Origin of the sequence: Pseudobacteriovorax antillogorgiicola, assembly GCF_900177345.1 — a bacterium.
In the GTDB taxonomy this organism is placed as follows: Bacteria; Bdellovibrionota_B; Oligoflexia; order Oligoflexales; family Oligoflexaceae; genus Pseudobacteriovorax; species Pseudobacteriovorax antillogorgiicola.
Map to the genome: position 1 here is coordinate 1 of NZ_FWZT01000021.1, position 57,671 is coordinate 57,671.

The window sequence follows — 57,671 nt, forward strand, 5'->3', positions numbered from 1 at the left end:
AAGCAATCTTGCTTAATAGACTTGCCGCCATCGGAAGAGTTAGCAGTCCCTTGGATTGTGACCGCCCTTCCAGGACTCCAGTTACACGCGAGAAAACGACATTAACGGAGAGCGAATTACCTTTAATTTTAGATGGACCCAGGTTTGTCTAGGTTTTTAGGAGCGGTGCTATGACAAATTATCAAAATTATAAGAATATAATTTTCGATTTCGGCGGCGTGCTATTAGAAATTGATTATCGCAAAACAGAAGACGCGTTTTGCGAGCTGATGGGCGATGGTAGCCATGCTGGGTTTTCACAGGCTAGCCAATCAGATCTTTTTAATCTGATTGAAGTGGGAGCAATTTCTAACGACGCCTTCCGCCAGGGGCTTCGGGATTTATTTCAGAAGTCTGATGTTAGCGATCGAGAGCTAGATCTGGCTTGGAATGCCTTGCTAGGAACTATACCTCGGGATTGGTTTGAGCATGTAAAGGCAGTTGGTGAAACCAGGAGAATTTTTCTACTTAGCAATACCAATGCAATCCATTTGGATGAGGTCTATCGGGAGATGGAGCGTTCATTAGGGAGTGTTGAAGCATTTGAGTCAGCCTTTGAAAAAGTCTACTACTCCCATCGACTAGGGCTTCGCAAACCTCATCGAGAGATATTTGAAACCGTAATCCAAGAGAATCAGCTTGATCCAAAAGATACTCTCTTCATTGATGACTCTATTCAACACATCCAGGGGGCTAAGGAGCTAGGCCTGGGGACACATCACCTCACCGGCCTGATCACCGATCTACAGTTTCTATAAATTGCTACCCCCCTAGCCCTAACTTTGAATGTTTTTCACATGAGGTGGTATAATAGGCGTAGAGGCAGCCTTGCTTCAGGTTTTTAGAAAGGGAGCAACTGTGAAACGCCAAACTCTAGCGCTAATTATTTTTCTTGGGCCCGTTGGCTGTGGTGTTCAGTCTTCACCCGACCGGGAATTGGTTGTGATGGGGAGTGAGTTCAACGTCAATCTTTCGACACTTTTTGTTTGCACCACCAATATTGAGGATGGAGAGCAGGCCTATGCTGATCTGGAACTAAGTAGCGCAATTAAGATAACCTATTCAGCTTTCAAGGGTACCAATAGCACAATCAATGAACGCATCGTGCGAGCTGAAATCGACACTTTATACAACCTAAGTGGTGAAACTTTTGGGACGGAAGACTTCGACGTTTCAAAGACTGAATACTATCAAGATGCCGACGATAATCCTGCCATTCGGCTTGCTAAGGATATTACTGGTAACGACGACGGTGTGTGGGCTTTTAGCATCGTCGATAACCAGCCTAGCGTAGCCTATACGGATACAGACTTAGGAGCCAAGAGCCCAGTAACGATCAATTACGATCTAACTGAAGGAAGCTCAGAGTGCTCTGGGAGCTATTCCACTGGATCTTGAGCAGGTTTGAGTTGTAGGGCGATGAAGGCCGCAGCGACAAATATCAAGCCCCCCACGTAAAATGGTAGCTTTTTGCCTATTTCAAAAAGCGGGCCTGATAAAACCGGGCCGATGACACGTCCCAGTGATGCCATAGACTGGTTAAGACCCAGTGTACCTCCCTGATCTCGTTTAGGAACACACTTGGATATAAAAGCTGTTGTGGATGGGTTAAAGAGGCCCATGCCCAAGGCTAGCATGGCACCATTCAGCAAGAGCAAGATCCAAGACTTACTATCAACCATGACGGGGGTCAGAAACATGCTAACGCAAAGTATGATGACTCCAGCCTGGCAAAGCCGCCGCTCACCATAGCGCTTCGAGAGGCGTCCGATGAGACCGCCTTGGACAATGGTTGCAGTGATGCCAACGGCAACCAAGAAAATGGATGTAATCTTGGCCGACTCTTTAAGAATGCTAGGCTTGTTGAGAGCCGTGTCCTGAAGCCAGGCACTCTCTATATAGAGCCCAACGATTTGCTCCATTAAGGCAAAGGCTAGGATTGTAAGCAAGGTGATCACGAGGATTGGTAGTACGTTGAGGCGCTTGCTGGCATTTTTCAAGCCAGAAATAGATAGGCCTGGCTTGTGCGCGCTGTGGGCTTGGCCTTTATCGACGTTAGTTTCAGGCAAGAGGAAATAAGCTAGGATAAGGTTGACTACTCCAAGTGCTGCGGCTCCAAAGGCCGGGGCTGTCGGGCTAACCTGGCCCAAGGCACCACCAAGGGCGGGACCAAAGATGAACCCAAGTCCAAAGGCTGCTCCGATGATTCCCATTCCTTTGGCCCGACTTTCTTCGTCTGTGACATCCGCGATAATGGCTTGAGCTGCCCCAATGTTGGCGTTGCCAAAGCCGGTCAGTAGCCTTGAGGCGAATAGTACCAAGAGGCTTTCAGCAAAACCAAATATGGTGTAACCCACGATACTGGTACTTATACCAATGAGAATGATGGGGCGTCGGCCAACTCGGTCTGAAAGGCGTCCCCAGAAGGGAGCGAAAAGAAACTGCATGAATGAGTACGAGGCCCCCAACATCGTCACCAAAGTGGGTGAAGCACCTATCATTTCAGCATAGAATGGCTGTATTGGGATGATCACTCCGAAGCCAATGAGATCTAAAAAAACCGTTAGGAAGGCAATAAATAGGACTTTCTTGTTCGCCGCCAATCTCAACTCCTACACCGTGGTCATAGTTCAAAAGGCCTCTGTAAGAGGCGAGAATATTTCTAGAATTTGCGGCCAGAGATTGCAAGCATATTCCTGACTTAGCGCGGTTTCTAGAATGGAGCCCTCAACCCCAGGCATCCAAGGTATCGAACTTTAGCGCATCTGTCATATACCCTTTGATTTCCACCAAAATCTTCCCCTAAGAAAGCTTCGTTGGTCTAGCTGGACGGATGACGAAAAGATTTGTGTAAGACATCTCAGTGGGGAGTTAATTATGAAACGATCATTTTACAAGTATCTCGTCGTATTTGGGCTTGTGAGCTATGCAACTGCTACGGCGGCGAGCATTGCGTATATCCATGAAGATCAAGACCCAGAAGCTCTGCAAACTGAACTAAATCTCGACGCAAAGTACATGGCGCATATTCGATAGATTCCTTTCCGAAAACCTTTGTCTGCCGGTGGTGGCCCTGTGAGGATCATCCCGGCTTTTTTTGTTTAACTAACTGCTTTGATTGCTGGACTAGCTTGCGTCTCGGAATCGGTCTTTGGAAAGAAGCGCATGAGGCTCTGGTAGTCGCTGTCGAAGTTCAGAAGGAGCAGTCGCGCAAAGCCATCCAAAATGATAATGGCATTCTGATCGGCATCTCCCGTTTGATCGATATCACGGATGCGTCCCAAAAGCCCTTGATTGACTTCGATGACCGATCGATACTGTGCCTGGAATCGCTCCATAGTGAAGGCTCCCGTTGCTTCGCCATGATGGAAAAACTGCTTTAAAAAGAAAAACGATAAGGCACGAACCATCGTCTCGTCCAGGCTTGCAAACGGCAAGTGAAATCTAGCCATCGGCCGTAGAAATGCCATTCTAGGGCAGGCGCTGGTAGCCATAGTTAACCCCAAGAGCGATTGTAAACCGTCTTGAATGGTTGTTTCCTTGCGATATTCCCGTTCTGGGGCCTTCACCGTAATTAGAGCTTTCTCACAAGATATCTCGTTTTTGAATGCTTCGAGTATCTCTGCGACTCCAAGAGCCAGAGGGCAATGGCTACAGTTTGGTTGTTGTAGCAAAGGGCAGTCTTTGCAGGGATGATGGGAAAGTCTTGTCCAATTGGGCTTGTCCTGGGGTTGTACAATGAGTTGCCAATCTTCATCAAACAACAATCGGTACTCAACCGTCTCTTGGGGCATTTCGAAGATATAAGAGATTTCAGCCATGAGCTGCCTCGCCTTCCATTCGGTACATCAATAAATATCATCGGTAATGCTCCGTCGATCTTTGATGAGATTGGCGAACTGGGTGCAAAAGTAATAAAGGCACTGCATTTTCATACATAATTACTATCTCGTAATCATTGGCTATCGATCGTCAATTCGAGACGGAAAAAAAATTGCATCGAAAGTGAATGTTGAATCGATTCGCTGCCAAGCTTTTGGTCAATTTAAGGCTAGTAGTAACTCTCACGTTCCAATCAAAAATCATAAAACACTGTTAAAGCCGGCATGAAACAGGCACAAAGGCTGTTTAAAATTTATAGTCAGCTACTTGCCAATCTTAGAAAAATACAATAACCATCCAGCAAAAGCCTATCATTTAGATCCATATTTTTGGGGAGACCTACGGATGACTAATCAAAAGTTCGATGCATCGGATGATGCTGTATGCAATCAGTCAGGCAATGAATCCTTTCGTACGATTCTAGCGCGAACCTTCAGCCGTCGCACAGTAGTTAAAGGAAGCTTAGCTAGCGCAGCAGGAACGTTTATCGCCAGCTCGGCAGCTAGTTCAAGATCTCTGGCATCAGGGCAGCTAGGGCCAGATAGCAAGCTACTTGACTTTCTACCAGTAAGCCTTGCAGAGGGTAATGGTGCTATTCCCACTGTATCGCCGGACTATGACTATCAGGTTTTTATTCCTTGGGGCGATCCTATCGAGCCTAGCGGTCCTGCCTACCAGTGGCCGCCATCAGCAGAAGATCAAAGGCTACAAATCGGCATTGGTCACGATGGGATGACTTACTTTCCGATGAGTGCCGATAGCGAATCATTCGATCGTCGCGAGATTTATCGCAACGCAGTAAACTACGGCAGTAAGCACGGAATGTTATGTATCAATCACGAGTTTGGCACCAATCCCCATGTGCTGGGCAAAGACGCTCCGGAAAGTATCGACGACGTGCGAGCCTCACAACATGCCCATGGGGTGTCAGTGCTCGAAGTCAAACGCTATGGCAGGCAGTGGCGCTTGGTTAACAGTAAGAATGCGAGACGTGTTCATGTTAATACACCAGTCCGTTTCAGTGGGCCGGCAGCTAAAAGCGATCTGCTCAAAACTCCAAATGGCAATATACCCCTGGGAACCGTTAACAATTGTTCCAATGGGGAAACGCCGTGGGGAACCTATCTTACTTGTGAAGAGAATTTCAACGGCTATTTCGGGGCCAGCAATCGAGAAAGCCAATGGACACCCAGTAAGGAACAGGAACGCTATGGTTTCTCCGAAAATGGCTTTGGTTACGGCTGGCATGTATATGACAGGCGTTTCGATCTTTCCGATGCTGACTTTACCAATGAAGAAAATCGATTTGGTTGGGTTGTAGAGATCGACCCATTTGATGGCACGCAAGTTCCCGTGAAGAGAACCGCTCTGGGGCGTATTAAGCATGAAGGGGCCACTGTCGTTGAAGCTGGTGATGGCCGAGTTGTAGTTTATATGGGTGACGATCAGCGTTTTGACTACATCTACAAGTTTGTATCCAAAGATCCCTGGCGTCAGATGAGATCTGAAGGTCGTGATCCATTGGATGACGGAACCCTCTATGTGGCCCGATTCAATGAAGATGGCTCCGGCGTGTGGCTACCACTTGATATGAGTGTACCTGTGCTGGCAGAAAACTTTGCATCTCAGGAAGAGATTCTCGTTTTCACCCGTCTTGCAGCTGACAAGGTAGGTGCTACCCCTATGGATCGACCGGAGTGGATTGCTGTAGCACCGAATCAGGATGTGTACTGTACTCTGACTAACAATAGCCAGAGAACCGAGGCCACTGGTGCCAATCCTCTAGCACCAAACCCTGATGGTCATATTATTCGTTGGAGGGACACAGAGCAGCATTCAGGCAAAAAGTTTGTTTGGGAGGTATTTCTGATCTCTGAAGAGACTCACGGCACGGAGCAATCGTTTGCTGATCCCGATGGGATCTGGATCGACCCCGATGGCCGCCTCTTCATTCAAACTGACGGTGGCCAGAAAGATGGTCTAAACAACCAAATGCTCGTGGTTGACACCCGTACTAAAGAGATTCGTCGTTTACTCACCGGAGTTACAGGAGATGAGGTAACGGGTATCGCCGTTACCCCTGATCGTCGGACCATGTTTGTGAATCTTCAGCATCCAGGTAATGGCGATCCATCAGTCACAAACTTCCCAGCACCCCTCGATGGAGTGACAGTGCCTCGCGATTGTACCTTGATTTTAACGAGAAAAGATGGCGGAATCATTGGTTCATAGGCCGACTGATTGGGGCAGCTGCGAGCTATGTTGCTCGTCTGCCTCTTTGTCTAATTCACAAGTAAAGCCGTAGCTCTGGGTCTGGTAATAGAAGCAGTTCTCTTGGGCGTTGTCGCGGATACGATAGCTTCCTTTATCCAGATCTACTGCCACAAATGCCCCTTGATCTTCGTTGAGAAGAGCTTTCTGAAGGCTCTCTTGAAGAATCAATATGTGGGTGCCAGTTTCTAGCTGGAGGCAACGACGTGCTTCTTGAAATCGATTGGCACGAACAATGCCATCCCCGAAAAGTTGGTACTCTAGAATTCCTGATACAGGATAAAACCCCTCTAAATTGCCTTCGGCAATACCAATAGCACACCCATTAGGTACGTTCATCGAGCGAACTACTCGATCGAAAATCTGCATAAATTGCTTGGCAAGGTGGAGGCTGTGGTGAGCAGGCTCTAATTTGCTAGGAGGCAGGAAGGGAAAACCGATGGAACAGTAAAAGCCATCGCCCACTTCCTTGATGCGATAGCCGTTGGCAATGAGATTTTCTGGCTCGTAGGCCTTTTGCATAAGTTCATAACATTGGGTGAAAACCTGCTCAAAGAGGCTTTTGCGAACGGGTTCTGGTAGGGTGCTACTGAGAATAACGTCGAAACAGATGACGATGCCGCGGTTCTTGCCAGTCGGCATAGTCGTCTCTAGCTTCTGACCCTGTTGCAGCAATTTAAGCTGATGGGGAAAGACCATCTTTTGAATTTCGCTATAGGCTTGGCTGGTCTGTTCCTTATAGTAGCGTAGATCTTGCAATGTCCTGTGATTGAGGTAGGCTAAGAGAATCGCTTGAGCAACTACCATGAGGTAGATGGCATAGACAGACACTGAGACAACAGAACCCATCATAGAAAAAGCAATTTCGACTGTGGCACCGATCAGCAGGATCATGACGGAAACAGAAAATGGTATGGCTGCTCGATCCCCTTGAAGCGTCGCTCTTACGAGTACCACTGTCGCCGTTGCGATCAAAGTAAGGGCTACCTGTTGAAAATAGAATAGATAGCTCGTGAAGAGGGCCGGAGGTGCGAACAGGATCATAGCCAGGTATGGTGCAAGAATAAGGCTCGCAATATTCGATATACGCTTATGGTAGAGACTCGGGAAAATATGGTGATAATAGTAAGATAGGCATAGGACACAGAGCACCGTAGCTAGATATTCAAGCCGAAAGGCGAGGTTAAAGGGGATGGTGCCAAACATTTCAAACCAAATTCTTGGGTTGCCGTAACTTCCTGATCGCAGGGCCAGAAAGAAGCATAGAATACCAAACCAAAAGTTGATCTTCTCTTTGGGGTTATATAAAAAAAGGATTAGATGGAAGACCCCGATGAGTAATGTCGAGCCAATCATCAGTGATAACACCGTTACGATTCGCTTTTCAGTCTTCCAAAGGATATTTTCAAGGCCTATCCGAGGCAGACTCCTTAAGCCACCCGTTCGATGGGAATAGCTTGAGTTATGAATGACAAGGTGCGATACCTTCTGGGAGGGTAGGCGAATGAGACCGTACTCCCTGGTAGGGTGTTCGACATGACCTTTTCCAGCAATCTGGCCTTGCTGATAGACAAGTTTGCCGTTGAGGTAGACGTCCGCAGCGCTATAAATGGTAGGCATAGCGATCATATAGTCATCTCGTATCTGCTCTACCTCGATTCGCGTATAGTAACTTGCGTGGCGAATACTTGAGTCGTCAAGGTTATATCGCCATTCAAGCTTTCCTGATTGCATTGCATCCGCTTGATCTACGGAGAGCGGGGCCTTGGCGGGTTCTATGTACTGGTTTTTCCAAATTGCCCAAGTTTGATCGAGGCTGATTGGGCCTTGCTGGAGCTGATCGAGGCGATAAACTGGAGTTGAAATAGCCAACGCTGCTATTTCATAAAAGGATATTAGAAAAATAAGAAGCCATCGATGCACAAATACTGCCTAGCTGACCAATGAATTATCCAAATCGACCGCGAGTGCTTTGGGAATCCGAATGAGGAATTTTGTTCCACGGCCCAAGGTTGACTCCACATCGATATGTCCACCTAGTCCATCGACCTTTTCTTTCACCGCAGATAAACCCACGCCTCGACCACTTGTCATCGTCGCTTTTTCAGATGTACTGAAACCGTCGTCGAATATCACATTGAGGGCATCCTCTTTTCCAATTGTAAGACCCCGTTCTTTAGCTTTTTGGAGCACTTTTTCTTCATCGATACCAAATCCGTGGTCTTCCAAGGTAATGATGATGTCATCACCCTTGCAATAAGCCACCAAACTCATTTTAATGGCACGGGTGAAGCCATTCTTTTCCCTTGGGAGTAAATATCCATGATCGATGGAGTTATTGATCAGGTGGATTAGGATGTGACGCAGCTCGCTCACGATTTCCATATTCCAATGAACCACTTGGTCGCGAACAGCGATGTCTTCCAAAGTCGTACCGGCAGCGCGGATACTCTCAATCCTATCGTGAACCATTTCAGCCACGAATTGCATTAGGTTCCAGGACGAAAGATCGTCCATCTCCGTGCCGAATACTTGATTGTAAACTTGAAAAAAACTATGGAATGTATCTTCCACAGCCTTAAACTTGGGCCGGAGATAGCTAGCCTTTTCTTGTGAGCTATGCTCGCTTGAAACCAGTTCACCCTCGCAAATATGAATCGCTTCAGCAAGCTGAGAAAACTTCATAGCCCGACTTAAGCCTTTGAGTGTGTGGAGCGCGCGGAATACAGTAGATTCGTTAAAGGTGCCACTAAGATTGTCATTGACTAAAACGATAATTTTCTCGCCTTCCACAAAGAATCCGTTCAAGCTGTGTTTGTCTAAACTCACTAATCGAGACAAGATATTGAGGAACTCTTGTTTCTTTTCCTCTTCTTCTTGGAGTTTCTCTTCAAGTTTGATTTTGTCGGTAATATCTTTCGCAACGACCATGATCTGGTCTACATGATCGTCTTTACAGAGCGGCTTGTATTCAAGCTCGATATGGCGTTTGTCTCGCTCAAAGACTTTCACCACTTTGTCAGGAAAATGATGGCTATTCACATCCCAATAAAGGTCTTCATTGCCAATAGCTGCGCGGATCGATTCCATTGCTAATGATTTTTGATCCCCTGTGATTCGGGTTTGGCGAAAAATCAAATCTTCGAACTGCATCGTTTTCATATCGGTTGAGTTAACTTTGAAGATATCCAACAGGTGAGTCGAATATTCATCGCCAATGTTTGTCTCAGCATCGATGGTGAAGATCCCTTGCTCAATATTTTGGAGAATATCGTCAACCTTTCTCTGGCGGTCTTCCACTTGAACCAGAGCCGTTTTAAGTTCAGCAGTACGCTCGTCAACCAAGTGCTTTAGGTTATCCTGATAGTAAATATTCTGGAGAGCTAGGGCTAAAGACTGTGTTGTGTTTTCGAGGAAGAATAGATCTTCATCTTGAACATCCTGACTTTCAGGGGTGAAGTAAACAGTCATGGTTCCGAAATTGTGGCCCTTCCAGTTTATGGGAGCGATGACGCGATGTTCCTCGGCGGTGAACGTCTTGGCTTGCACTGAGACATTACTTGCAATAGCTGGATCGCCTGCTAATGTTTTAATGTGACTCGAACCGTCTTTGGCCAGTTCTTCGAATACTATCGACTTGATTCCTATGGACCTTAATTCCGCTTGAATCGACTGGCTTGCAGCGGCCAAAGCAGATTCGGAGTCTTTGGTCTCAGTCATAGATTTGGTAGAAATTAAAACGGCTTCAAGCCTTTGCTTTAGGGTTCCAATCTTTTCGAGCCCTGAAATAATCTTCTGCGACTGTTCCAATTGAGCTTTCTTCATCATATTGATTCGATCAGCTAGACCCAAAGATAGAAGAATCGCTTCCATAGCTGATGCAAACTGACTTGCCTTAGCTGTATCTGTTGGTGAGATATCAAGAGCTGCAAGGGAAGAGGCTCCTCCCAGGGCAATGATTAAGAGGAACCCAGTCCAAGCGATTGCGAAGAAGATAGCCTGTCGGTTTTTTTTGACAACTGCCAGGTAGACTGCGACTGAAAAGGAAACAAACCCGCAGTGGAAGCCTGTAAAGAAACCGACTCGTTGGGCGATCGACAGTTCGGTATTAAAGGCCATGACAAAGAAGCTAAGGTTTAGTGCAATGAGAAAGTAATAGAAATTGGTAATCTTACGATATTTTTTAATGCCTAGAAAATGATACTGAAAAAGGTAGATCGACACGGCAAGCAAGGCTCCAGATACGGGCCAAGCTCTTTGGGCTAGCCACCTTGAATCGGGCCAGAGATGCTCTGCGCCTACTCCTGTCCATGCCAAGTAGAAGAACATGCTATTCGCGAGAAACAGAACGTAGGTACCATAGGTTTTATCTCTTGTAGATGCGTAAAGGAAAAGGTTGTAAAGCAGGATTGATATGATACAGCCAAAGTAGAGTCATTGAGCCTTACTGCTAATATTCATGTGATTGACGAACTTTGTATCATCCCATAGCCGAAGGGGAATCGTAACCGTACTGGTTGATCCGACTCTCATATAGTAGGTTTTCTGCGAGTTTGGTGGAATATCCAGGTGGAAGGTGAAGCTGTGATGTCTCAGGTAGCGATTTTCCAAGGGCTGACTGTCCCCGGATCTTAGTTGCTTAAAGCTGCCATCACTCCCAGGTTGGTAGAAGTCGATGGTGTCAATGAGCGGGTAATCAACTTGAACAATCAGGCTGCGACTTTTTTTGTGGGGATTCTCAAGGGTGTAGCGGAGCCAATAGTGCTTTTTTGTGTAACCAAAACTGAGATTGTTGGCCTGATTGAGCTGAAATTTTTCAGATCGACTCACAGTTTCTATATCAAGGGGTGTTCGGCCCTCAGGAAGGAGATAAACAGAGGAGGCAAGGTTCCTGATTTAGTGTAAAGGTCTCTCGCTCGGCCCCAAAGCTGACACAGGACAAGAAGGTGGCGGCAAGCACAGCAAGATGCAACATGGGTTCGCTCCTTTGATGAACATCTTTAGGTTCGTCAGTCTAAGACCCTGTCTTTAGGGCAAAAAAACTGACGTTTAAGGCATGGGTTTTTATGGTTTATCATCGTTACTTAAAAGTATTCGGTAAGGATACTTACGGAATGGTAATTCTTCACTGTAAGCTGCCATGCCACAAAAGATGCTATTAAGGGGAGTTAGAGAGAGGACACTTCAATCAGGTCGATGGTCCAAATGTCAAAAGCCCTTACACAAATTGGATGGAACAAATGAAATAATTATTCTTGTTGTTAGAGGTAGCCTGGTGATAAGGTTTGGGCCATTTAGCCGTAACTATCTGACACCAATGGTATCACCCGACTTACCTAAAGGAGGCAGACTTGCTCGCCAGGGAACACCGAGAGAACCTAGAACGCTTTGGTTATGTAAAGCTCGATTCGTACTACAGAAAGCATGAATTGGAAGCTTTGAAAGTGGAGTTTGAATCGCTTATCGACCAATTTTATAACGAGACGGAGCTTCTGAAGCATAGCGTCTATCCATCAGATACCAGCGACTCACGGGTCAGCCATGCGATGATGATATCCGAAGGTCAAAGCTCTTTCCCCAAGGTTGAGCATGGAGAGTATCAGCAGATTGATGCTTTTTTGCAGGATCAAAACAGACTCCTTAGCGAGTTAACGGGTCACAAGGTAGCACCAGGGTCGCGAAGCCTTCTCAACTATCAGAATTATTTTAGTGGTAGCAAGCCAGTGGGTGAGCATTTTGATGGCGAGTACCTCCGTGCTGACAAAGAGCAAGATGGCATTGAGTTTAACTTGATTGAGGGAATCTTGCCTCGATTCGTTGGTGTTTTAGTAGTGGAAAATCAAAACGAGGGCAAAGGGGTGGAGTTGATCGATCACAAGCACCATCATGTCTACAGCCCACGGCTCCATGAAGGGGATTTGGTTTTATTTGATAATATTCGCTTGCGGCATCGTGTTCCTACGATGGAAAAGCCGCGTATTAGCGTCGGACTCCGAAATTTCGACCACATACCCCTTCACTTTGCGCGAACGGAAAATGACTTTCTCCCTGGAGCGGAGTATCGCTCGATTCCTGAAGGCTTCGTCTCGGAAGATGCAGATTGTCAGGCTCGATTTCATCGTTACATGAGCGAAGAATGGCCTTTGATCAAGGATAGCTACTCATCTTACGTTTAGGAGGCTGTGATGGAAGCAATTCAACATGTGAAGTTATTGATTCATGGCGAGTGGCAGTCAAGTTCGGGAACCTTTGCTGTAAAGAATCCTTACGACCAAACAACTCTGGCCCATGTCGCGGATGGAACAGCGGCAGACGCGACCGCAGCCGTAGACGCTGCTGCGCAGGCCTTCGGGCGTTGGAAGAAAAGTGCACCCGAGGAGCGACGGGGTATTCTACTAGCTTGGGCAGACCTAATAAAAGATCGAAAAGATGCCCTTGCAAACCTTCTTTGTCGAGAACAGGGCAAGGTCCTTTGGCAGGCGGAAGCGGAGATCCTCCATGGCGCTAGCCTAGTTGAAAGAGCAGCAGAAGAATCGGTTCGCATCCATGGAATGACTTTGGCTCGGCATGATGATCAGGTACGAAATTTTATATTGAAGCAAGCTGTGGGTGTTGTCGCGGCGATTACTCCATGGAATTTTCCAGCGGCTTCAGTATTGGTGAAGTGTGCTTCGGCAATAGCAGCTGGTTGTACCGTTGTCTTGAAGCCATCTGAAGAAACTCCACTTTTAGCCCTTGAGCTTGCGGCGCTGGCTATGGAAGCAAACCTACCGCCTGGAGTTTTGAATGTGATTCCTTGCTTAAATCCTACTGCTGTAGGACAAGTTCTCACCAATGACCCCCGGGTCTCTTTATTATCATTTACAGGGTCCAGTGCCGTGGGCAAGGGGCTGGCAGCTTCTTGCGCACCAACTTTGAAGCGCCTCTCTCTTGAGCTTGGTGGCAACGCACCGTTTCTCGTCTTCGATGACGCTGACATCGATGCAGCTTGCGATGCTGCGATGGGGGCTAGATTTTTCAATAGCGGGCAAATCTGTGTTGGAGCTAATCGCTTCTTGGTTCATCAGTCCGTGGAGCAAGCCTTCGTTGACGGCATGGTGGCACGAGCGAAGAAGCTTGTAGCAGGCAATGGCCTGGAGCAAGGGGTCGGTCTTGGTCCGTTGATCAACGACAAGGCTGTTAGCAACTTGAATCGCCTCGTGGAAGATGCTGTCGCTCAAGGAGCGCAACTTCACCTAGGAGGAGTTGGCAACGGAGAGGGGCTTTGTTATCAAGCCACAATTTTAAGCCAGGTGACCCAAAACATGGCGGTTGCAGGGGATGAGGTCTTCGGTCCCGTAGTCTGTATCTACAGATTTCAATCTGATGAGGAAGCTATTGCCATGGCCAACAATACGAGAGCTGGCCTTGCTGGCTATGTGTTTACTGGCAATCAGAAACGCTTGTGGTCTGTGGCTGAAGAGCTTGAGTGTGGAATGGTGGGAGCGAATACAAGCAATATCTTCGCTCCTGAATTAGCTTTTGGCGGTCTCAAAGAATCAGGTATGGGTCGCGAAGGCGGCTTGGATTGTTTGAGTGATTATTTAATTTTGAAGAACCTAAGTTTAGGCTTATGAGGACACACCTATGGAACCAATCAAAACCTGTTATCAAACCTGGCAAATGATGACCGACGTTGCCGAGAATGGGCCGGTGAGGAACTTTTCTCAGATGATCGACATGGAAAACTATACGGTTGAGACTGATATGTTTCCTGAGGAGGTCTTAAAAGCCTATTCCGATTATAATCTGGAAAAACCACTCACCGACGCACAGAAGGCATTCTTCAATGAAGCCCGTGGAGGCAAGCAAGGAGACTACCGCGATGGTATGAAGCGTAAAATTGAGAATGTTGTCGACTGTATGAATCGCTTTCCCCAATCGAAACGAGCGCTGATTACAATCAGTAACAACCCTTTTCCGTCGCATGAAAGTGATGATGACGCTAAGTGCATGCGCGAGATTCATTTTTATCAGGAAGATGGTAAGCTCAATGCATCGGTGTTGTTTCGTGCCCAGGCCGCCCAAATTTTTCCTAAAAATATCCATTTTATCGGTAGTCTGATGGATGAAGTCGCATCATCTCTTGAGCCAGGCCTTAAACTCGGTGCCCTTCACTACCATACCTCGATCCTTGTGTCTGACCGCTCCTAGGGAAGTGCTTACTGTAAGGAGTGTGATTGGAGCTGCATAATTGGCTGGTAAATACTGTGATTTACTAGCTTTTTATGTGCAAAATTGACATATCTTGAAGGCGATGCTATAGATAGCATTCCAAAGGTCATTGCCAGGAGAATGCTTCATGATGAAGAGCCTTGAGACACTATCGTCCTTAGCACTAACGGCTGGTGCCTTGTCGTTGCTTACTGTCATCAGTGTTAGCTGGGATCAGCCGGCAGGCTTTTTCCTGATGGGGATTTTGGGTGTGTGTTATATCGCAAGTCAAGATTCCTGAGGGCCACGTCGTGGCCTCCTTCTAGCCCGCCGCTTTACCAAAAAAGCCCTGGCGTCTCAGTGCATGATCGAATTCTTCAATCTCAACTGGCTTGCCAAGTATATCGTCTGCTGCCGCTAGCGATCCCCAGCCTTGTTCATCAAATGTGAAGTACTCGGGAGCAACTCCTGTGATGAGGATGAAACTCGGGAAGCGATTCATCGTCTGTCGTGTATCTACGAATTCCTTGAGAATCTGATTACCTTTGATGTTTGGCATGTGCACGTCACAAATCACTAAGTCATAGTTCTCAATGACGCTTGCGATCGAGTTGTTTTGAAAAAACTCTTGTGGGTCCGAAACCAGCTCCGCCTGTGGATGACCGAGTTGCTTGAGGTAGTCGTTGTAAACCGAAAGAATATCCTGGTCATCATCGATAATTATAGCTCTCATGCCTTCCCTCTCACTCAATTCTGAAATTCCCTGCCTAATTTCTCTTCGAAAAAAGTAGCTTAAAATTTAACCAAATAGTTCGGATGGTTTAGAAAACAGTGTCTTATAGTCTGAATTGAAGTGGGATTTCCCCTCAGGATATGAGCCTATACAAGGAATTATAACGTTTTCCGGCAGTGAGTGATGTCCCAACCCAGACCCTCCATTGGGGTTAGATGAATGTTATCTATTATCAGGGTCTTAGGGAAGTCGCTGGGAGCTTTTACGAATTAATTGCAAAATTGACTCTGCAAGCTGCAGAAATAAAAAGGAAAATTATTCGCTGCCGATTTATCTAAATGAACTACATAAATATACCGATGAACCCATGGGACGATACGGTTAAAGAGGTGCAACATGATTGGTAAGACCATTCTTCCATTGATGGTCCTTAGCTGTTTTGCGGCTATGGGATGCAATTCCCGTGGGCCATTACCAGAATCATCTGAGAGTGAGAGATCGCCTACGACGATAGGAGAAGAAGATGAGAGTAGTAATCTATCGACACAACCAGATATCGAAGCTATTGACCAAAAGGTAGATGAGCAAAATCAATACCTAGCCGACATGAAGGCTTCACAGGAGCAGATTGAGGTTTTAGAGGCAAGCCTTGTATCATTGACAAGTCCTGCGACTTGGACCAAAACCCTAACTGATTTGAAAGCCCAGTATCAAACGCGGGATGAGCTCGACGGCAAGATTCGAGGCGAGTCTGAGCTAGTTGAAAACCTTTTAAGTGAGGCTCGTCTAGCTTTGCCGGCCGCGATCGACCGAAATTTGGTCGTAGCTTTAGAAACTAGTGAGTTCAAATACAATGTTTTCCAGCAGGACTATGAAGGCCTTACCGAGAAGATTCGCATCTACGATGAAAAAACTAGAGAATCTCTCGCGGCTGTTCAAACAGTCGGTAACTTCACCTTTGATGCCTTGAATGCAAACCATTTTCAAGAAGCCTGCCCGAACGGAGCGATCAATCAGTTCCAAGGTCGTTCTGGAATGCTGGTCGACCGTGTTGTCGGCGTCTGCGGCGACGATCAATTGACCGCCATTGGTGGGGTCGGCGGAGACTTACAGACTCCCAGGGTTTGTGCGGATGGTTTTGTCGGTAAGGGTATCTATGGTGGCGCAGGGGACGCCCTCGATTCCGTTGGATTGATCTGCGCTCCGGAATCAGATTTGGATGGAGCCCAATTTACAAAGCTTGCTGTTTTCGGTAACGAGGCAGGAGGAACTCCATACGAGAGGTTTTGTCCGCCTCGTACGGTGCTTGTTGGGCTAACGGGAACCATTGCAAACAATGGCGACTTTCTAGGATCGATCTTCCCTCAGTGTCAGTACATTGCCGGAGAGCCAGGGAGTGCCGCTACTTCAGGCTTTTTCGAGTAGACTTTTGGGGGAGCATAGCTCCTATGGATTGCAATGGCATTTGCCTACCAGCCTCACTGATCCAGATGACAAATGCCCGTTGCTTCACGTGAGGAGCGACGCGGTTCTCTTTTAAGTTTAGAACCGTCTGCCAACCATCTTTCGATGATTGCAAAGGTTTTGTACTAAGGCTGAGCGCAATCAGGTCATGGTTGAGGGTTCGGCCTGCATTCTCACCATGGCTCACCTTACTTGTCAACTGGCGGCTGAGATAGGAGCCGTGGGCTAGTAGCTGCCGCTTATCGCTCTTTGGCAAAATTACCGAGACTTTAAACTGATCACCATTTTGAACAACCTTTATGGGAAGGCTAGCTTGTTTAGCCTTAGGTAGTGGCTGTTGCCTTCTCCAACCGTAAAATGCTTTTCCTTGAACTAGTACTGTAGGAGTCGCGACACTGTCCATGTATTTCTGCCGAACATAGTCACGCTGGCGTTTGGAAAAAAGTTTATGGCTAAAGGGATCTTTCCACCCAAGGTAGTCCCAGTAATCCACATGAAACTCGATGGCATTGAAAGTTTTGAAGAGGCTCTGGTTTTTACCAATTTGAAACATCCAGTTTTCGGCTGGTGGGCAAGAGCTACAACCCTCCGAAGTGAAAAGTTCGACAAGGGGGGTAAACTGTCGAGACTCGTAGACTTGTGCCTTGGCTGGGGAGGGAATGAAAAAAATCCCAAGTAACACCACTAGAAACCTACATATTGGTAATAATTTTTGACCTTCCACTATGGAAACTTCTTGTCTAATTCTATTAATGATCCACCTCCCTATTGCTATTTTAAACTACGTTTTTGAAATCCTATTGGTCTTCGTTTGAAAATCGAAAAGGGTTTCAAAAAAACTTGCCAAAGATCCAAAATCTCCTGAATTGACCTTCTGTTTAAGTGCGGTATCCTTTCGTCATTACTTCTTAAACTGAGTTCGGAGGATAGAATGCTCATCAAATCCTTGGCTGTCACAGCGGGAATACTTTGGACGGGTGCAGCGTGGTCTAGCATCGATATGGGAAGCCTGAGTCAGTCCCATGTGGATGGTGAATTGATTATCACATTTTCGGAAGGTGTGAGTCATGAGGAGAAGCTTGCCATCCTAGAGGCGTCTGGAGCTAGCTTGATCAAAGAGTTTAAGTCAAGCAATGCAGCCTTGGTGAAAGTTGAGGGAACGGGACAAGAAAACACCTTAGAAGCAGCAGGTATGTTTGCTCGAACCAATGCTATAGCCAGAATTGGCCTAAATCGAATTTTTAAGATCAACGCAAGGCCATCCGATCCTAGTTTCTCGCGGCAGTATCAATATGATTTGATCGGTGCAGAGGAAGCCTGGGATATCACAACCGGCTCGAAAGATATCGTGGTTGGCGTTATTGATACGGGGATTGTATACAATCATCCCGATTTAGAAGAAAACATATGGCGCAACCCTGGTGAGACCGGGCTTGATGACGATGGCAATGATAAGAGCACCAATGGCATTGATGACGATGGCAATGGCTATGTTGATGACTTTAGAGGCTGGGACTTTGCAGAAGACGATAATGATCCCATGGACGATCATGGCCACGGCACCCATTGCGCAGGATCTATCGGAGCCGTATCTAACAATGGTGAGGGAATCGCTGGCCTAAACTGGAATGTTACCTTGGTTCCACTAAGATTTATCACAGCCCGAGGTGAAGGCACGGAGGCTGATGCCATTGAAGCCATTGAGTATGCGACTATGATGGGCTTCGATATGACCTCTAATAGCTGGGGTGGCGACGCTGAAGGCGATGGTGATGGTACCGATCCCCTCTATGAGGCCATTAAGAAAGCCGGTGAAGCGGGTCAGTTGTTTATTGCTGCCGCTGGTAATGATGGGCGAGATACCGATCGACGTCCTACATTTCCAGCATCCTATGATTTGGATACAATCATCTCGGTTGCCTCTAGTGATAGCCGTGATCGGATGTCGGGATTTTCAAATTATGGGGCATCAACGGTAGACCTCTTAGCGCCAGGGTCCAACGTCTACTCAACAATCAAGAGAGGCTGGTTTGGAAACTATTATGGAAATATGAGTGGAACGTCGATGGCAGCACCTATTGTTGCTGGAGCGGCAGCTCTGATCAAGTCTGAATTTCCAAAAGAGACCCCTTTGGAGCTTAAGGCGCGAATCTTGGATGGTGCGGAGCCGGTGAGCGCGGGAAAAGGCAAGTTAACCACTGAAGGTCGCTTGAACGTGTTCCGTTCACTCACTCTATAATCGATACAAGCAGCTAGGTTTGTAAAAATAAGCCGGCGTTGCTCAAGCAACACCGGTTTATTATCGATTAAAGAGCGTATTCTACTTGCATGTAGTAGCTTGGACCTTTGATCCCGTACAAGGAAGGGGTAATGCCCTTCGATAGCCCAGAAGTTGAAGACTCATCGATGGGCGGGCGAACTTGAGTGACATTGTTGCCGCCAAGTGAAATCCGCGATCCACCTGTGAAGCTGTAGGCATAGTTTAGGTCCCAAGTATTGTAGGAAGGAACCTTGCCAGTTTCATCAGCGCGATCACGGCGAGCATCGATATGGTTGTTAGCCAAGCGAACTTGGTGAGCGAGGACTGACCAGGTTACACCTGCTGTATTGCGCCAGCGAGGCTCGTCACGAAGATCGTCGATGTAGCGCTCACCAGGCGCTGACTGCCACTTGGAAACTGTTTTAACAGCGAGGTTGTCATCGAAGGCGAGGCGACCAAAACTAGTCGTCATGCTATAGCGAACGCCAAGATCCCAGCCATGAGAAATGGTCTTACCCAAGTTGAGAAGCGGGAGGGTGATACTGCTGAGACGACCATCACTGTCACGAATAATGTCGATCCCAGTAGGAGTTTTCCCGTCTCTCTCATAGCGAAGGGCGTTGTCAATAGAGATCGCTTGGATCTCGTCTTTGACCTCGATCTCATAGTAGTCACCACTGAAAGCAAGCTGCTCGGTAGCATCCCATACAAATCCTAGACTGATACTTTGAGATGTTTCAGGGTCTAGTTGATCGTTGCCACCCACAAACGTGTCGATCGCTTGGGTCCCCTCACAATAGTCCGTGTCGGTATCTTTAGGGTCGCCACAAACCACATAATCGCGACCAAAATCGAAGCTTTTGTTGAGTGGGCTATTGATATCGTCCAAGGTAGGAGCCTTGAAGCCTTCTGTATAGCTTGTACGGAGCAACAAGTTATTGGTCGGTCGGTATTCCAAAGAGGCAGCCGGGGTTGTTGAATTGCCAACATCAGAGTAAGAATCGATGCGACCAGCTGTGGTCAGGCTTAGGGTTTGCGCTAGAGGAACCTTAAATTCCACATAGGCGGAGTTTACCATTCGTTCGGCGTCACGCTTGGTTCCTGAGTAACCGAAGATACGGTACTTGTTTTCTTCTCCGTACGGAAGAACTGCCTGGCCATCATCCACGTTCATATTTTCTTTGACGAAGTTATAGCCCGCAGCAAATTCTACTGCACCGGCCCAGTTTTCAAATAGTAGACCGGAGAGCCCAGCGTCGAAGGTTGTAGTCATGGTTCTACTATTGCCGTAAACGTTGGTGGTGGCTGAGTCTAAGCTACCCTGCTCGCCCACTGGTTTGAACGGATTGTATAGCCCGTCTTCCATCGCTTCGTTCAGCTGCGACGTCACGAGAGCATTGCGCGTTTCGCTTTGTACAACACTATCAGCATAGGCGAGGTTAACGGAGTAATCTAAAGTATCGCTTAGGTATCCTTCGAAACCACCAGCAGCGCTATAGGTTTTTACGTATGTAGTCGTCAATCGAGGGCCAGCTGTATTGATAAAGCCAGTGGCTTGAACTTTGCCATCACTAACTTCCAGAGGAGCGACTTTAGGGTTCATTTCTTTAAGAAGTGAGACGGGGACCAAGTCGCGGCGGAAGAAGTTCGCAGTGCTGGACTCATTGATTTCTTTCGAGAGCAAGAAGAAGCTGGCGTTAAAGGTGTGGTTCTCTGATATAGCGCGCTGGTATTGGCTAAAACCGGTGATCTGCTCTACTTCAGCTTGGAAGTAGTTCCAATCTTTAGCCCAATCAGAGCCACAAAGATTTTCGTTATCGGGATCGGGAACGCTACACGGCGCTAGGGTGTATGATTTTTTATCGATACCAACGTATGATGCTGGATCGCCGATACCGAACTGCTCATCGGAATCAATCCAGCTTCGGTCGTTCCAAAATAGAGGTTGGATCTTACGATACTGGACGACGTTGAACGAACTGCTGCTTTCAGAGCTACTGCCCCAAACTGCCGAGGCAACTGCCTCTTCACCACCACCATCACGGGTGCCCGTGTACGAACCTGAAAGGAGGGTACCATCGTAGTCGCGACGGGTAACGATGTTAATCACACCACCAAGAGCATCGGAGCCATAGATAGCTGATGCGCCGCCTAGAAGAACTTGTACCTCTTCCACCGCAGCTAGAGGAATCATCGAGATATCAGCCCGCTCATTATTGGCGTCTTTGACCATGCGGCGGCCATCGATGAGAAGGAGGGTGTTCGCACTTCCTACGCCGCGAAGGTTGGGAGTGGTAGCGTTCGTGCCATCGTCAACAAACGAACCAAAGGAGTTTTGAGGTAGGTCGCGAATCACCTCTGCAAGGGAGTTGTGACCAGTAGCTTTAATTGCATCGCGATCGATACGAATCACTTGCTCAGGGCCTTCTAGCTCAGATCGCTTGATGCGAGAGCCCACCACCGAAATTCGTTCTGCCTTTTTAATCGCGTTATCGTCCGTAATTTCAACTTCATTTTGCCCGTAAGCAGCGCTTCCCATCACCAGGGTTAGCAGAGCAGGGACACAGTGTCGTGAATAGGTTGACATCTTTAGTTCCTTCTAAGTATTGAATGGCCCACCAGCCAAAAGTGAGAAGATACTAAGAAATATTTTATTAATAATCAAATCTTAATTCATAGAATGCCAAATAGGCTAGAAAAAATGCCGTTCCTGCGTAAGAAACGAAGGCAAAGGCCAGATACATGAAAGTGAAATGAAAGGCTCACGATCAGATAGCGGAGATACATGTCATCTATATGTCGCATGAAAAGGTATAAACATGGTGTCGAAATTGGCATAACTGATTCGCGGGGGATGAAGGGCCCAATCGGGCCCCTGGAAGTAGAGTTTAGTCAAACATACCTTTACTCGGAAGGCTATCAGCGAAGTCTTCGAAAAGCTTCTGAATGACTTTTTTCTGCTTCGGTGGCTTAGGATGAAACTTAACGTTATTTAAAACTTTACCATCTTCAGCTTTTCCGCCAGTTATGGCCTTAGCCAGCCCCCCAATAGCATTTACGGTATTAACCGATTCATCCATATTAGAAAGCTCACGGTGACGGCTAGGTGTGTATGTTTTAGTTTCGCTAAGGCGTTTGTTAATATCCCCGGCCCAAACCATCTTTTTCTTTTCCAAGTCATAGACTTTGAAGGTAGTCGTGATCTTTCGTTCAGTTATGTACTGGTAGCCAGTGATCTTACCATCGCTATCTTTCTGCTCAGAGTCTTTATAATCCATTTCATCGTTGACGATGATGCCATAGGCTAAGTAGCGCCGACTACTTGGTAGGCTGGCCAAAGTTTTCTCTGACAAAGAGAGATTCTTAGCAAATTCATTAACTATTTTGGTGTCCGAATAGGTTGGCTCTGCTGGCTTCAATGAGAAGTCGCTTCGCTCATCCCTAATCTCTGCTTCGAGCAAGTTCTTGAGCTGGTGCTTTGAGACACCTTCGAGCTTCACTTCAGAGCCTTTTACAACCGCAGCAATCATCAACCCACGGTTTCCCAACTCTTGGTAGGTAAAGGATTTATCAACTTCTAAGCCATCCACACTCACGCAGCCTGTGAATAGAAGAATCGAACTTACAGCAAGTATCTTGCAATTCATTATTTAGTGCTCCTGGGAATTTAAACATTCGACCCCTATCGGATCGTCCGAGTCCAGTGATCATCAACCCCTAAAACTAATGAAATTAGAAGGCGTTGCTTTCAACTTTTCGGGAGGTAAGGATGTTGGCTTCAAACTTTAAGTAACAGTAGAAGCCGGCTCGCAAATTATTTAGGGTTTCACCAGATTTAGTTCCTGATTATGGCAACCTTGCTCATCTTCACGGGCCATTTCAATCGTGATATGACGAAATCCATAGGGTGACAGGATCTCGCGGATTTTGGTTTTCACGCACCAATAGTCCTCGTTTTCTTGTGAAACAAGCTCGATGGTGCAGCTGAAGACATGAGTCGAGCCATCTAAGGTCCAAGCATGGTAATCCCTTAGTTTTCTTATTTCAGGAAGCGCTTCGACTTCATCTTGGATCGCTTTTAGGTCAACGGACTCGGGGACGTATTGCAAGAAAATCTTAATGGTACTCGCCAAACTTCGCAGCACATTCCAAATAATATAAGCGCTAATACATGCGGCAAGCAGTGGGTCAAGCCAAGGCCATTTAAAGAAAAAAATCAGAATAGACCCGATTAATACGGCGACCCAACCGAGAAGGTCTTCAAGTAGGTGAAGGGATAGAACTCGTTCGTTTTGATTACTGCCTTTCGATAATTTCCAAGCTGTGTAGCCATTCACAGCAATGCCAAAGCAAGCTAGAGCAAACATTCCTTTGAAATCTGGAATCTCGTTTGAATTGTTTAGAATCCGGGGCACCGACTCCCAAAGTATGATGATCGATCCAAGGAGAAGAACAATGCCAACGATAAATGCAGATACCGCGGACAATCGTCTATAGCCATAGGTTACCCCCTGGGTGGCTTTCTTATCAGCTCGCTTTTCTAGGATTAAAGCCAGACCGAGGCTTAGTGAGTCTCCGAAGTCGTGAATTGCATCGGCGACGATAGCCATACTCTGAGTGAGCATACCCCCAATCAATTCCACAATGGCAAAGATCAAGTTGAGAACAAATGCTAGCCTGATCCGTTTGACGGACTGACCGTCTGTGCCATGATGATGATGATGATGATGGTGATGACTCATGAAGGCCCTTCAGTTATTCTCGAAGCTTGTATCCTAGCACGAAAAAAATGACAACGATTGCCGTAAAATAGTGTAAAATCGACATGCCATTGAGAGGTCATAGACCTTTTGCAGTGCCTGACATATACTACTGTCGCTGTTTGTACTACTAAGATTGGGTTGCCCTGGATGAAAAAAAAGAAACTTGACTACACTTGGTTTTGGGAACAATTGGATGCTTATTTGGAGCGAGCTAATCTTAAACATAGCAAGCAACGCAACTCCATTATAGAATATTTCCTCGATCTAGACGACCACGTCAGTGCCGAGGATCTTCATACCTATGCTAAAGACCAAGGCGCGACAGCTGGCATGGCGACTATCTATCGAACACTCAATCTTTTAAAAGACGCGGGTCTTGTCGATCAGAAACAATTTTCTGATGGTAAAGCTGTTTTTGAGCTGAATCGACCAGACTCTCACCATGATCATTTGATCTGTACTGTCTGCGGCAAGGTTGTTGAATTCGAAAACTCACAAATTGAACGACTTCAAGAAGAAGTCGCCAAGAAATACGGCATGCGTCTGACCCATCATTCTCTCGATTTATTTGGTGTTTGCGAGCGTCCTAAATGCAAAGGTCGCAAGTAACATTCTCTGTCATGGCCCTCGATTGAGGGCTGAACGACATCTACTCTGATTAATCCATACGTTGATTATGGATACAAAGCTTATCTGTGAACGAGGCATGGAGCAGCAAAAGGTGAATGGTTCCACTGCCGATTCACTTCTCTGCCAGAATGCTTTTAGCATCCGTCTGGATTGCTTTCTTGCCCCTTTGGTTCGCCTTCAGTAGAATGACTCACAGCCTTCATTTAAATCATTGCAGGGAGTCTAGCCTTGAACAAGTTCAGCAGGCTGTTTCTGGCCTTGCTTTTGGGGTCGCCGTTCGCGTTGGCCTCGGAGCATCGCTTTGAGTTCAACTTTACTTTAGAAAGCATCCAAGGGTGGGAGCTTGAACAAAGCATTCGGTACTTTAGAAATGGTCAAGTTGTAGAAGGAGTTTTTCTCGATCAGCAGGACCTGATGATTGAAGAAAAGGACGACGGCACTCAGGTGACGGGAGCAATTTTCGGCTCTCCGGGCGTTGTTGGCTTTGATATCAATGGTAATGGTTTGCTCGATTATGAAGAACCACGCACCGTAGGCAAACCTATCGGCTCATATGATGCTTCGAAAAAAAGTGCAATTCTAGATTTAGGTGTTTTATGTCCCTGTCGCGGTCTTGTTGGTTGTGAACGGAAAGTCGATCTTCATGTGTCTATGGTGGATCGAGAGACGAAGAATCTGGTGTGGAAGGGTGAAGGGTTTACGATCAAAGTTGATCAGTCCTGTTCCGCTATGGTGATTCTAGGTTCGACGGTAGAACTCCCGCAATTTAAATCAGGAAACCGAGATCTCGCCCTTCGTTTAAAAAGCGGAGATATGATCCATGATGTCCCAGTAGTAGGAATCTTAGATGAGCCAGGGCCTCCTGGACCTCCAGGCCCCCCCGGACCCGAAGGCCCGCGGGGTGAGCAAGGGCCTGCTGGGCCAGCGGGACCGGCGGGTCCAAAAGGTGATCGGGGACCCCGAGGTTATACGGGCCCACTCGGTGCCCAGGGGCCTCAAGGTATTGAAGGGCCGGTGGGGCCAGCTGGCCCAGCAGGACCAAGGGGACTCACGGGACCACGTGGGCCACAAGGAACAGATGGCGAGCGTGGACCCCAAGGAGAAATTGGACCCCGAGGTTATCAAGGGGAAGCTGGTGTCCCAGGACCCAGAGGGCCTGTGGGTGACACAGGGCTCATTGGGGATCCTGGCCCCATTGGCCCTCAAGGTCTTGAAGGCCCTTCTGGCCCAACAGGTCCCCAGGGCGAGCGTGGACCCGCAGGGCCCGCCGGACCTGAGGGCCCAATCGGTCCACAAGGTGACGACGGTGAGCTTGGCCCCGCCGGAGATCCTGGCCCTATCGGCCCTCCCGGCCCGGAAGGTCCCATTGGTCCCAAGGGTGATTCGGGTGATACCGGCCCTCAGGGCTTGAAAGGAGATACTGGTGATGAAGGCCCTGTGGGCCCTGTAGGGCCCCAAGGTGATCCTGGTGCCCCGGGACCAAAAGGTGATCGCGGTGAAAAAGGTGATCCTGGTCCGGTCGGACCTCAAGGCCCTCTTGGGGAAACTGGTGATGAGGGAGCTCCTGGGCCTCAAGGGGTTCAGGGCCCTATAGGCCCCCGTGGTCCTGCTGGGGCTGCTGGTCCCGCCGGCCCGGAAGGGCCCGCTGGTCCTGAAGGTTTACCCGGCCCTGAAGGTGAGCGAGGGCCGCAAGGTGATCCGGGAATTCAAGGCCCTCCCGGTGTTCAAGGTCCTCAGGGAATTGAAGGCGAACCGGGCTCACAAGGGCCACGAGGTTTACCAGGTCCGCAGGGTGATCCTGGTGTTCAAGGGGAACAAGGCCCTGCTGGGGTTAAAGGAGATACAGGCCCCATCGGTCCGGCAGGCCCCATTGGTCCGTCGGGCCCAGAAGGTGATGCTGGTCCTCAGGGCCCCATCGGACCGAAAGGTGATATTGGACCTGCTGGCCCCCAAGGTCTATCCGGTCCCAAAGGTGAAAAAGGCGATGTTGGTCCCGCTGGGCTGCAAGGCCCAGAAGGTGATCCAGGCCCTCAAGGAGACATTGGACCTTCTGGTCCGAAAGGTGATCCGGGACCACAAGGGCCAAAAGGCGACATAGGTGATACTGGGCCACAAGGCTTGACGGGCCCGGAAGGGCCTGAAGGTCCTCAAGGGGAACCAGGAGTTGATGGCTTACCAGGGCCGGTTGGCCCCCGAGGCCCAACTGGTGATGTCGGGCCTCAAGGCTTGGAAGGCCCCGAGGGTCCCCAGGGTTTGGAGGGTCCTGCTGGTCCCCAAGGCCCCGTTGGTCCCGCAGGAGAAGCTGGCCCTGAAGGTCCCGAGGGTCCCCGTGGTCCCCGTGGAGAGACCGGTGAGCAGGGACCTGATGGAGAACGGGGTTTAACCGGCCCCCGGGGTGAGTCGGGCCCCAAGGGTGATCAAGGTGAGCCAGGCCCTCCCGGTCCGCGAGGTGAACAGGGAGACCCAGGAATTCAAGGGCCCAAGGGCCCAAGAGGGGAATCCGGTGCGACGGGGCCTGCGGGGAATTTCGCGAGAGACGGGGATCTCAAACCCTGCGATGCAACGGTAGGATATTTTGTCTGTCAAGATGGTGAGTTACTCAAGATTGGTGAACGCTACTACCAAGCGGTGCCAAGCTTGAATGGTAAGCCGGTAAGCTTGAAAATGTTTCAGGGTACAGCCCCCGAGGAGGCCATCAGCGACTTCATCGACTGGCTGCCGGCTATAGGTGTCTATGAGGAAGTTATTGGAATAACGGGTACTTTTACCGATGGTGCAGGAGTCTCACGACCGATCAACGCGGGGCAGGGGATTGATATCAGGATCCAGGAAGGACAGTTTCAGGTGAAGTCCGAAGGCGCAGGCTTAGGCTCTGTGATTCATCTAAAAGTTGAGTCCCTGAAGCCCACTGGCACTCCAGTGGTGACCGAGAAGCGTTAGGCTTATCTCTAAAGTTGCTCGGGGGATTTTTGCCCCCGAGAACTCGGCTAGACAAACATCACAAAAAAGTCACACAGCTCCTTCGATTTCCTTAGGAGTTTTTTTTATTAAAACTAACGCTTAGAGATGTAATGGGTGAAATTAATTACGGATTGTAAAAAAATGCTATTGAAAGCTGACGCTCTTACCGATACCTGTATTGGTAAGAGGATCGAATCAAAGGAGTTGGCGTTATGAAACAAAATGCCCTTAAAGTGGTGGATCTTGAAGTATCAGAGATTGCACGGCAATGGGAAGACATGGAGACAGCGATAGCTGCCGACGCTCGGATCGCGGCGGAAGCCTATGTGAAGTCTGCCAAGGTCGATTTAGGTGGCGAGTGATCAGTCCCACCATCTGTTAGGGCAAGAAACTGAACTTGCCATACGCTTCCAGGAAAGGAACGGAGACCATCCTGGAAACAAAGTCATCTTCGATTACATGGCCCGTGCCATAAAATCCATTGTTAAAACCAAACCTGGTAAGCGGAACTTCATTCAGGATCAATTCTTTGTCCAGAATGGAGGTGCTGTATATTATGAGCATCATCCACAAAGCCTGCGGCGTGGACTGATTGAATCAGCGACCCCTGAGTGTCATTCGGCTCATGAACTGATCCTATATCAAAGAGCCCAAGAGGCATTGTTGATCAAGGCCTTACCCATGGCTCAAAAAATGATGTCTTATGATGGCTACGAAGGTGAACTTAGCCTCTTAAAAAATTGCCGGGATTATGAGGGCAATACCTATGGTAGCCAGGAAAACTATGACTCCTTCGTTGCAGAAGGTTGGCGTTGGTACATGCTCATTGCGTGCCTGCTAGCCTATGTGCCGTTCGCGTTGGTTTTGAAGTTAGTCTATCTCACTCTTCTCGTGCCCTTCGTGATGATTATCTTTACTAGTAAGGTTTTTATCGAGTTATTGCTAGCTATCAGTTCCTTAGGGCCGCTGGAAAAGGTGTTAAACCGGATCAAGGCCGGTAGCTCGTGGCGGACCTTCTTGCAATCGGGTATTCTGCGATTCGATTTTGAGGCCGAGGATACCGAAGAGACTCTTCTAAAAGTGGAGTATTCCCTATTCTATCCACTGTTTTGGATTAGCTATAAACCTTTGATTATGCTCTATAATCAATTCGCATTTGGGCCTCAACGTCAGGCTATACATAGCCATGTGATTTCGAGGATTATATTTACTGGTGCTGGTTCTTTAATTGAGAATGATCGCTTCATTCTCTCTGAAAAATCTCTAGCCATTAACTGCTTTTTGCGCCGCAGCATCCATAGAAACGACAAACCATTGTTTGATTGTGGCAACCTCATAAAAGAGTACGAACTGGCTCTTTGGGAGTTGTTTTTGCTGAGGGTCCATTCGTGGGCGACTCTTTTCAAACGGGAGCAGCGCTTACAAATCGCTTTTTCAGACTCCAATCGTTGCCATTTCTCCGAATTTTTGAAAGTTGGCAGCACATCGTTGGTTGTTCGGTTGGCAAATGATGGGTTTCTTAACGATGCCCCAGAATTTTTAGAACCCATCAAAGCGCTTGGGGAGGTCTCTCGCGACATTGATTTGAAGCAGACCTATCCCATGAAAGACGGCAGCACTATGAATGCTATCGAAATTCAACAATGGTACTGCCAGCGCGCCAAGGAATATCTTCAGACGGGGCCAGTGAACATAGAGGATCATGAGGTGGTTCGGTTGTGGGAACAAACCTTGGCAACCCTTCAACGAGATCCTGCTGCACTACTTGGGCGGGTAGATTGGATTACCAAACAATACCTTTTGAGCACTTCTGGGGAAGAGCTAGACTACTGGGGACGAAAAAAAATCGACCTCAAATATCACGAATTAGGTGATGGATACTTTGAAATTCTTCAGTCTCGGGGGCTTACCTTAGATCTTTTTAGCGATGAAGATGTGGAGCGGGCGATTTACGAACCATCGTCATCACGGCGAGCGAAGGTGCGGAGTCGTCTAATCAAGAGCATCGCCTTGGAAAACCATCCCATGACTATCTCCTGGAGCCAAGCAAAGATTGGCCGTTGGAATCCCAAAGTCATCTCCCTATCAGACTATCGCAAAACCAAGGAGATCGAAGAAGCTTAATCCCTCTGATTTATGGTCTATCATCTCCTTTAGTGCCTATGAGTTAATTCTGCCTGAAACTTCGAGTCTTGAAAGAAAATCACATAGACTTGCAAATCCCTGAAGATTGGTACAAAAAAAAGTACCCTACGACACCAATTAAATGCTTCTTAAAGAATTCTCTTAAGCGTATGATAATAAAGTCTTAAATAGCAAGTGAACTTCAGTGGTTAAGATATTTTCGAATCGGTACGAAATAACTAGTATCTGTTAGCTGTTCGAGGACTGCAAAGCATATGGATCATCGTAACCGGATTCGCTTCAAAAATCGATATACGTGTGTACTGGAAGATTTAGTCATGTCTTTGGAGCATCATGTATATCATGCTCTGGAGAAAAATCATGTTTCTCCATCCGAGCTTTTCTACTCGCTTCCCAACTATGATCGATTTTCTAATCAATTTCCGAAGGCTTGTCACTCCTGTCAGAAACCTTTCCATAGTCGGGATCATTACTTGAAACATACTGAGCCTGGAGAGAAGCCAATAGAGGATGGTGAGCAAGCGGTTGAATATAGAATCTGTGAATGTGGTAGCCCCATAATTCTTGTGGCAGCTTGTCGCCGCGATAACAATCCCTTTGGTATGGAATGCCGGGCCTACTTTGATATCTGTGTCGAGAGGCTAGTTAGCGAGCAAGGTTTTGTTCGTAAAGAAGCCGAAGATTTGACGAGGATTATTTTTCAGCAAGTCTTTGAAGGAGTGGAGCAAAAGGTTTCATAGACCTGTGTTCCATTAAACCCGAACTCCAAGAGAGACTTCCACCCTTGACTAGCAAGAGTGGGTCCGAACATTACATTTCCAAATACTGATAGAAAATGGTTAGAGGTTGATTGAGATAGTTGATCTCTGTGACCTTGATATGGAACTGCTGATCTGTGAAGCTCAACTCAAGGCCGGAACTTGGCATTGACGGCACAAAAAGGCCAGTGCGGGACATTAGAGTGCTACGGGCATCCACCACCTCCACATTCGCTGGCAAGATAGGGCCAATGGCAACGGGAAAGCCTAGGCTCACCTGAAGTTTTTCTACTTTCACGATTCCCATTTTCAATATTGAAGAACCAATCACGGGGCTTGGTGTGTAGAAGCGCTCACCCAGCTTAAGCACATCCCCCATCAGGCAGATGCCCTCTGTGCTAGGATTGGCTGTGCATGATTCAACTTCTAAATCACCTGGAGGCCCAGGAATGCCTTGGGCTCCGGTTTCTCCTTTTGGGCCCCGTGGTCCAGTGTCTCCCTGATCTCCCTTTGGTCCCGCCGGCCCTTCCGGGCCTATTGCGCCTGACTCTCCTTTTGGCCCTCTAAGTCCAATCGGTCCTTCGGGTCCTTGTTCCCCAGGGTCGCCCTTATCACCTGTTTCGCCTTTTGGCCCCCGAGAGCCTTCCGGCCCGATTGGTCCCGCCGGCCCCGTAGGTCCTTCCAAGCCCTGAGGACCTTCAGGCCCTATGGGTCCGCGGATGCCTTCCGGGCCAGCAGGCCCTTCCGGCCCTTCTGGTCCAGTGTCTCCTGTTTCTCCTTTGGGTCCTCTTGGTCCTTCTTCACCAGGGAAGCCTCGCTGCCCTGGGGGGCCCTGGATGCCGGGGTCGCCTTTAGGTCCTCGATCCCCCCGTTCCCCCTGGTCTCCAGGTAGTCCCTGCAAGCCTTCTGGTCCTTGGGGGCCGGTAGGTCCTTCGGGCCCTCGTGGTCCCACCGGGCCCTGAAGTCCCTCTGGTCCTCTAGCTCCTTCGGGGCCCTCGGGCCCTTGGGGGCCTTCGGGCCCGATTGGTCCTTCGGGTCCAACGGGTCCTTGAAGACCTTCATCGCCTTGTGGCCCTGCTGGCCCTGCTGGCCCAATTGGCCCTTGCAATCCGGTATCCCCGGTATTGCCTTTTGGACCAGCAGGGCCAACATCGCCGGGATCGCCTTTTAGTCCCGGTGGTCCTTGCTCTCCTTGCTCTCCTTGCGGCCCTTCCGGTCCGATGGGGCCTGTTTCACCGGTATCGCCTTTGGGTCCCGGAGGGCCAACATCTCCAGTATCTCCCTTAGGCCCAGGTAAGCCATCGGCACCATCAGCTCCCGGATCACCCTTATCGCCTTTTGGTCCGGCAGGCCCTACTTCGCCAGTATCGCCTTTTGGCCCCTGAGGGCCAACATCTCCAGTATCTCCCTTAGGCCCAGGTAAGCCGTCGGCACCGTCAGCTCCCGGATCACCCTTATCGCCTTTTGGTCCGGCAGGTCCCACATCGCCGGTATCGCCTTTGGGTCCCGGAGGGCCAACATCTCCAGTATCTCCCTTAGGCCCAGGTAAGCCGTCGGCACCGTCAGCTCCCGGATCACCCTTATCGCCTTTTGGTCCGGCAGGTCCCACATCGCCGGTATCGCCTTTGGGTCCCGGAGGGCCAACATCTCCAGTATCTCCCTTAGGCCCAGGTAAGCCGTCGGCACCATCAGCTCCCGGATCACCTTTATCGCCTTTTGGCCCCTCTGGACCTTCTGGTCCCATTTCTCCAGATTCTCCTTTTAGGCCCCGATCGCCTTTTGGTCCTGGTGGTCCCTGCTCACCAGGCTCTCCTTGCAGACCTTGAGGTCCTGGTTCCCCTTTATCTCCTTGAGGTCCCGGAGGTCCAGTTAGCCCAGGTTCACCTTGTGGTCCCTCTGGTCCAGCGGGCCCAACAGGACCCGTATCGCCTTTGTCCCCTTTTGGTCCTGGTAATCCGTCATCACCATCCGCCCCCGGATCCCCTTTATCTCCCTTTGGTCCCGCAGGCCCGGCAGGTCCTGTATCTCCTTTGTCCCCTTTTGGTCCTGGTAATCCGTCATCGCCACCGGCCCCCGGATCCCCTTTATCTCCCTTTGGTCCCGCAGGCCCGGCAGGTCCGGCAGGTCCTGTATCTCCGGTATCTCCTTTAGGTCCCGCGGGCCCGACATCACCGGTATCTCCTTTAGGGCCGGCAGGGCCCGTATCGCCTTTGTCCCCTTTTGGTCCTGGTAATCCGTCATCACCATCCGCCCCCGGATCCCCCTTATCTCCCTTTGGTCCCGCAGGTCCCGCAGGTCCCGCAGGCCCGGCAGGTCCTGTATCTCCGCTATCTCCTTTAGGTCCAGGGGGCCCAACAGGGCCTGTATCGCCTTTGTCCCCTTTTGGTCCTGGTAATCCGTCATCACCATCCGCCCCCGGATCCCCCTTATCTCCCTTTGGTCCCGCAGGTCCCGCAGGCCCGGCAGGTCCTGTATCTCCGGTATCTCCTTTAGGGCCGGCAGGGCCCGTATCGCCTTTGTCCCCTTTTGGTCCTGGTAATCCGTCATCACCATCCGCCCCCGGATCCCCTTTATCTCCCTTTGGTCCCGCAGGTCCGGCAGGTCCTGTATCTCCTGTATCTCCGGTATCTCCTTTAGGTCCCGCGGGCCCGACATCGCCGGTATCTCCTTTAGGGCCGGCAGGGCCCGTATCGCCTTTGTCCCCTTTGGGTCCGGGTAATCCATCAGTACCGTCAACCCCTGGGTCTCCTTTATTACCTTTTGGACCTTGAGGTCCCTCTGGCCCTACGGGGCCTCTATCACCTTTAGGTCCCGGAGGTCCTGGGTCACCCTTTGGTCCCTGCCCACCACCACTGCTACCGGCGAAGGGAGGAATTACGGAAAGGAACTGTGTCACGCCCCGCCGATTGGATATTCTAATTCCAACTCTTTCCAATGGCATGGAGAATAGCTGTTCGGGTAGGGGATTCGATTCCCCTAAGACGAAGGTGAGCCCGCAATCAGGACCCATGTTAAATGTTTTAAGTTCGGGGGTTGTCAAAGCCTCAGCTGTATCAAAGTCGAACAAGCTGATGAGGTAATCATAGGAGTCAGTGCAGGACGATGTCCCGAGGCAGGAGCAATTGGTAATAAGATGAAAGTAGGCCTTGCGCTCGGTAGCCAGTAAACGGGTTTCGATGTGACTGGTGATACTGTTACCACGGATACGGATGTCGTCAGAATCACGCTTACCATTTTGGTTCAAATCAAAGTCGATAAAAAGCTGTGAAATAGGTTTTTCGGTGAAAGCTATCAGCGTTCCTCGAATCCAAAGCTGGTTGTCTAGTTCAGTGAATCGCAGTTCACTTTCTTGAATCTCTAAACTCACAGGCCGTATTCCGTCATCACCTCTGATGACCGATTCGATTTGAAATCCTTGGGTTTTGGGAATCGAAAAATTGACAGAAAATTTAAACTGAGTGCTTTCAGCTCCTTGTAAGGACCCTGATAGCAAAACGCACAGAGTCCAAACAAGGCTCGTGATACGAGACAGCATGGGATGATCCTCCCTCTTCTTTTGTGGAAATCTATGCTGAGAATTATTCATCCATAAAGCTAAAAATCCAATGAAAAACTGATAAACTTAACACGGACTGATTAAAGAGGAGTGATTGATAATGTTCCGACGTGTGTTCTTTGTCATGATTCTAATGATCAGCTCTTGCAAAAATTCTGGTTTTCAAGGCAGCTCCTCAGAAAGTACAGGATCGCAAGATGCTAATCCTGAAACATGTGTAGAAGGGGATCGGGTTACTTTACCATTCCCAAAGGAGATTCAAGGGTGTATCGAACAGAATCGCATCTACAGTTTTTATGATCAAGTGTGCCTTGAAACACAAGTCGCACCCTTCCCATGCAGCTTCGATGCTGTGATTCAAAAGGTGAAGAGTATTGGTGTGGGCTACCAGAGTTTAGAGGACGCGCGATCGCAAAATGCTTTACTGGTTGCCTGTTCGGAAAAAAACCAAGGCCGCACTGTCATCGCCCAGTGGATATTTCCAAAAAGTGACGACCCGTGTGAGTTGGATCTTGCAAGTCGCGAAATCGTTACAGCATGCTATCGATTGAATGTTGGTGGTTCGGGAAAAAAGGCGGAAACACCGGAAGAAATCAGCGCAATGGTTGATGAATGTCTAAAATCATAGGGGTGTGACGTTTAGAAAAGCACGTAGCTGGTCTGACTGGATGACAAAAGCTTGGAGTGAAGAATAGGAATACGCGGGACAACGGATTGTCGCTATTCGGGTGTGTCAGATGCATGAATTTTACGCATCAACTGTCCTTCATACCTTGCTAGCTAGCCTTTTTAATAGATTTTCCAGCATGTTTTATCGGAAGGTGGACGGTGGCGATTGCTCCTCCCTCTTCATGGTTTTTAATCGCAAGGCTACCGCCATAGTTCTCAATGATTCTTCGGCAATATGAAAGCCCTAGACCATGACCAGGTGCCTGGCCCGTGTTTCCATCTTTGGTCGTGAACAAAGGCTCAAAGATCTTTTCCTGGAGATTACTTGGTATTCCTGGACCGCTATCCTGAACGCTGACAATAATGTCTGACCCTGACACCTCACTGCGAACCTTGATGGATTTTTGGTCTTGATCCCAAAGGGCATCCATCGCATTTTTAACCAAATTACCTACTACTTGCCTGATATGGCTCGCCGATGCCATAACCATTACGTCCGCATCCAAGTCCACCTTTAGTCTAATATCTTGCTCTGAGGCTCCAAGGCGTAAAAAATCCAACTCATCGCGGAGGACGCGATCGATCTCCAGTGGAACGATGTCGTCTTTGAGGTCACGATCAACGGAGCCGAGGATGTTTTTCACAATTTCGAGAAGTTTTTTCTGAACTTCGTCAATTTTTGTCACAGCTTTCGATTCGGGATGATCTTTTTTAAGGTTATCCACATAAAACCGCAATACCTGTAGCGGGTTTTTTAGATTATGAACGATCTGTGCAGAATGTAGCCCTACAAAGGTCAAACGTTCTGCTTTTAAGAGTTGTTCCGAGCGTAGCTTTACTTCTTCTTCCAAATCTTGATTGATTTGAATAAGCTGTTGCTCAAGATTGAAAAGGCGGAGAAATACCCTAATCTTAGCTTCTAGCTCTTGCTTGTTAAAAGGCTTTGTCAGGTAGTCGTCAGCTCCGGATTCATAGCCCTCCAGTTTTTCTTCGATCAAACCTTTTCCAGAAAGTAAGATCACTTTGGGGTTACCAAGGCTTGGATCTTGTTTAATCAGTTTTGTCAGTTCGTAACCACTCATTCCGGGCATCATAATATCCAGCAAGACAAGGGCTGGTTGAAAGCTGCGAATAATGTCTTGAGCTTCTTCCCCTGAGCTAGCCTCTGCTAGTTCGTAGTCCTTTGCTAGGCGAATTCTCAGTATCTTAAGGTTCTTCGGCTCATCATCGACAATTACAATTCGTCTATTTTCATTAGAGCCCTGTGTTTTTAATTCCATCATCAACCCTTTCGACAAGCTCCCTCTTATTCGGCCAAGCATATCGTAGAAATGAGGCAAAGATTTCCTCGATAGTGGCTTTGGGTTATGTGGCCTAGAGTCGATATCGGAACAATCGAGCTTGGGAGCCTCTATGAGTATGAAAGTCGTTTTCTCAGTAGTCACGGTTATGTTCGCATTTCCGCTCTATGGAATTAGCATCGGTGGATCTACTACTGTCCATCCCGCAATTGCTGCAGTCAGCACACAATACCAGATCGAGTATCCCGATCGACGGATTGATCACAGCCAAAGTTCGAGCACCAGGGGAATCCAACAACTCATGAACGGGGAATTAGACCTCGCTGCTGCATCTCGCCCACTAAAGGTGTCAGAGGTGGAAAAAATGGCGGAAAGAGAAGTAACCATAAAAAGCTTCCATGTCGCCTATGATGCAATATGTGTGATCGTCCATCGAGATAACCCTGTAGACTTTCTTGATCAAGAAAGTCTACAGAAAATATTTTTTGATGGCGACGCGACCCATTGGTCAAAATGGGTACCTACATTTCGTGAGCCGGTGATGCCGTTTGGGAGAAGAGGTTCGACTTCAGGAACATCAGAGATCTTCAAGCAGGTAGTAAGCCATAACAAGGGCAAGAGTTTTGGCAATAATACCGCGCTTGCCGATAGTCACGAAGCCAACATCCACTCGGTCGAGCAGAATCGCGGAGCCATCTCGTTTGTGCCTCTTAGCCTGGTCTCAAAAGGGGTGAGGGCCATCGCTCTTAAATTTGGAGATGACAAGCCTCAAGACTGTCATGAAAATCAGATTCGAACTCAATCATATCCTATGAGCAGGAGCTTATATTTAATTGCTCATTATCCTCCATCCAAACCAGTGGCGCAGTTTATGTTGTATTTCCTCTCGAAAGAAGGTCAAAAGAAAGTTGCTGCAAGCCGTCTTTTGCCAGTAAGGATCGGTATATGAAACTCTTAAGTAACACTAATGATATTGAACAAGCTTCCGTAAGGGCGCGACGTGTGATTATGGGTGTTGTGATACTACTAATATCTTTGGTGTTCCAGACTTACTTCACGCAACTTGTGATCACTTCCTTTAAAAGCCTTAGATCTTTAGAAAGTCGCCTAGCGCGCTATCATAACGAGGTGATCCGTTTGCAAAAGGGGGTCATTGCCCTAGAGGGCCAACGTTTTAGTGAAACGGGAGAAATCAAAGTTGTTGCCCACGTGAATACTCTTAAGGGAGTGTTACGAGAATTAGAGCAAGAAGATAGCGAAAGCCCTTTCGTGGCACTCTCAGAGACAATCAAAGGCATTCTTATGAATGTGGAAAGCTACTTGAGACTGACGAGGCTGATGGGAACCGAGGAGCGCGAGCATAGAATAAATCGACAGCTGGTGCTTAGTGAGCTACTTGTGTTAAATGATATTTTTGATTTGCAAAGGACATTGATTGATGCACAAGCTGTCGAGCTCACTAAGAAGTATGAAGATCAATTTAGGCTAATGCTTTGGGTTAACGGTACTGTACTTTTACTTGTCTTACTAGCAATTTTTATGATCGTCAGGATCTTGCTGATTAGCCTGAGAGTTGCTGTTTCAAGGGAACAAATTGTCAAAGAGCAAAATGACGAGTTAGAGGAGCATCGTAATAAGCTCGAATCTATGGTATCTCAACGAACGGAGCAGCTTCAAAAAGCAACTGAAGAAGCACAACAGGCTAACCAAGCAAAGAGCCTGTTCTTGGCAAATATATCTCATGAAATTCGAACCCCATTACATGGCATTATTAGTTTCGCCGAGATTGGTCAGGAGGAATCTGATCCGCAATCTAGCTATTATGATTATTTTGATGAAATTCAAGACTCAAGCCAGAGGCTACTAAACTTAATTAACGACCTTCTCGACTTATCGAAGCTTGAGGCGGGCAAGGTTCGGTACAACGTAGAGGAAGCGGATTTGGGCGCCATGTTCTCTCAGCTTCATAGCGAGTTTTCGCAATTACTCATCAAGCAGGATATAGAGTTAGTTATTTCAGGAGACCTAGAAGATAAACAAGCCTATGTCGATTATCAAAAAATTATGCAAGTGGTACGTAATATTCTTTCCAATGCAGTTAAATTCTCGTTTCAAGGGACACAAGTTCACATTATGTATGGCCTTTGCTTTGAGGCATCGCAAGAAATATATATTAAAATTAGTAACCGAGGGGTTGGCATTCCAGAAAATGAAATTGCTAGCATTTTCGATAAGTTTATACAAAGCAGCAAAACACGGACCGATGCTGGCGGTACTGGGTTGGGGCTCTCCATCTGTAAGCAGATTATCGACGACCTTGGGGGGCGGATAGAAGTTACGTCTGAGCTAGATGCTCAAACGGACTTTCTTGTGATTTTACCTTTGGACTGTCGTGACCATGACGAGATTCACGAAGCAGCCTAATACATGGGGATCTGAGCGATGATCGCATTCTCTTGGGTGTACTTGTTGAGGAACACGATACTAGCATCTGTCAACTCCAAGAACTCGATCCCGACGCCTTTAGGGTGCCGCTCCTCTTCCCCTGCGCTATTCCGTTGCCAGCGGCATACAGCAAGGCCCTCTAATGTGGATTGGCTGTCTTCAATATCGAATTTGAAGTGAAAGGTTTCGCTCGCGCGAGGCAAGCTATCTTCGAGGGCGACAAAGGCTCCGCCGCGGCCCACAGCTAGCTTGTGGCTCTTTTTAGCCTCGGAGATCGAAGCAAAGCTTAGCTGAATGGAGGACTCTTTGGTCCAATCGGTTTGCCGTTTCCAGCGCTCCATGGGCTCTTTTAGCGAGAACTCAATGTAAGACAAGAGCTTCTCGGTAGCTAAAGGTTTCGAGAACACGCTGTTCACGCCTTTATGATAAGCTTCGTCCACCGTGATATCAGCAAAACCAGAAACGAAAACCACAGGAGGGTTTTCGATGTCCTTTTCTCGCAAAGAGTCGAGAAGGTAGACGCCATCACCTCCCGGCATCCGAATATCGGAAACTACGAGGTCGACGTGGTTTTTTTCTATCTGGTTGAGAGCTTCATGAGCTTGGCTGGCTGTTAGGGTTTTATACCCAACATCTTCAAGGTCGAATTGGAGAATCTCACACAGATCAGCTTCATCATCTACGACTAGGATTGTCTTTTCTTCTGGGTTAAAGCCCATACTACAGCTCCACCTTGTAACCACTATTCTTTGGGAATATCGGACTATTGCATCTAAAGTTGACCATCGTACCATGGCAGCAGGGCAACTATCTAAAAATACTCACTATAATACCCTTAGACGCCGCCTGTGACAAGGCTTGATGAAAATGATTAAGCCTGAATTGCTTCGGCTCGCTCCTTTACTCGCTCTAGACCTTTGGTGATGAAGCTTTCCATGTTGCGGCGAATCATTCCATCGACCCGATCGTCTATGGTTTCCCACTCGATATGGCTTTCTAGGATATGGCTCTGTGGATCTTCAATATTCGGTGAAATAACCTTGCGAATAACACCCACAAGACTAGGGTGACCTACGAGTTTAGATTCGACGGTTTTATTTTCATAGTCGTATAAGACTTTTTCACGAACATCTGCATCGGGAACCTTAACGCTCCGTAGCACACCGTCATGAAATCGCTCCAGAATAGACACCCCTAGAATGCCGTTATTATAGGCATCAGGGTGTTCAACCTCGTCCATGAGTGTTTTCCAGATATTCTCAATGGGAGCTTGAACAGTACATTTAAAACTGATCACTGACATCGTATACCCCTTTCATCATGACGAAGATTAAAATAAGGAACGAAGGGCTTCAGCTGATGCTTTGCACTCTTCCATTGTTATACCAGCAAAAAGTGGAAGATTAATCACTCTTTGACTAAATTCTTTGCTGTGCCTCAAATCCGATGTCCTCATCGCTTTGGCGGCCGGTGGCTGCTCGCATAAAGTTTGTGGGTAAGTTCTTGCGCAGCCTATGTCCAGGCTTTTTAGGCCGGCAGCCAACTCGTCACCAGATTTCTTAATACCAGCAATCATCGATAGGTAGCCATTGCCTTCCACTCCTTGTGGAGCACGATAGACACGGATATCTTTTGGATAGTCGGAAAGAAAATCCTGGTAAAATTGCTCAGCTTTTAATCTTTGTTCGATCAAGTCATCGATGATGTCGAGCATATGATTCATATAGTGACCGTTAAGGCCACCCATCCGGCAATTCCAACCGACATAATCATAAGTGTAGTGTCCTGCGCGGCCATGATTGCACAGCGCTCGTATAGTTTCATCAGTCTTGGGATTGGGCGTCATGATACCGCCTCCATCCCCAGAGCCACCTAGCACCTTCGCAGGGTAGAACGAAATCGTTGAAAGAGCCGCTCCTGAATAGACTGACTGACCTTCAACCTTAACGCCAAAGCTTTGAGCGCCATCTTCAAGCAGGATGATTTCTTCTGCCTCACAGAACGTGCGCAACTCCTTCAAGCGAGCACTACTCCAACCGAAAAGGTGGACAAAAATAGCTGCGTCAAATCGGAGATTTTTGTGACCCTCCTTGAATTCGTCGATAGACATCTGTAAATCGTCGGGATCGATATCGACCAGGACGGGTATGGCGCCAACTTGAACTATAGCCTCGTAGGGTGCCCAGAAAGTCATATTGGGTACCGCGACGCGCATTCCTGGCTTGACGCCAAGAGCCTGCAAGCCGACAACAATGGCGTCAGTGCCGTTGCTGCAGCCGACGAAGTGGCTTACATCTAGGCGTTTCTCCAGCTTTTTCTCCAGTGAGGCTACGGCTGGCCCGCCGACGAACTCACAATTATCGAGCGCTGTTTCCCAGCTGTTTAGAACTTGTTCGCGAATGAGTTTGATACTTCGAGAAAGGTCTATGAATGGTACCCGCATGAATTTTCCTTGTTAACGGATGGTAACTACGGCAGTTTGATTGCTCTAAGCCTAAGGCCTCCAATCTAACGTCAGTACATAGAAAATTCTAGTATAAAGGAGGCGTGACAACGGAATGATAATGGCGAGACTTTTGGAGGGATGGTGGGGGGCTTTTCAGATAAAAAAACGAAGGCCTGAGACTCGGCCTTCGTTTCTGATCTTTGATGAATTGAGACTCAGTCTAGAGCGGGGTTGCTTGGATTCTAACCTTAGCTCCAGGGGGTAAGTCTTTCTGTAGAATGACTACGGTTTGTTCGAAAAGGTGAAAGCTTTCGAACTCTTTGCCGTCGACAAAAACTTGCCATAGCACTGGCCCAGCATAATCGAAGTCCAAGGTGAACGAGTTTTGATAGTCTTTGATCTCGGTGTAATTGATGTCGATGGTTTCGAAGTCTTCATCACTACAGCTAAAGCTAAGCTCCTTATCAGAAATCTTAACATCTTGCTCGCAGGTCTGACGCTCTCCACCGGCAGAAATAGAGAGCGATGAGGGTACTATGCTATGGGGGATCGGTAACTTAAATTGCCTCTGGTCTTCGTCAAACTCAAGGTTGTATTCGGCACGCACCTTGCGACCATTGTAAATGTCATTCGAAGGAAACTTTAACTTTCCAAACTCATCGATTTCCACTTCGATCGGTTCACCGGATTCCAAATCCACTACGCGAAAATTCTCTAGGTCGCTTGGTTCAACACCCACGACATCGTAAGTTTCGGTCTTATCGCCATCGCGAGCGTAGGAAATTCTGATTTCTGCATCATCTGTCGGTGGCTCGTCGAAGATAATCCTTTTGGTAACTTCGTCGATGGTAAAATCTGTATGAGGAGTGCCATTAACCCAAACGCTAAGCGAATCCTCTAGGTAGCTTAGGGACGGCGTAAATTGAGTTTCTAGGGGCGTGTCTTCGCGGAAGACCAAATCGATCCGGGCCCGATCTTCGGGCAGTTGATTGAATTCAACCTGGCGGGTTGATGAATTGTAACTATAGGTTACTGAGCTTGCTGCAGTGTTGTTGACCAGCACTGATAAGGTGTCCGGGTCTACTGCCATACCTGCCGAGAAGAAGCGAGTCTTGCTCACCGGATCGTGCTTATAAGTGATGGAGATTTGTGATGAGCCATCAGCAACGGGTTCCGTGATAGTCAAAACGTTAGAGTCGGTGAAGTAGCTGCTCACAGGGTTGCCATCGATACTGATACCCATGGTTCCGACGGGGGTATAAGCTAGCTCAAACTGGACGTTGATCTTGTCCCCAACATTCTGTGATATCTGTTCAAGAACGACGCCATAATCAGATTGGCAAATATCGGTGTAGATACCCCCAGTGGTTGTAATGAGATCCACGTAGTTTGAAGGGTTCGGTGGGTTTTCATAATAGCCTGACTGCTGACAAGAGGAATCACTAGCTACGGGTGGATCTTGGAGCAGAAGCAATCCATGAACCACAGGGTCTGGATCGAACTTATCAGTAAGGTAGGAAGCTGTTTCATGAGCCTCACCAGGACAGCCTTCGTTGGATGCTGATCCGCAGTTTTCCTCATCGGTCACAAGCAGAACAGAAACCTGCGCTTGGGGTCGCAACCAAGGAATGGTGGATGCTCCACACTTTCCTTCCAAGGCATCGGCAGCCATGAGAATACCCCGTTCATAAGAACTTCGAACTCCCACATCGATCAATTCTCTAAAGGCTTCTTGAGCTGCTGTGGGGTCGGAGTTATAGTAGTTGCGCGTAAGAATTTGAACACCTGAAATGGTCTGTCTAAGACATGAATCAGAGGTTGTTGCCACAGCGATTCGCCAGTTCGTATTGCCCACATGACTTAAAATATTGGGTAGACTGTTTGCAAGGCGTTGTTGATAGCCATCCATAGAATCAGAGTCATCAATCACAATCAAGAGGTCAAGAAGACCAGCCTCGGAAACAGCAAAAGTTTCTGTAGCATCATCACCATCGTGACCTTGGAAGGCTGTGATTGTTTGTACTGGGCGGTTTGTCTGCCGCAAGGATTCTTCGGTGAGTGGCTCTTGTGCTAACGAAAACTCATGGCTGACAAGACCAAAGCCGGTATTGATACTCACGGATTGATCCGATGCTGAGCCAGCAACCCACTCCTTAGCCAGAGCTGGGCTCGCGTCTTCTGATTGTGCTTCAGTCGGATTTTTGGGGGCCTCAACAAACTGGGGAGGCGCATTTACCCCGCAGGCACTCAAGGTGGCCCAAGCCCACACGATATGGGGGATACTCTTATTCGTCATGATCTGTCCCTCTAATGCAAAGCGCGACACTCTTGCCGCAGGTGACTCATCCTTGGCTTCGGTAGGGCTGGCAGCTTGAGTTGAACATGGTCCAAGTCGCAGAATCTTTGCTCTAAGGGGATCACTTAAAGGCCCAGATTCAAATAAAAATCTGCAATACAGGATCAGGAGTAACAAATTGGTAATTTTTACGCAGGGGTCACGATGTCTTGAATGATCTTGGAACTGCCGGGAAAAGAACTGCAAATACTGAAGCTTACTGCCTCTGGTGAGTGGGGGTGTTAGTAGCTTGCTATAAACCGATGAACTAGCTGCTGCTCCAGTCCGCTATCTGCATGGAATGATAAGGTTTCCTAGTTCGCGACTATTTTCGTTAAATGCTTGTAATTCTAAAGCCGATAAGGGGAAAGGACTGGAAAAAGGAGTGAGATATGAAGCCCGTTACAGCAATCTCTTGGATTGCCTGTCTTTGCATCGCAGCGATGAGCTGTGAATCTCAAAATGCTGAAAATCCAACAGCGCCCAACGACGAAATCCTGGTAAATGGTGGCGATGCCGTAGGTGTTCAACCGGAAAATCCGGGAGAAAATCCCGATGCCCAAGATCCTTCGCCGCCAGAGATGCCAGACATTCCCGTGGCAAGTGAAGATGAAGAGGGAGTTATCACCCTTAACGTGGTGCCTGGGGAGCAACTGCCAGATCGGCTGAAGACTTGTCTCGATCAGGGAGTCGCAGGCGAGGTCACCAATGGCTCTTTCGCCTGTAATCAGCAAGCACTGGTGGTTTGCAACGATTTGTCTGAGGGCCAGAAGCTAGCCGCTAAGACCTATTCCGAGGAAAATATTCCTGACTATGCCCTGTGGGGATGTTCAGTCACTGCTGACGAAACCCCTATGCTGCACTTCTACATGACCGATGGCGTGTCTCTTAAGATCTTTAATCTTGCGGTTCAAAAGGCAGCGCCTGCACAGTAACTCATTTGAAGCAATCCAAAGATAACGTCGACGAAGAACTCTCATTGGCAAGAGAATCTTCGTTGATCTCGATTCATTCGTGGCCGTAAAGGATGATGTACTTCAACTGAATTTGGTGAGACATCATGCTAAAATCGGCTCTAATTGTTGATGATGATCCTGGGATCCTAGCCCTGATCTCTGAGATCATATCCCAGCATGGATTTCTTTCAGCAGGTGTTTCAAGAGGCGAAGATGCTCTAGACTATGGCCGAGAACTTCATGAAATGGACGTTGTTTTTACCGACTTGAGAATGCCAGGCATGGATGGCTTTGAGTTGACGGCGACGCTTCGTAAGCGTGGCATAAGCTGTCCCATCATCGCTATCACGGGCCTGCCAGATAAAGGGCAAAGCCTGTATCACAGCAACGATGGCAAGGCTCGGGAGCGTCCGGATATGATCCTACCCAAGCCCTTCGGCTTGGGTCAGATGGAACAGGTGCTAGCCTATCTCAACCATATTGAGTCGCCCGTTGCGAAGCAAGCTGCAATGCAGCTTGACCTCGGTTTCTAAGCACACCTCTATCTAGCGATAACCGCTTTTAATCCAGGCCTTGATGAATGTCTTCACATTGCTTGGTTTTGTGCTGTTATTGACGAACCGCTCGGCCCAGCCATCGTCTCCGACCCAGGCAATTCCCGTGTCGGCGATTGGTGATGAGGTGTCGATCGCTGTGAGGGCTTCGTCTTCTGCAGATTCGACCCAATAGCCACCGAGTGCTAAGGAATTGTTATGGCAGGCGCTACACTTTTGGCCATCGTCCCGACCGGCGACCTTGCTCATGATGATATCCGCTAAGTTTTTGCCATCGATATTGGGGTTGGCCTCTAAGCCAAAATCGGTGGAGCGGATGGTTTCGTCAATACGGAGTGTTGTTTTCGTGTCCTGACTCCCGGGTTCGGCATCTGCGGAAGCTGCCATCGACTTCTTGTAACGAGAGGCGACGGGCTCCTCCGAAGAACAGGAAGCCAAACCCAAGCTGAGTGCTAGGCTCAAACTGAAGTAATTCAAGTCTTAGTCCCTACCTACGACATATTGATGTTGGTCGGTGAGAAATATGCAAATATGGCGCCATGAGCTAAGGGCCTGAAACTTCGTTTCTCAAAAGGAAATATGTTGGGAATCCCACAAAAATTGCGGGTGACGTTGAGAAATATCGCGAATCGATTACTAAAACTAATGTTTTGTGTTAATTTGACTTGATGAGAATGATAGCTGCTCGTCGAACGTCACGTTTTCTAAATCAAGACGTTCTGTACCGGATTGTCTAAAGTTTAGTTGCAACTGTTCCCGAAAGCTTTGGTTGAAGGGCCTAATGCAATTTCTAAACTCTGGGCTCGTGAGGGCATAGTTTTCACAGCTCTGCTGAACGGGAGCAAAAAAACTGGTGCATGAATCCACGTACTGCGGAACGTACGAGCGAACCAACTTGAGCTTTTCTGAACCGCTAATGTCAATTCCAGTTCTGCGATAACGATCGATCAGCTGTTCCAAAAGCTCACGAAATTCCGTATCTTTCGGGCCAAATTGATAGATTTGAGTACCACTTTCCTGCTCTGCCATATAGAAGGCGATGGGGTGCTGCACACACTGATCTTGAATCAGTTGCTCCACATCGGTTTTTTGCGGCTTGCATGCCATCCAGCAAAAATTCGCGATGATAAGTAGGCTTGCTTTCATCATGCCCTCAGGTCAGTCCATTGACGCCATCGGCAAGCAGATAAAAAGCTTGAAGGTTTTTCCTGATTGCAGAGGATCTTCTTAAGAATTCAGGTCGTTTGGAGGAGTGCAAACATAAGTTGCACGTTTCTGCGCAGGAGGGAAGGAGTGAGCCCTTGCGGGCTCACAGAACTTAGTTGCAAGGGAGTCCTAAATCAATTCCAGAGTCTTCCTGGACCCAGCAGATATTGGCACTCATACGGCCCCAGATACCGCCAGTGCCACAGCGTCCACCCCGAGAGACAACACCAAATACCCGCCACTCACCATTGGCGAGTTGTCCGTAGGCAGGTCCGCCACTGTCTCCCTGGCAGGAGTCTTTACCATCTTTTCCAATGTAAACCTCGTTGTCAGTAACCCGCGTGATCTCGGCGTCCACCTCATACTTGACTCCGTAGCCACCACCATCTCGGGTGCCAAAGCCAACGAGTCGTACTGAGTTACCAATGCCCAAGACTTCTTCGATCTCATCATCAGCAAAAAGGATCTCTGGAATATCTGCTTCTTCAATATCGAATGGTTCTTCAAGGACCAGATAGGCAATGTCATCCCAGCCAGAGGTCTTGCGGCCATATTTGGGAGAAATTTCGAAGCGAGATACCTGATACTGGCCTGAAATTCGACCTCCCTCTTTGCCTTCACCGCTGTAGACGCTGAGCGAAGACGGGCTCCACACCCCGGAAACGCAGTGCGCTGCGGTGATAACTAAGTTGGGATGAACTACTGTTCCAGAGCAATTGATACCTCGGCCACTCACAAGGCCAATCGTTGAGGGCCATTGGCCCTTGCTTACTTTAGAACCGCCATATATTTTGGGGTCGCTCGTTGTTTCCTTGCCACAGGATGTCAGGATAAGCCCTAATGCAAAAATTCCGGTTACGCCGTACTTGACTGATTGGAATAGAGACCGAGTCATGAGAACCTCGAATGTTGTATAGGATGGATGAGTCATTGACTAGATAGCCAGTTAAGGAAAAATAATCGATTAACTAAAAATAAATTGCCATTAATTTCACCTAGTTCGGATTACCTAATGTGTGACCAAATTAATTTTGTAGATCTTGACCCCCAAGGCTTTCTCGAAAACTACTGGCAAAAAAAGCCATTGCTCATAAAAAATGGATTTGCATATTTACGAGAAGTTCTCGAACCGGAAGAGTTGGCCGGACTCAGTTGTGAACAGGGGGTGGAGTCGAGGCTTATCCTTGAAAAGGGCGGGGTGAAGCCATGGGAGGTCCGCCACGGGCCGTTTGAAGAAGACGACTTCACAACCCTTCCTCAAGATTCTTGGACACTTTTAGTCCAAGGGGTTGAACAATGGATTCCCGAAGTTTACCAGCTTCTCGAATCGTTTCGGTTCGTACCCAACTGGCGAGTAGATGATGTCATGGTATCTTACGCTCCAGACGGAGGCAGTGTCGGAGCTCATGTGGATCAGTACGATGTGTTTCTAATTCAAGGCTTTGGCCAACGGGAGTGGCGGATAGGTAAAGAGCCATTGAAAGAGGAGCTAATCATTCCTGGTCTCGATGTAAAAATTCTTCAGGAGTTCAATGACTACGAAGCTCTCCATCTAGATCTAGGCGACGTGTTGTATCTACCTCCTGGGATTGCCCACCATGGGATCGCCAAGGGTAGGTCTATGACTTATTCGGTAGGGTTTCGTGCACCTCATAACAAAGAACTCGCTGGTCATTTTGCAGATCACGTCTTGCTCCATGGTCGACGGGAGGTCATGTATCGAGACCCCGACTTAGAGTTGCAAGAAAGTTCTGGGGAAATGAATCAAGCTAGCCTTGATCGTTTATTTCGCGAAGTGCAGGCGACTCTAGGAGATCGAGACTTGTTCAACGACTTTGTTGGCCGCTATATGACGCTTCCCAAGTACGATCACAAGCCCGAGCCTCAGGATCCGACTTGCCTCGACGACCTCAGAGATGATGATGTCCTTGAGCCTTTTTTGGGTGCGCGAATGCTGTATCAAAAAACCCACAAACTTGTTCTTTATATCAACGGGGAGCCATTTCCTGTAGAGATGGAAGCCCTGCCTGTGGTGAAAGCCTTGTGCGACAGTAAACAAGCCTTTTTATGGGGTGAGCTTAAGAGCGCAGCTCTTCGCTGCAACGGCTTGGGCTTGCTTCAAGATTTGGTCAAAGAGGGCTGGTTGCTTGTTGCGGATCCTACAGAAGATGATGGAAGTCGCAAAGAGTCATAATTTTTGGTTGATTCGTCGCCTAAAACCGTGTGAATTATGAGTCACTGTTTCGAAAAATTTAATCCAGCTTAGGGGCCATCCATGACTCGTGTTGTCGCGTTTTTCGATCTCGATCGTACCCTCATTGATGTAAATAGTGCGGTATTGTATGCAAAGTACGAACGACGCCACAAACGAATAAGTCTATGGCAGATGTGGACCGCAGTTTTTTATACCAGTCTTTACCACCTGAACCTTTTGGATATGGAGTTGGCCTATCTTAAGGCCTTGCGCCATTACAAAGGGCAATGTGAAAAAGACGTTGATAAAAATACCCGTGAGTTTTTTTACCAAGAGGTACACAAGCGACTTCAGCCCGGTGCCCAGAGAGCTTTGGATTTCCATCGCAAGGCGGGACACCAGCTGGTTTTGCTAAGCACGAGTTCAGTCTACCAAGCACGTGCCGCAGCTGAAGCTTGGGGGTTGGACGATGTGATTGCCAATCGATTTCCCACAGACAAGGGTTTCTTAAACGGAACTTTTGAAAAGCCCTTGTGCTATGGGCAAGGTAAGGTAGATCTGGCGGAAAAGTGGATCAATGGTAAGGGAATCGATCTGGAACAATGTTATTTCTATTCGGACTCCTATTCCGATCTGCCCATGTTGCAGAGGGTTGGAAATCCGAAGATCGTCAATCCAGATCCTCGGCTAAAACAGTTTTCTAGGCGTCAAAAGTGGGAAGTACTTAACTGGAGTGCGGTGTAAACACATCCTATGGTTAAGGGGAGCAAAACTCTCTACGATTTTACTATTTCCTCGCATTTTTTAACCAAGCCTTGTCTCATAGGTTGTGCTCCCTTTGATAAGTGCCGGGCTCTCTGAGCATCTACAAGGACTTTGTCCAGGTGATCATCCCAACCGCTCCTGATGCTTGAGGCACGACGTCTACCTTCCAAGTTTTGGGCTCTGGGCGTTCCGGTGCCAGGTAAATGCTCTCTAAAACCTCGTTGTTGGCCAGTTGATTCTTAGCCTCTTCAATGGCGCCCCGTCTGCGTCCGCGGCGGCCTCTCGCTGGCTCCCGTGGTGGGTTTAAGACGGCTTCAGCTACGCCGACTCCATAAAGACCCAAGAACAAAAACAATCCGGTTTGAGCCTCTTCGCGGGCAGCAATTACAAACTGCTCGTTGGCATCCAGATAAGCATTAAACTCTTCATCCGAGAACGAAGATGAGGCCTCCTGTTCATCGATCACCTGCAATGCCTCTGCATCAGCCGCGTCAGCAGCACTGTTTCTTTCGAAGAACAGCAAGATCCCCAAGGCTTGTCCAGCCGCCAATCCTGCTCCCAGTAGTGTTTTACCCTGAGAGAACTGCCCCAAGCCAAATGGTAAGAAAGTCATGATCCCCCCAGAGCTAGCAGGTTCTTGGCGAGACATAGAACGTCGGCTGCGCCTTGCACTCCTGAAGCTGCGAGAGCTTGAGCCACGGGATCGGCCCCTGATCTGTTTTTTAGTGCGCTTGAAAAGAGCGATAGCGCGACGATCGCGAGACTCCTCACGACTGATCGTGAGGGTTGGATCGAGTTTGAGGGCTCGTTTGAAGTAGGCTGCAGCTTTCGAGCGTTTGCCTAACTTAAATTCTGTAAGGCCTAGAAGCTTATAGATAAGCGCCTTATCATAACGGTCACTGGTTTGCCTGAGACCCTGACTCAAGAACTTTTTCGCCTTGCGATAATTGCCATTGAGATAAGATTGATAACCCCGGTCGAAGGCTTGAGCAGGCAAGGTTTCTGGTTTAATCAAGACACAGGAAAAAAAGAATATGGCAAGGTATCTAAGAATCGACTGTGGGCTCATCCTCTAGCATCCTTTATTTGGAGTCACAGGGCAAATATCTTCACCAGCAATATTACGCCTATGACCATTTTAGCGTATTCGAGCCCAAGATTTGAATACCATCGCCAGATTCTTATGGAATGATTGTTCCGAAGTGCTTTCATGTCTATGTAATAAATATCGTTAATGCTTGTTGTTCAGGAAAGCGGAAATAGAATCTAAGTTAAAAAAATCATGCTTTTGATTTTCGCGCAAATGAATTGTCGTTCGCATTTGGTCACAATGAGTTCGTCCTTAATTGCATCTGCTGTCAAAATCAGCTAACTAAACCAGACAGCAAACTAAAAATAGGAACCCCCAGGACAAGTTCTTTCTACAATAATTAGACTATTCAAAACCTTACGTTGGAGTAAGGTTTACCTTGATTCCGACTAGCATAAAATATATAATGAAATTAATCTGATATCAGATAGGGTAATGGCTTATGCAGGGATCTGCAAAGCTTGGTATTACTAGATATTACTAGTTAAAATTTCTTAAGTTTTACGATAAGGTGCGTCGCACTTGAAAAACAGAAGGAAATCTTACTAACCCGTAAGATAGTTGCCACATTGGCCATCACGTACTTTTAATCAATCAGTGAGGATGTTGTCATTGAAAGCTCCCATTGCAGAATTTAGCCGCAAGTATAGTTTATCCAAGCGTGAGCAAGACGTACTCACTTTATTGGTAAGCCGCATCGTGAATGCTGAAGAAATATCCAAGCGCTTGGGAATCAGCCAAAACACAGTTAGAATTCACGTGAAGAACATCAACACAAAAGTTGGGGTTCGCAGCAAATCCGAAATTCTTAGTACCTTCATTGGTTTTTTAGGAACGTTCTACGATATTCCACAGGACTTAGGTTCAGACTTAGGTATTCCGTTACCCCCTTCAGCCCGATCTGGTGTTGATGTAGTTGAAACTAATTAATTTCTAAATTTGAGAAGGCTTTCAGGTGCTTAGATCCTGCACTAAGGCCCCCGTTGGGTAGCAGCGATAGTATCTCTATCCTAGAGGCGTATGCGACACAGGGCAAACCAGCCAAGTGTCCAGGGTGGAGAGAAGCTTAATGAAGTTTCTTAATCTAGGATTTTTAGGCTGTATACCTACTTTGTTTTCACAATGCCCGAGCTTCGTGGGTAGCTTTCGATATCAGTTGGCTAGACAAGCTGCTCCAGTTTGCCAAAGGCCACGAATGCGAGTTCATCAAGGTGGTCGAAGCCTTAAGTGGTAGGCCGTTTGAATAGGGGGTGCAGAGGGGGAGATAAGCTCTCCCCGTAGGCCTTACTTACCTTCTACTTCGCAAGTTGGGTCAGTAGGGTCGACGTAGTCATCGTCGCCAGCATCATCGCCTTTGCCATCGTCATCGGTATCTTCGTCGTCTTCGTAATCATCACCCTTGTCGTCACCATCATCACCCTTATCATCATCGTCGTCGCCCTTATCGTCGTCATCATTCTGAGACGGATCGTCGTTTTGTGATGGGTCATCATTTTGGGTAGGGTCATCGTAATCGTCATCCTTGTCTTCGCCTTTTCCTTTACCCTTGCCATCCTCATCACCGGAACCCCAGTAATCAGTCATGCAATCTTCTTCGAGGAAGTCATCACCATTGTCGCCACCATCGATTTCTCCACCGTATGGTGTCGCGGTTTGATCTTCCGCACTGTGATTGCTTGCAGAGTTACAGGCAAAACCGAGAAGCCCTAACGAAAGAACAACTGCAAGATTCGTCAATTTCAACATAAACATCTCCTAAAACAACATTTTTTACGTCAGCAACAATTGCAGGTCGTAAAGAAGTAGAAACAAGCTTCCGCTCATCGGAAGCTTGTGCAATGGTCTGACCAAAGTTCGAGAAGGTTTAATATGTTGATATTGTTAGTATTCGTTGAAATCTGCGGTTCGGTAAGAATGTTTACGCCTCATCGGGGTGTCAAGGACTTGGACAAGAGCCTGTTTTTTCCCCTAAATTTTTGCGGAAGTCGAGCCGATAAGCAGCCATTACCATACTATGACTAAAGGGGTGAAAAGTATGAGGATTTGGGGACTTGCAGTGACGCTCTCACTTTCCCTTGCTCTGACGTTTTCCTGTAAGGAAAAAGGGTTTGAAGAGTCCAATGATGAAGAGGCAGCAGTAACTGATGATAGCGACACTGGAGGAGCAATACCCCTTCCAGAAGAAGTGGATGAACGAGCCGAGGAAAATAAGACATTTAATGACTATTGCTTCGACGAAGATCCTGATCCAGGAATTCAGGCCACCGTCGAGGCGCTAAGGGCTATTACCAATGAAACCCTCTGCGGAATTGTTGCCGGTAAGGCATCCAGAATGGACCCTCTTGATCTTTCCGGCCGTGGCCTTACAGATCTCCGTCCTCTCCGCGGCATCGGCGATTTGAGAAACATTGATCTAAGTGGTAACCTAATATCCGACATTAGCGTACTTGCAAGTTTCACCAACCTAACAAGCCTTGATATTTCGGGAAATCCTGTGACTTCGGTAGAGGTGCTAAAAGACTCTGTTAGGCTCCAGGTGTTAGATATTGGCGGAACGGATATTGAAGTCCTAACATCAGTCGCTTCATTAACAAACTTAACTGAGCTAGACGCGAGCCAGCTTTTCAAAGTCACGGACGCATCGCCTTTAGCAGCCTTGACAAAGCTTAAAATTTTAAATTTGTCCAACACAGAAGTTGCAAACTTAAACGGTCTTTCGACTCTAACAGTTTTGCAAGAGCTGAACGCTAGTGGCTCCCTGTTGGCAGATGTTTCAGGAGTGGCAGGTATCACGTCTCTCACGACGTTCACAGCCATGGCTACTCCAGTGTCTGATGATGCCAACAAGACCGCAGATAACTGTCCGCCAACAGCGGCATCCAGCGCCATCAGTGCTTTTTGTACTGTAGCTGTTGAATAAAAAGAGGTTCAAACCCGCAAAGAGTGAGACCACCCGTTAACGGGTGGTTTTTTTATGGTCTATTTTGTGTAGGTAACTCAATGGTAAACAGGGAGCCATTTGCTGTGGTTTGTTCTAAGTATAGCTTACCCTGGTACTGCTCAATGATCGACTTGGAAAGAGGTAGTCCTAACCCTGAGCTGTTTCCTGGGTATTTGGTGGAAAAGTAAGGCTTCATAATATCTTCTCTGATATCTGCGGGAATCCCGCCACCTGTATCCTGAAAGCGGAGAATAATCTTGTCATTGTCCTCGCAAAGCGAAACGGAAATGGCTTTCTTAGGGCTGCGCCGAACCGCATGGATTGAATTGTTGATGAGGTTTTTAATGACGAAGTTCATATGTTGTTGGTCAACAAATGCAGACATCTGGCCCTGTCCTTGATTCAATTCAAAGCTTATTCCTTCCTTTTCAAAAGACTTCTGGTAGTCGTCAACAATGGATTTCATTAGATCTCTGATATTGGTAATTGGTTCAGTTTTCTGTGGTGGGAGTGGTAGATCATGAAGACTGCTTAAACTTTTCATTAATTTATTAACTCGATTGATCGTCTGATGGGCCTTGGCTGAGTCGTTTTCGAGTCTGCTAAACTCTAAAGCTTTTAGTTCAGCGATCTGGCTTAAGAAATTGGAGTGCTGGCCTAAGTCGGGAAGATCTTCCAGGGCCATTCGCTTTGGGTCTTTTAAAAATTCCTTCTCATGATTCGAGATGGATTCGCGGGCTTTTTCCGAAACCTCATGTGTTTGGCTTTCGAGGCGATCGAGATAAAGATCTAGGTCTCGCTTGCATTCCCACTTATGGGTGAGTGTCGACGCAAGCTGTTTAACTGCAGATATGTCGAAGGGCTTCTTGAGAATCAGGAACTGATCTGATAGTCCAATGATATCGATAATCTCTTGCCAGGTGTAGTCAGTGTAAGCTGTGCACAGTACAACCTCGATATTGGGGTCAGTGACCCAAATTTTTTTGGTCGCCTGGACACCGTCGAGACCGGGAGCCATTCTCGAATCCATGAATACCAGCGCGTAAGGATCGTTCTCTTTAATCGACTGTTCAACTTTTTGACTGGCTTCGATCTCATGGGCCGCATAATCCAAGCGATAGCGTGGATAGTTCGGCCGAGAGTCGGTTTGCGGGTCGGTTTCCTCTCCAAATAGATTCTTACTAAGATCCTGAAGGTCCTGGGTAAATGCGCTTCGTGGGGATAGGATAGTTCGAAAGTCTTCGTAAATTGACGGATTGTCGTCGACAACTAGAATTCGGTATTCTTTTGGCTCTTCGCTCATTAGGGGACCTCCTGAAGTACAAAGTGCTCAGTCATGAGGGGATCAAGTCATCAGAGATGCGCTTATGAATCGTTGCTTGCTCCTGTGACTGCATCAGAGTCTTGCCTCTATCTTAAGATTTGAGTCTGACAAAGCACTCTTATTTAATTCGCATCACAAGCCTCAGATCGTGAGTATTTTTTTCTTACGAAACAGTAGACGAGATCTATCAAGGCCTTAGAAAAATATCAAAGGATAGCACGGAATTCTAGTTCTTTAAGGACTGATATCTGAGGTCTTAAAAAGGTATGGAGAAATAGTGGATCGATCGGGCCATCGTCGAAAAGTCTCGGAGTTGATCGTTGACGTCGATCAGAGCCATGATTTCCGTTTTCTTACCTTCTTCCACATTACAGACTATGGCGTGTGAGGAGTAAAGAATTTTAAAGAGACCAAGGCCAGCACCTCCCCGTTTGGTATCGATGAGGCCCTCGGTAGAGCTTCGCTTGAGAACTTTCTTGAGATATTGAAAGACCTTATCTTTTTTTAGCGCTCCAAAAGGGTCTGAGCTTGAAATCGCAAGAATGCGGCCATCGCAGGCAAAACTAAGTTGACCTTGCTCACCTTCCTGAAGGTGAATGGCCGTGGTTTGATCTATATTTCGAAATCGATCGATACCTGCAGCTGCTGGAGCATCATAAATGGAGTTCATGAGAAGTTCTTCGGTGATGCCAAAGGCCATGCGCGATGTATGCTGACCAAGATGGCAAGCTTGAGCGAACTCCATCACCTTATTGTTGAGCCTTTCCCGCTCTTTTGATGATTTAATCACTTCGTGGTGGATGGTGGTGTTTGGGGCAAGGTATTTTTCAACGCCGAAGATGTCACCAGATGAGAGCTTTGAAATTGTGATCCTTAAGTCATGGGTGGTCCAAGCATCCTTGATTTTGTTGGAAACTACATGGTCGATGAGTGTTTCCTCAACACCACGAAGCTCTGCCGAGTACTCTTTCATCGGCATGGCTGTGACGAGAATGGTCGAGCCTTTTGGTTGCCGCTTGCGAAACTCTGTGAACAGCTCATAGTTGGGGTTATTGGTGACCATGATCATGATAGGGTCAATGTTTTCAAGAACACTTAGGGCTGAAGGCAAGTCAGTGACACTTTCCACCTGAAATTGGCTGCTAATGATACGCAGAGTTTCCCCAGGAGGTAAAGGCTTATACCCGTGGCAGTCGACATAAAGGATTGTCTGTTTCATGGGGTGCTCCAGCTTGCCAGCCAACTATCTTAAGGTATCCAAGAATTCCTTCTTTTCTCATTGTAACTCAATCAGAACAGACTTGCTAGTAACCCAGGATGGTTGACAGGGTCGTTACACCATACGTACAATTTTAGTAAAAGCCCTGAGTTTAATCACTACAGATCTATATTTTACCTATTTTGGAGGTACGGTCCCTCATGGAAGCGCTACATACATATTTTGAGCATGGTGGCTATCCGGTCATGTTTTCGATCTTGGCTACTTTGCTGATTTCCATGGTTATCGTGGTAGAGAGAGCCTACCGCCTTTGGATGGTCTACGATTTGGTGAACAGTGAGGGTTTCATGGCGATGGTCCAGAAGATGGTCATGAATAACTCGATTGAAAATGCGATTCGCCTTTGCAAAAAAGCGCGACCAAAACTCTTGCCTTATGTGTTGGCGGAAGGCTTGAAGCGGTCCAATGACTCCAGCCAAGAAATTCAAAACGCCGTCGACCATGCGATCCTCTCGGCAGCGCCGAAGGTCAATAAAACGGTAGGATTTTTGGCGACTACTGCAAACGTGGCTACACTCTTGGGGCTTCTTGGTACAATTTTTGGATTGATGAGATCGTTCTCAGCGGTTGCCAAGGCTACCGGTGCTCAGAAGCAAGTTCTACTCGCCGAAGGTATCGCCGAAGCATTGAACGCAACATCTTTTGGGCTCTCGGTAGCACTCTTCTGTCTCTTCACCTACGGTGTGCTTCAGGCAAAGCAGGGGGCACTCAACGAGGATATTCAAAAGAATGCAGCGAAATTAATTGACTTGCTTTACACGCGAAAGATGAAACTCAAAAGTCGTGCTTAGAGCACAAACTTTTGCCTAGTTGAGGTGACAAAGTGGGTACTAAGAAGAAAAGGTATAAAAAGCCCAAAGAAACGACCCCTGAATTGAACGTGATGCCTTTTATCGATATTTTTTCGATGTTGAACACGTTCCTTCTGGTTTCAGCTTCTTTTATTGGCTTGGGTATACTTGAAGTCCAGGTGCCATTTTTCTCAAATTCTCCAGATCTAAAGGATGATAAGCCGACTCGCTCACTATCGATTCGGGTCGATGTAGAAGAGTCCAATATCCTGCTCACAACTAGTTGGTCTGAGCCTCCAGAAGATGAGAAAAAAAAGGACTACAAACTAGATGAAGAAGGGCTTGAACAGTTTCATCAGGACCTGATCCAACTCAAAACCGATGTTCCTGAGTCTGATAAAGTCACAATGTTTACAGACGATAATGTTAAATACGATCAAATGATCCTAGTGCTAGATGCGATAAAGACCTTGAAAGAAACTGATCCTAGCTTACCACAGCCTGAAGATAGTGGCAGTGGGCAGGATAGCCGCAATCCAAGTCGATTTCTATATAATAAAGTAGTCATGGGTAGCGTGATTTTATAAGGAGTAGCTATGGCTTCGGTAGGTGGTGACGGCGGAGAAACCTTATCGCTGAATATCATGCCAATGCTTGATATTTTTAGTATTCTACTAACATTTCTTTTGATGAGTTATTCAACGGACCCCACCCAGCATGATGTTGATGAGAACTTAGAGTTGCCCGACTCGGTAACCCTTGTCACTATGGATGAAGTGCCAAGCATCGTTGTCAATCGAAACGAAATCTATGTCAACGATAATAAGATTGTCGATCTCCAAAATGGCAAAATCCCTGAAGATGATGTATTTCAAGGAGGCATCAACTCGGTTTTTAAGGAGCTTAAGAAGCTAGCTATTCAGAACCAAAAAGTAGCTTCGAACCTAACAGATCCCGAAGACAAAAAGAAATCCAAGCCCGGAACGATAACCATTGAGATGGATCGTAAACACGATTTTAGACTCCTACGACGCATTATGATATCGGGTCAGCAAGCTGAGTTTATCCGATTCAAGTTGATGGTGGCTAAAGAGACGATATGAGAGGTCTAAGGCATTAAAATGAAGCTAACAAACTGGCTAACAAAGTCCGTGGCAGGCCTGCTGTGTCTGTCTTTTTCTTGTGGCGATGTCTTAGCTGATCAATTCGAAGATGTTGAAATCCGGGTGATCCGACCGCGATTCTTCAATAAGTCGAATCGTCTGGAGTTAGGTGCGGAGTTATCGACGATCATGAATGAAACCTTCATCTATACATTCATGGCGACTGGTTTAGCTGCCTACCATTTCTCTGAAAGCTTGGCCATAGAAGCTTCCCTATCTTACGGTTTCAATGTCAACAAAGAAGACAAGCGAATCTTGTTCGATGAGTTTGAAATTAAGACACAGATCTTCAGGACGCAGTTCAATGGCGAACTCGCTCTCCAATGGACGCCGATCTATGGGAAGTGGCAGCTAGCTTCAGGGCGTCTCATTTACTTTGATACCTATGTCCAAGGTGGTTTTGGCACAACGGGAATTAATTGGCAGTACAGCGATTTCTGTGATGAACCGGACTTCGAACAAAACCCCGATGCCGAAGCTCTCCCCGAAGACACAACCATCTCTTATCCAACGTTTATGGTGGGTGCAGGTCAACGCTACTTTGTTTCGAAGACCCA

52 protein-coding genes and 1 pseudogene (1 of these 53 running past the window's edge) are annotated in these 57,671 nt (G+C 47.6%); 29 read left to right on the top strand and 24 right to left on the bottom strand.

Annotated features, from left to right (window positions below):
* Positions 1-170 precede the first annotated feature (170 nt).
* A complete protein-coding gene (locus B9N89_RS22815) occupies positions 171-797 on the top strand; it encodes an HAD family hydrolase (RefSeq protein ID WP_132323020.1) in 627 nt (208 codons plus the stop codon).
* Between the two features lie 100 nt (positions 798-897).
* Entirely contained in the window at positions 898-1,437 is a 540-nt protein-coding gene (locus B9N89_RS22820) for a hypothetical protein (protein WP_132323022.1), read from the top strand.
* On the opposite strand, the gene B9N89_RS22825 is transcribed toward B9N89_RS22820, so the two are convergent.
* The gene (locus tag B9N89_RS22825) at positions 1,419-2,642 is read right to left on the bottom strand and encodes an MFS transporter (protein ID WP_159455573.1); all 1,224 of its coding nucleotides are present in this window, start codon (positions 2,640-2,642) and stop codon (positions 1,419-1,421) included. The two genes, B9N89_RS22820 and B9N89_RS22825, sit on opposite strands and share 19 nt — an antisense overlap.
* A gap of 274 nt (positions 2,643-2,916) precedes the next feature.
* Between B9N89_RS22825 and B9N89_RS31515 the strand changes: the two genes are divergently transcribed.
* The gene (locus tag B9N89_RS31515; RefSeq protein WP_159455574.1) at positions 2,917-3,075 is read left to right on the top strand and encodes a hypothetical protein; all 159 of its coding nucleotides are present in this window, start codon (positions 2,917-2,919) and stop codon (positions 3,073-3,075) included.
* Between the two features lie 65 nt (positions 3,076-3,140).
* On the opposite strand, the gene B9N89_RS22830 is transcribed toward B9N89_RS31515, so the two are convergent.
* The gene (locus B9N89_RS22830; protein ID WP_132323026.1) at positions 3,141-3,860 is read right to left on the bottom strand and encodes a DUF6901 family protein; all 720 of its coding nucleotides are present in this window, start codon (positions 3,858-3,860) and stop codon (positions 3,141-3,143) included.
* 406 nt (positions 3,861-4,266) lie between these two features.
* Here B9N89_RS22830 and B9N89_RS22835 point away from each other — a divergent pair, with 406 nt between their 5' ends.
* Positions 4,267-6,153, top strand: coding sequence for a PhoX family protein (locus tag B9N89_RS22835; RefSeq protein WP_132323028.1), 1,887 nt, complete (start codon positions 4,267-4,269; stop codon positions 6,151-6,153).
* Here the strand turns inward: B9N89_RS22835 and B9N89_RS22840 are convergent.
* From B9N89_RS22840 to B9N89_RS22850, 4 genes and pseudogenes are all read right to left on the bottom strand, one after another.
* The gene (locus B9N89_RS22840; RefSeq protein ID WP_132323030.1) at positions 6,148-8,064 is read right to left on the bottom strand and encodes a 7TM diverse intracellular signaling domain-containing protein; all 1,917 of its coding nucleotides are present in this window, start codon (positions 8,062-8,064) and stop codon (positions 6,148-6,150) included. The two genes, B9N89_RS22835 and B9N89_RS22840, sit on opposite strands and share 6 nt — an antisense overlap.
* 60 nt (positions 8,065-8,124) lie before the next feature.
* Positions 8,125-10,065, bottom strand: coding sequence for an ATP-binding protein (locus B9N89_RS22845; protein ID WP_327355932.1), 1,941 nt, complete (start codon positions 10,063-10,065; stop codon positions 8,125-8,127).
* Positions 10,039-10,614 (bottom strand): annotated as a pseudogene (locus B9N89_RS32310) (7TM-DISM domain-containing protein); the annotation flags it as partial. The pseudogene B9N89_RS32310 and the gene B9N89_RS22845, both read right to left, overlap by 27 nt.
* Before the next feature lie 12 nt (positions 10,615-10,626).
* Positions 10,627-11,088: a 7TMR-DISMED2 domain-containing protein gene (locus B9N89_RS22850; RefSeq protein ID WP_132323034.1), complete on the bottom strand. Its 462-nt coding sequence runs from the start codon at positions 11,086-11,088 to the stop codon at positions 10,627-10,629.
* A 455-nt stretch (positions 11,089-11,543) separates the two neighbouring features.
* Between B9N89_RS22850 and B9N89_RS22855 the strand changes: the two genes are divergently transcribed.
* The 4 genes from B9N89_RS22855 to B9N89_RS31520 all read left to right on the top strand — a co-directional run bounded on the left by B9N89_RS22855 (position 11,544) and on the right by B9N89_RS31520 (position 14,686).
* The gene (locus B9N89_RS22855) at positions 11,544-12,368 is read left to right on the top strand and encodes a hypothetical protein (RefSeq protein WP_132323036.1); all 825 of its coding nucleotides are present in this window, start codon (positions 11,544-11,546) and stop codon (positions 12,366-12,368) included.
* Between the two features lie 9 nt (positions 12,369-12,377).
* Entirely contained in the window at positions 12,378-13,808 is a 1,431-nt protein-coding gene (locus B9N89_RS22860) for an aldehyde dehydrogenase family protein (protein WP_132323038.1), read from the top strand.
* 10 nt (positions 13,809-13,818) lie between these two features.
* A complete protein-coding gene (locus B9N89_RS22865; RefSeq protein ID WP_132323040.1) occupies positions 13,819-14,385 on the top strand; it encodes a thymidylate synthase family protein in 567 nt (188 codons plus the stop codon).
* 148 nt (positions 14,386-14,533) lie between these two features.
* Entirely contained in the window at positions 14,534-14,686 is a 153-nt protein-coding gene (locus B9N89_RS31520; RefSeq protein ID WP_159455575.1) for a hypothetical protein, read from the top strand.
* Positions 14,687-14,707: 21 nt separating this feature from the next.
* On the opposite strand, the gene B9N89_RS22870 is transcribed toward B9N89_RS31520, so the two are convergent.
* Positions 14,708-15,118 carry a response regulator gene (locus B9N89_RS22870; RefSeq protein ID WP_132323042.1) on the bottom strand — a complete coding sequence of 137 codons (411 nt, stop codon included), beginning with the start codon at positions 15,116-15,118 and terminating at the stop codon, positions 14,708-14,710.
* A 396-nt stretch (positions 15,119-15,514) separates the two neighbouring features.
* Between B9N89_RS22870 and B9N89_RS22875 the strand changes: the two genes are divergently transcribed.
* Positions 15,515-16,543 (top strand): hypothetical protein, encoded by a 1,029-nt coding sequence (locus tag B9N89_RS22875; protein ID WP_132323044.1) that lies wholly within the window; start codon positions 15,515-15,517, stop codon positions 16,541-16,543.
* Here the strand turns inward: B9N89_RS22875 and B9N89_RS22880 are convergent.
* Positions 16,521-17,306, bottom strand: coding sequence for a DUF1223 domain-containing protein (locus B9N89_RS22880; protein WP_327355886.1), 786 nt, complete (start codon positions 17,304-17,306; stop codon positions 16,521-16,523). The genes B9N89_RS22875 and B9N89_RS22880 overlap by 23 nt on opposite strands.
* A 207-nt stretch (positions 17,307-17,513) precedes the next feature.
* Between B9N89_RS22880 and B9N89_RS22885 the strand changes: the two genes are divergently transcribed.
* A complete protein-coding gene (locus B9N89_RS22885; protein ID WP_132323048.1) occupies positions 17,514-18,821 on the top strand; it encodes a S8 family peptidase in 1,308 nt (435 codons plus the stop codon).
* Positions 18,822-18,888: 67 nt separating this feature from the next.
* Here B9N89_RS22885 and B9N89_RS22890 read toward each other — a convergent pair whose 3' ends face one another.
* The 3 genes from B9N89_RS22890 to B9N89_RS22900 form a co-directional block, all read right to left on the bottom strand.
* Positions 18,889-21,429: a TonB-dependent receptor plug domain-containing protein gene (locus B9N89_RS22890; RefSeq protein ID WP_132323050.1), complete on the bottom strand. Its 2,541-nt coding sequence runs from the start codon at positions 21,427-21,429 to the stop codon at positions 18,889-18,891.
* A gap of 301 nt (positions 21,430-21,730) precedes the next feature.
* Complete coding sequence (locus B9N89_RS22895; RefSeq protein WP_132323052.1) at positions 21,731-22,489, bottom strand: hypothetical protein; 759 nt, start codon at positions 22,487-22,489, stop codon at positions 21,731-21,733.
* 171 nt (positions 22,490-22,660) lie between these two features.
* Positions 22,661-23,584, bottom strand: coding sequence for a cation diffusion facilitator family transporter (locus B9N89_RS22900; protein ID WP_132323054.1), 924 nt, complete (start codon positions 23,582-23,584; stop codon positions 22,661-22,663).
* 168 nt (positions 23,585-23,752) lie between these two features.
* Here B9N89_RS22900 and B9N89_RS22905 point away from each other — a divergent pair, with 168 nt between their 5' ends.
* The 6 genes from B9N89_RS22905 (at position 23,753) to B9N89_RS22920 (ending at position 30,081) form a co-directional block, all read left to right on the top strand.
* Positions 23,753-24,214, top strand: a complete 462-nt coding sequence (locus B9N89_RS22905) for a Fur family transcriptional regulator (RefSeq protein WP_132323056.1) — start codon at positions 23,753-23,755, stop codon at positions 24,212-24,214.
* A 67-nt stretch (positions 24,215-24,281) separates the two neighbouring features.
* Positions 24,282-24,419: a hypothetical protein gene (locus tag B9N89_RS31975; protein ID WP_234996152.1), complete on the top strand. Its 138-nt coding sequence runs from the start codon at positions 24,282-24,284 to the stop codon at positions 24,417-24,419.
* Between the two features lie 44 nt (positions 24,420-24,463).
* On the top strand, positions 24,464-27,175 hold the full coding sequence (locus B9N89_RS22910) for a collagen-like domain-containing protein (RefSeq protein ID WP_132323058.1): 2,712 nt from the start codon (positions 24,464-24,466) through the stop codon (positions 27,173-27,175).
* A 233-nt stretch (positions 27,176-27,408) separates the two neighbouring features.
* The gene (locus tag B9N89_RS31525) at positions 27,409-27,558 is read left to right on the top strand and encodes a hypothetical protein (RefSeq protein ID WP_159455577.1); all 150 of its coding nucleotides are present in this window, start codon (positions 27,409-27,411) and stop codon (positions 27,556-27,558) included.
* Positions 27,548-29,320, top strand: coding sequence for a proteasome accessory factor PafA2 family protein (locus B9N89_RS22915; protein ID WP_132323060.1), 1,773 nt, complete (start codon positions 27,548-27,550; stop codon positions 29,318-29,320). The genes B9N89_RS31525 and B9N89_RS22915 overlap by 11 nt, the downstream gene beginning before the upstream one ends.
* A gap of 275 nt (positions 29,321-29,595) precedes the next feature.
* Positions 29,596-30,081 (top strand): hypothetical protein, encoded by a 486-nt coding sequence (locus B9N89_RS22920; protein ID WP_132323062.1) that lies wholly within the window; start codon positions 29,596-29,598, stop codon positions 30,079-30,081.
* A gap of 70 nt (positions 30,082-30,151) precedes the next feature.
* Here the strand turns inward: B9N89_RS22920 and B9N89_RS22925 are convergent, their stop codons facing one another.
* Positions 30,152-33,634: a collagen-like domain-containing protein gene (locus B9N89_RS22925; protein ID WP_159455578.1), complete on the bottom strand. Its 3,483-nt coding sequence runs from the start codon at positions 33,632-33,634 to the stop codon at positions 30,152-30,154.
* A gap of 121 nt (positions 33,635-33,755) precedes the next feature.
* On the opposite strand from B9N89_RS22925, the gene B9N89_RS22930 reads away from it, so the two are divergent.
* Positions 33,756-34,283: a hypothetical protein gene (locus tag B9N89_RS22930; protein ID WP_132323064.1), complete on the top strand. Its 528-nt coding sequence runs from the start codon at positions 33,756-33,758 to the stop codon at positions 34,281-34,283.
* 148 nt (positions 34,284-34,431) lie between these two features.
* Here B9N89_RS22930 and B9N89_RS22935 read toward each other — a convergent pair whose 3' ends face one another.
* Positions 34,432-35,604, bottom strand: coding sequence for a sensor histidine kinase (locus B9N89_RS22935; protein ID WP_159455579.1), 1,173 nt, complete (start codon positions 35,602-35,604; stop codon positions 34,432-34,434).
* A 133-nt stretch (positions 35,605-35,737) separates the two neighbouring features.
* Here B9N89_RS22935 and B9N89_RS22940 point away from each other — a divergent pair, with 133 nt between their 5' ends.
* A complete protein-coding gene (locus B9N89_RS22940) occupies positions 35,738-36,574 on the top strand; it encodes a PstS family phosphate ABC transporter substrate-binding protein (RefSeq protein WP_132323068.1) in 837 nt (278 codons plus the stop codon).
* Positions 36,571-38,049 (top strand): sensor histidine kinase, encoded by a 1,479-nt coding sequence (locus B9N89_RS22945; RefSeq protein WP_132323070.1) that lies wholly within the window; start codon positions 36,571-36,573, stop codon positions 38,047-38,049. The genes B9N89_RS22940 and B9N89_RS22945 overlap by 4 nt, the downstream gene beginning before the upstream one ends.
* Here the strand turns inward: B9N89_RS22945 and B9N89_RS22950 are convergent.
* The 4 genes from B9N89_RS22950 to B9N89_RS22965 all read right to left on the bottom strand — a co-directional run bounded on the left by B9N89_RS22950 (position 38,046) and on the right by B9N89_RS22965 (position 42,812).
* Positions 38,046-38,789: a response regulator gene (locus B9N89_RS22950; protein ID WP_159455580.1), complete on the bottom strand. Its 744-nt coding sequence runs from the start codon at positions 38,787-38,789 to the stop codon at positions 38,046-38,048. The two genes, B9N89_RS22945 and B9N89_RS22950, sit on opposite strands and share 4 nt — an antisense overlap.
* Before the next feature lie 152 nt (positions 38,790-38,941).
* On the bottom strand, positions 38,942-39,373 hold the full coding sequence (locus tag B9N89_RS22955; RefSeq protein ID WP_132323074.1) for an SRPBCC family protein: 432 nt from the start codon (positions 39,371-39,373) through the stop codon (positions 38,942-38,944).
* Positions 39,374-39,400: 27 nt separating this feature from the next.
* Entirely contained in the window at positions 39,401-40,513 is a 1,113-nt protein-coding gene (locus B9N89_RS22960) for a DegT/DnrJ/EryC1/StrS family aminotransferase (protein WP_132323076.1), read from the bottom strand.
* A gap of 223 nt (positions 40,514-40,736) precedes the next feature.
* The gene (locus B9N89_RS22965) at positions 40,737-42,812 is read right to left on the bottom strand and encodes a vWA domain-containing protein (protein ID WP_132323078.1); all 2,076 of its coding nucleotides are present in this window, start codon (positions 42,810-42,812) and stop codon (positions 40,737-40,739) included.
* 431 nt (positions 42,813-43,243) lie between these two features.
* Here B9N89_RS22965 and B9N89_RS22970 point away from each other — a divergent pair, with 431 nt between their 5' ends.
* Positions 43,244-43,786, top strand: coding sequence for a hypothetical protein (locus B9N89_RS22970; RefSeq protein ID WP_132323080.1), 543 nt, complete (start codon positions 43,244-43,246; stop codon positions 43,784-43,786).
* A gap of 125 nt (positions 43,787-43,911) precedes the next feature.
* Positions 43,912-44,340: a response regulator gene (locus B9N89_RS22975; RefSeq protein ID WP_132323082.1), complete on the top strand. Its 429-nt coding sequence runs from the start codon at positions 43,912-43,914 to the stop codon at positions 44,338-44,340.
* 12 nt (positions 44,341-44,352) lie between these two features.
* Here B9N89_RS22975 and B9N89_RS22980 read toward each other — a convergent pair whose 3' ends face one another.
* The 3 genes from B9N89_RS22980 to B9N89_RS22990 all read right to left on the bottom strand — a co-directional run bounded on the left by B9N89_RS22980 (position 44,353) and on the right by B9N89_RS22990 (position 46,498).
* On the bottom strand, positions 44,353-44,838 hold the full coding sequence (locus tag B9N89_RS22980) for a hypothetical protein (protein ID WP_132323084.1): 486 nt from the start codon (positions 44,836-44,838) through the stop codon (positions 44,353-44,355).
* Positions 44,839-45,003: 165 nt separating this feature from the next.
* Positions 45,004-45,507 carry a hypothetical protein gene (locus tag B9N89_RS22985; protein ID WP_132323086.1) on the bottom strand — a complete coding sequence of 168 codons (504 nt, stop codon included), beginning with the start codon at positions 45,505-45,507 and terminating at the stop codon, positions 45,004-45,006.
* 172 nt (positions 45,508-45,679) lie between these two features.
* Entirely contained in the window at positions 45,680-46,498 is an 819-nt protein-coding gene (locus B9N89_RS22990) for a S1 family peptidase (RefSeq protein ID WP_132323088.1), read from the bottom strand.
* Between the two features lie 81 nt (positions 46,499-46,579).
* On the opposite strand from B9N89_RS22990, the gene B9N89_RS22995 reads away from it, so the two are divergent.
* The gene (locus B9N89_RS22995; protein WP_132323090.1) at positions 46,580-47,761 is read left to right on the top strand and encodes a cupin domain-containing protein; all 1,182 of its coding nucleotides are present in this window, start codon (positions 46,580-46,582) and stop codon (positions 47,759-47,761) included.
* An 81-nt stretch (positions 47,762-47,842) separates the two neighbouring features.
* Entirely contained in the window at positions 47,843-48,505 is a 663-nt protein-coding gene (locus B9N89_RS23000; RefSeq protein WP_132323092.1) for an HAD family hydrolase, read from the top strand.
* 121 nt (positions 48,506-48,626) lie between these two features.
* Here the strand turns inward: B9N89_RS23000 and B9N89_RS23005 are convergent, their stop codons facing one another.
* A complete protein-coding gene (locus B9N89_RS23005) occupies positions 48,627-49,595 on the bottom strand; it encodes a tetratricopeptide repeat protein (RefSeq protein ID WP_132323094.1) in 969 nt (322 codons plus the stop codon).
* A 633-nt stretch (positions 49,596-50,228) separates the two neighbouring features.
* Here B9N89_RS23005 and B9N89_RS23010 point away from each other — a divergent pair.
* On the top strand, positions 50,229-50,546 hold the full coding sequence (locus B9N89_RS23010) for a helix-turn-helix domain-containing protein (RefSeq protein WP_159455581.1): 318 nt from the start codon (positions 50,229-50,231) through the stop codon (positions 50,544-50,546).
* Between the two features lie 354 nt (positions 50,547-50,900).
* Here the strand turns inward: B9N89_RS23010 and B9N89_RS23015 are convergent, their stop codons facing one another.
* Positions 50,901-51,362 carry a hypothetical protein gene (locus tag B9N89_RS23015; protein ID WP_132323098.1) on the bottom strand — a complete coding sequence of 154 codons (462 nt, stop codon included), beginning with the start codon at positions 51,360-51,362 and terminating at the stop codon, positions 50,901-50,903.
* Positions 51,363-51,651: 289 nt separating this feature from the next.
* Between B9N89_RS23015 and B9N89_RS23020 the strand changes: the two genes are divergently transcribed.
* Positions 51,652-52,536: a leucine-rich repeat domain-containing protein gene (locus tag B9N89_RS23020; RefSeq protein WP_159455582.1), complete on the top strand. Its 885-nt coding sequence runs from the start codon at positions 51,652-51,654 to the stop codon at positions 52,534-52,536.
* Between the two features lie 52 nt (positions 52,537-52,588).
* On the opposite strand, the gene B9N89_RS23025 is transcribed toward B9N89_RS23020, so the two are convergent.
* Together B9N89_RS23025 and B9N89_RS23030 are read right to left on the bottom strand one after the other, a co-directional pair.
* Positions 52,589-53,860 (bottom strand): hybrid sensor histidine kinase/response regulator, encoded by a 1,272-nt coding sequence (locus B9N89_RS23025; RefSeq protein WP_132323102.1) that lies wholly within the window; start codon positions 53,858-53,860, stop codon positions 52,589-52,591.
* Positions 53,861-54,137: 277 nt separating this feature from the next.
* On the bottom strand, positions 54,138-55,100 hold the full coding sequence (locus B9N89_RS23030; RefSeq protein WP_132323104.1) for a hypothetical protein: 963 nt from the start codon (positions 55,098-55,100) through the stop codon (positions 54,138-54,140).
* Between the two features lie 200 nt (positions 55,101-55,300).
* Here B9N89_RS23030 and B9N89_RS23035 point away from each other — a divergent pair, with 200 nt between their 5' ends.
* The 4 genes in view from B9N89_RS23035 to B9N89_RS23050 are tightly spaced (at most 32 nt apart) and all read left to right on the top strand, a layout consistent with a single transcriptional unit that may run on beyond the window.
* Positions 55,301-55,951: a MotA/TolQ/ExbB proton channel family protein gene (locus B9N89_RS23035; RefSeq protein WP_132323106.1), complete on the top strand. Its 651-nt coding sequence runs from the start codon at positions 55,301-55,303 to the stop codon at positions 55,949-55,951.
* 32 nt (positions 55,952-55,983) lie between these two features.
* Positions 55,984-56,538, top strand: coding sequence for a biopolymer transporter ExbD (locus tag B9N89_RS23040; RefSeq protein WP_132323108.1), 555 nt, complete (start codon positions 55,984-55,986; stop codon positions 56,536-56,538).
* A gap of 9 nt (positions 56,539-56,547) precedes the next feature.
* Positions 56,548-57,054: an ExbD/TolR family protein gene (locus B9N89_RS23045; protein WP_132323110.1), complete on the top strand. Its 507-nt coding sequence runs from the start codon at positions 56,548-56,550 to the stop codon at positions 57,052-57,054.
* Between the two features lie 18 nt (positions 57,055-57,072).
* On the top strand, positions 57,073-57,671 hold the 5' portion of the coding sequence (locus B9N89_RS23050) for an outer membrane beta-barrel domain-containing protein (protein WP_132323112.1). Its footprint extends 154 nt past the window's final position; the window shows 599 of its 753 coding nt (coding positions 1-599); the start codon lies at positions 57,073-57,075; the stop codon falls past the right edge of the window.

Excerpts from the sequence above, each read along its gene's own strand:
- B9N89_RS22815 (WP_132323020.1), top strand. The coding sequence starts at position 171 with ATGACAAATTATCAAAATTATAAGAATATAATTTTCGATTTCGGCGGC.
- B9N89_RS31515 (WP_159455574.1), top strand. The coding sequence starts at position 2,917 with ATGAAACGATCATTTTACAAGTATCTCGTCGTATTTGGGCTTGTGAGC.
- B9N89_RS22830 (WP_132323026.1), bottom strand. The coding sequence starts at position 3,860 with ATGGCTGAAATCTCTTATATCTTCGAAATGCCCCAAGAGACGGTTGAG.
- B9N89_RS22835 (WP_132323028.1), top strand. The coding sequence starts at position 4,267 with ATGACTAATCAAAAGTTCGATGCATCGGATGATGCTGTATGCAATCAG.
- B9N89_RS22845 (WP_327355932.1), bottom strand. The coding sequence starts at position 10,065 with ATGGAAGCGATTCTTCTATCTTTGGGTCTAGCTGATCGAATCAATATG.
- B9N89_RS22860 (WP_132323038.1), top strand. The coding sequence starts at position 12,378 with ATGGAAGCAATTCAACATGTGAAGTTATTGATTCATGGCGAGTGGCAG.
- B9N89_RS22865 (WP_132323040.1), top strand. The coding sequence starts at position 13,819 with ATGGAACCAATCAAAACCTGTTATCAAACCTGGCAAATGATGACCGAC.
- B9N89_RS31520 (WP_159455575.1), top strand. The coding sequence starts at position 14,534 with ATGATGAAGAGCCTTGAGACACTATCGTCCTTAGCACTAACGGCTGGT.
- B9N89_RS22870 (WP_132323042.1), bottom strand. The coding sequence starts at position 15,118 with ATGAGAGCTATAATTATCGATGATGACCAGGATATTCTTTCGGTTTAC.
- B9N89_RS22875 (WP_132323044.1), top strand. The coding sequence starts at position 15,515 with ATGATTGGTAAGACCATTCTTCCATTGATGGTCCTTAGCTGTTTTGCG.
- B9N89_RS22885 (WP_132323048.1), top strand. The coding sequence starts at position 17,514 with ATGCTCATCAAATCCTTGGCTGTCACAGCGGGAATACTTTGGACGGGT.
- B9N89_RS22890 (WP_132323050.1), bottom strand. The coding sequence starts at position 21,429 with ATGTCAACCTATTCACGACACTGTGTCCCTGCTCTGCTAACCCTGGTG.
- B9N89_RS22895 (WP_132323052.1), bottom strand. The coding sequence starts at position 22,489 with ATGAATTGCAAGATACTTGCTGTAAGTTCGATTCTTCTATTCACAGGC.
- B9N89_RS22900 (WP_132323054.1), bottom strand. The coding sequence starts at position 23,584 with ATGAGTCATCACCATCATCATCATCATCATCATGGCACAGACGGTCAG.
- B9N89_RS22905 (WP_132323056.1), top strand. The coding sequence starts at position 23,753 with ATGAAAAAAAAGAAACTTGACTACACTTGGTTTTGGGAACAATTGGAT.
- B9N89_RS31975 (WP_234996152.1), top strand. The coding sequence starts at position 24,282 with ATGGATACAAAGCTTATCTGTGAACGAGGCATGGAGCAGCAAAAGGTG.
- B9N89_RS31525 (WP_159455577.1), top strand. The coding sequence starts at position 27,409 with ATGAAACAAAATGCCCTTAAAGTGGTGGATCTTGAAGTATCAGAGATT.
- B9N89_RS22920 (WP_132323062.1), top strand. The coding sequence starts at position 29,596 with ATGGATCATCGTAACCGGATTCGCTTCAAAAATCGATATACGTGTGTA.
- B9N89_RS22925 (WP_159455578.1), bottom strand. The coding sequence starts at position 33,634 with ATGCTGTCTCGTATCACGAGCCTTGTTTGGACTCTGTGCGTTTTGCTA.
- B9N89_RS22930 (WP_132323064.1), top strand. The coding sequence starts at position 33,756 with ATGTTCCGACGTGTGTTCTTTGTCATGATTCTAATGATCAGCTCTTGC.
- B9N89_RS22935 (WP_159455579.1), bottom strand. The coding sequence starts at position 35,604 with ATGGAATTAAAAACACAGGGCTCTAATGAAAATAGACGAATTGTAATT.
- B9N89_RS22940 (WP_132323068.1), top strand. The coding sequence starts at position 35,738 with ATGAGTATGAAAGTCGTTTTCTCAGTAGTCACGGTTATGTTCGCATTT.
- B9N89_RS22945 (WP_132323070.1), top strand. The coding sequence starts at position 36,571 with ATGAAACTCTTAAGTAACACTAATGATATTGAACAAGCTTCCGTAAGG.
- B9N89_RS22950 (WP_159455580.1), bottom strand. The coding sequence starts at position 38,789 with ATGGGCTTTAACCCAGAAGAAAAGACAATCCTAGTCGTAGATGATGAA.
- B9N89_RS22955 (WP_132323074.1), bottom strand. The coding sequence starts at position 39,373 with ATGTCAGTGATCAGTTTTAAATGTACTGTTCAAGCTCCCATTGAGAAT.
- B9N89_RS22960 (WP_132323076.1), bottom strand. The coding sequence starts at position 40,513 with ATGCGGGTACCATTCATAGACCTTTCTCGAAGTATCAAACTCATTCGC.
- B9N89_RS22965 (WP_132323078.1), bottom strand. The coding sequence starts at position 42,812 with ATGACGAATAAGAGTATCCCCCATATCGTGTGGGCTTGGGCCACCTTG.
- B9N89_RS22970 (WP_132323080.1), top strand. The coding sequence starts at position 43,244 with ATGAAGCCCGTTACAGCAATCTCTTGGATTGCCTGTCTTTGCATCGCA.
- B9N89_RS22975 (WP_132323082.1), top strand. The coding sequence starts at position 43,912 with ATGCTAAAATCGGCTCTAATTGTTGATGATGATCCTGGGATCCTAGCC.
- B9N89_RS22985 (WP_132323086.1), bottom strand. The coding sequence starts at position 45,507 with ATGAAAGCAAGCCTACTTATCATCGCGAATTTTTGCTGGATGGCATGC.
- B9N89_RS22990 (WP_132323088.1), bottom strand. The coding sequence starts at position 46,498 with ATGACTCATCCATCCTATACAACATTCGAGGTTCTCATGACTCGGTCT.
- B9N89_RS22995 (WP_132323090.1), top strand. The coding sequence starts at position 46,580 with ATGTGTGACCAAATTAATTTTGTAGATCTTGACCCCCAAGGCTTTCTC.
- B9N89_RS23000 (WP_132323092.1), top strand. The coding sequence starts at position 47,843 with ATGACTCGTGTTGTCGCGTTTTTCGATCTCGATCGTACCCTCATTGAT.
- B9N89_RS23005 (WP_132323094.1), bottom strand. The coding sequence starts at position 49,595 with ATGAGCCCACAGTCGATTCTTAGATACCTTGCCATATTCTTTTTTTCC.
- B9N89_RS23015 (WP_132323098.1), bottom strand. The coding sequence starts at position 51,362 with ATGTTGAAATTGACGAATCTTGCAGTTGTTCTTTCGTTAGGGCTTCTC.
- B9N89_RS23020 (WP_159455582.1), top strand. The coding sequence starts at position 51,652 with ATGAGGATTTGGGGACTTGCAGTGACGCTCTCACTTTCCCTTGCTCTG.
- B9N89_RS23025 (WP_132323102.1), bottom strand. The coding sequence starts at position 53,860 with ATGAGCGAAGAGCCAAAAGAATACCGAATTCTAGTTGTCGACGACAAT.
- B9N89_RS23030 (WP_132323104.1), bottom strand. The coding sequence starts at position 55,100 with ATGAAACAGACAATCCTTTATGTCGACTGCCACGGGTATAAGCCTTTA.
- B9N89_RS23035 (WP_132323106.1), top strand. The coding sequence starts at position 55,301 with ATGGAAGCGCTACATACATATTTTGAGCATGGTGGCTATCCGGTCATG.
- B9N89_RS23045 (WP_132323110.1), top strand. The coding sequence starts at position 56,548 with ATGGCTTCGGTAGGTGGTGACGGCGGAGAAACCTTATCGCTGAATATC.